Source organism: Bacillus sp. 2CMS4F (assembly GCF_023161785.1).
GTDB lineage: Bacteria > Bacillota > Bacilli > Bacillales > Bacillaceae > Bacillus > Bacillus halotolerans.
In genome coordinates this window covers 461374-515711 of sequence record NZ_JALNTO010000002.1, presented here as the reverse complement: position 1 = coordinate 515711, position 54338 = coordinate 461374, and the positions used below count along the sequence as shown (strand labels likewise).

At 36.7% G+C, this 54338-nt stretch carries 73 protein-coding genes and 11 pseudogenes (2 of these 84 only partly in view); 26 read left to right on the top strand and 58 right to left on the bottom strand.

The genetic code is table 11. From position 1 onward, the window contains the following. From MTN95_RS06150 to MTN95_RS06090, 13 genes are all read right to left on the bottom strand, one after another. Positions 1-392: the start of a phage major capsid protein gene (locus MTN95_RS06150; RefSeq protein ID WP_003229922.1), read on the bottom strand. It extends 544 nt beyond the left edge of the window; 392 of the gene's 936 nt are visible here — the first part of the coding sequence; it begins with the start codon at positions 390-392; its stop codon lies off the left edge, out of view. An 18-nt stretch (positions 393-410) separates the two neighbouring features. Further along, a complete protein-coding gene (locus MTN95_RS06145) occupies positions 411-1385 on the bottom strand; it encodes an XkdF-like putative serine protease domain-containing protein (RefSeq protein ID WP_153912326.1) in 975 nt (324 codons plus the stop codon). Between the two features lie 46 nt (positions 1386-1431). After that, positions 1432-2079, bottom strand: coding sequence for a DUF4145 domain-containing protein (locus tag MTN95_RS06140; protein WP_044455008.1), 648 nt, complete (start codon positions 2077-2079; stop codon positions 1432-1434). Positions 2080-2118: 39 nt separating this feature from the next. Beyond that, entirely contained in the window at positions 2119-3036 is a 918-nt protein-coding gene (locus tag MTN95_RS06135; RefSeq protein ID WP_153912328.1) for a phage head morphogenesis protein, read from the bottom strand. Next, complete coding sequence (locus tag MTN95_RS06130) at positions 3033-4565, bottom strand: phage portal protein (protein WP_153912330.1); 1533 nt, start codon at positions 4563-4565, stop codon at positions 3033-3035. The genes MTN95_RS06135 and MTN95_RS06130 overlap by 4 nt, the downstream gene beginning before the upstream one ends. Beyond that, entirely contained in the window at positions 4535-5863 is a 1329-nt protein-coding gene (locus tag MTN95_RS06125; RefSeq protein WP_113712833.1) for a PBSX family phage terminase large subunit, read from the bottom strand. The genes MTN95_RS06130 and MTN95_RS06125 overlap by 31 nt, the downstream gene beginning before the upstream one ends. Beyond that, positions 5856-6575, bottom strand: coding sequence for a phage terminase small subunit (gene terS / locus MTN95_RS06120; RefSeq protein WP_029727095.1), 720 nt, complete (start codon positions 6573-6575; stop codon positions 5856-5858). The genes MTN95_RS06125 and terS (MTN95_RS06120) overlap by 8 nt, the downstream gene beginning before the upstream one ends. A gap of 148 nt (positions 6576-6723) precedes the next feature. Next, the gene (locus MTN95_RS06115) at positions 6724-6918 is read right to left on the bottom strand and encodes a hypothetical protein (protein ID WP_029727096.1); all 195 of its coding nucleotides are present in this window, start codon (positions 6916-6918) and stop codon (positions 6724-6726) included. Positions 6919-7304: 386 nt separating this feature from the next. Continuing rightward, positions 7305-7871 (bottom strand): cysteine hydrolase family protein, encoded by a 567-nt coding sequence (locus MTN95_RS06110; protein ID WP_029727097.1) that lies wholly within the window; start codon positions 7869-7871, stop codon positions 7305-7307. 441 nt (positions 7872-8312) lie between these two features. Then, a complete protein-coding gene (locus MTN95_RS06105; RefSeq protein WP_153912332.1) occupies positions 8313-9233 on the bottom strand; it encodes a hypothetical protein in 921 nt (306 codons plus the stop codon). Positions 9234-9264: 31 nt separating this feature from the next. Further along, positions 9265-9621: a hypothetical protein gene (locus tag MTN95_RS06100; protein ID WP_019712240.1), complete on the bottom strand. Its 357-nt coding sequence runs from the start codon at positions 9619-9621 to the stop codon at positions 9265-9267. 33 nt (positions 9622-9654) lie between these two features. Beyond that, complete coding sequence (locus tag MTN95_RS06095; RefSeq protein ID WP_019712241.1) at positions 9655-9984, bottom strand: hypothetical protein; 330 nt, start codon at positions 9982-9984, stop codon at positions 9655-9657. Between the two features lie 470 nt (positions 9985-10454). Continuing rightward, on the bottom strand, positions 10455-10910 hold the full coding sequence (locus MTN95_RS06090; RefSeq protein ID WP_153912333.1) for an ArpU family phage packaging/lysis transcriptional regulator: 456 nt from the start codon (positions 10908-10910) through the stop codon (positions 10455-10457). A gap of 259 nt (positions 10911-11169) precedes the next feature. Between MTN95_RS06090 and MTN95_RS06085 the strand changes: the two genes are divergently transcribed. Continuing rightward, a complete protein-coding gene (locus tag MTN95_RS06085; RefSeq protein WP_029727251.1) occupies positions 11170-11436 on the top strand; it encodes a hypothetical protein in 267 nt (88 codons plus the stop codon). 138 nt (positions 11437-11574) lie between these two features. Here the strand turns inward: MTN95_RS06085 and MTN95_RS06080 are convergent, their stop codons facing one another. The 13 genes from MTN95_RS06080 to MTN95_RS06020 all read right to left on the bottom strand — a co-directional run bounded on the left by MTN95_RS06080 (position 11575) and on the right by MTN95_RS06020 (position 17629). Then, a complete protein-coding gene (locus MTN95_RS06080) occupies positions 11575-11781 on the bottom strand; it encodes an XtrA/YqaO family protein (RefSeq protein ID WP_029727252.1) in 207 nt (68 codons plus the stop codon). 81 nt (positions 11782-11862) lie between these two features. Continuing rightward, on the bottom strand, positions 11863-12291 hold the full coding sequence (locus MTN95_RS06075) for a RusA family crossover junction endodeoxyribonuclease (RefSeq protein ID WP_153912335.1): 429 nt from the start codon (positions 12289-12291) through the stop codon (positions 11863-11865). A 95-nt stretch (positions 12292-12386) separates the two neighbouring features. Next, positions 12387-12536, bottom strand: a complete 150-nt coding sequence (locus MTN95_RS06070; protein ID WP_080334920.1) for a hypothetical protein — start codon at positions 12534-12536, stop codon at positions 12387-12389. Next, the gene (locus MTN95_RS06065; protein WP_113712831.1) at positions 12527-13468 is read right to left on the bottom strand and encodes an ATP-binding protein; all 942 of its coding nucleotides are present in this window, start codon (positions 13466-13468) and stop codon (positions 12527-12529) included. Before MTN95_RS06065 ends, MTN95_RS06070 begins: the two co-directional genes overlap by 10 nt. After that, the gene (locus tag MTN95_RS06060) at positions 13350-14027 is read right to left on the bottom strand and encodes a DnaD domain protein (protein WP_142671577.1); all 678 of its coding nucleotides are present in this window, start codon (positions 14025-14027) and stop codon (positions 13350-13352) included. The genes MTN95_RS06065 and MTN95_RS06060 overlap by 119 nt, the downstream gene beginning before the upstream one ends. Positions 14028-14103: 76 nt before the next feature. After that, positions 14104-14958 (bottom strand): recombinase RecT, encoded by an 855-nt coding sequence (locus MTN95_RS06055; protein WP_029727256.1) that lies wholly within the window; start codon positions 14956-14958, stop codon positions 14104-14106. Positions 14959-14960: 2 nt separating this feature from the next. Beyond that, positions 14961-15920, bottom strand: coding sequence for a YqaJ viral recombinase family nuclease (locus MTN95_RS06050; protein WP_029727257.1), 960 nt, complete (start codon positions 15918-15920; stop codon positions 14961-14963). Between the two features lie 105 nt (positions 15921-16025). After that, on the bottom strand, positions 16026-16220 hold the full coding sequence (locus MTN95_RS06045) for a YqaI family protein (RefSeq protein WP_153912337.1): 195 nt from the start codon (positions 16218-16220) through the stop codon (positions 16026-16028). Beyond that, on the bottom strand, positions 16180-16353 hold the full coding sequence (locus MTN95_RS06040) for a hypothetical protein (RefSeq protein WP_142671574.1): 174 nt from the start codon (positions 16351-16353) through the stop codon (positions 16180-16182). Before MTN95_RS06040 ends, MTN95_RS06045 begins: the two co-directional genes overlap by 41 nt. Continuing rightward, complete coding sequence (locus tag MTN95_RS06035; RefSeq protein WP_029727259.1) at positions 16350-16607, bottom strand: YqaH family protein; 258 nt, start codon at positions 16605-16607, stop codon at positions 16350-16352. The genes MTN95_RS06040 and MTN95_RS06035 overlap by 4 nt, the downstream gene beginning before the upstream one ends. After that, entirely contained in the window at positions 16604-17173 is a 570-nt protein-coding gene (locus tag MTN95_RS06030) for a helix-turn-helix domain-containing protein (RefSeq protein WP_029727260.1), read from the bottom strand. Before MTN95_RS06030 ends, MTN95_RS06035 begins: the two co-directional genes overlap by 4 nt. 73 nt (positions 17174-17246) lie before the next feature. Continuing rightward, complete coding sequence (locus tag MTN95_RS06025; protein WP_032679254.1) at positions 17247-17387, bottom strand: hypothetical protein; 141 nt, start codon at positions 17385-17387, stop codon at positions 17247-17249. A gap of 2 nt (positions 17388-17389) precedes the next feature. Beyond that, positions 17390-17629, bottom strand: a complete 240-nt coding sequence (locus tag MTN95_RS06020) for a helix-turn-helix transcriptional regulator (RefSeq protein WP_029727261.1) — start codon at positions 17627-17629, stop codon at positions 17390-17392. Between the two features lie 155 nt (positions 17630-17784). Between MTN95_RS06020 and MTN95_RS06015 the strand changes: the two genes are divergently transcribed. Beyond that, positions 17785-18138 carry a helix-turn-helix domain-containing protein gene (locus tag MTN95_RS06015; protein ID WP_021480133.1) on the top strand — a complete coding sequence of 118 codons (354 nt, stop codon included), beginning with the start codon at positions 17785-17787 and terminating at the stop codon, positions 18136-18138. Positions 18139-18406: 268 nt separating this feature from the next. Here the strand turns inward: MTN95_RS06015 and MTN95_RS06010 are convergent, their stop codons facing one another. Continuing rightward, positions 18407-18574 (bottom strand): hypothetical protein, encoded by a 168-nt coding sequence (locus tag MTN95_RS06010; RefSeq protein WP_032679256.1) that lies wholly within the window; start codon positions 18572-18574, stop codon positions 18407-18409. Between the two features lie 343 nt (positions 18575-18917). Next, the gene (locus tag MTN95_RS06005; RefSeq protein WP_029727262.1) at positions 18918-19454 is read right to left on the bottom strand and encodes an ATP-binding protein; all 537 of its coding nucleotides are present in this window, start codon (positions 19452-19454) and stop codon (positions 18918-18920) included. Positions 19455-19722: 268 nt separating this feature from the next. On the opposite strand from MTN95_RS06005, the gene MTN95_RS06000 reads away from it, so the two are divergent. Together MTN95_RS06000 and MTN95_RS05995 are read left to right on the top strand one after the other, a co-directional pair. Next, a complete protein-coding gene (locus MTN95_RS06000; RefSeq protein WP_248337343.1) occupies positions 19723-20241 on the top strand; it encodes an ImmA/IrrE family metallo-endopeptidase in 519 nt (172 codons plus the stop codon). Then, positions 20241-20639, top strand: a pseudogene (locus MTN95_RS05995) (sigma-70 family RNA polymerase sigma factor); the annotation flags it as partial. The gene MTN95_RS06000 and the pseudogene MTN95_RS05995, both read left to right, overlap by 1 nt. Before the next feature lie 136 nt (positions 20640-20775). Here the strand turns inward: MTN95_RS05995 and MTN95_RS05990 are convergent. Both MTN95_RS05990 and MTN95_RS21585 read right to left on the bottom strand, forming a co-directional pair. After that, positions 20776-21007 (bottom strand): annotated as a pseudogene (locus tag MTN95_RS05990) (recombinase family protein); the annotation flags it as partial. Beyond that, positions 20965-21143, bottom strand: a pseudogene (locus tag MTN95_RS21585) (hypothetical protein). The pseudogenes MTN95_RS05990 and MTN95_RS21585, both read right to left, overlap by 43 nt. Before the next feature lie 184 nt (positions 21144-21327). Here MTN95_RS21585 and MTN95_RS05980 point away from each other — a divergent pair. The 4 genes from MTN95_RS05980 to MTN95_RS05965 are packed head-to-tail and all read left to right on the top strand — an operon-like array spanning position 21328 to position 23524. Beyond that, complete coding sequence (locus MTN95_RS05980; protein ID WP_248337341.1) at positions 21328-22374, top strand: hypothetical protein; 1047 nt, start codon at positions 21328-21330, stop codon at positions 22372-22374. Next, positions 22352-22738, top strand: coding sequence for an ASCH domain-containing protein (locus MTN95_RS05975; protein ID WP_129508140.1), 387 nt, complete (start codon positions 22352-22354; stop codon positions 22736-22738). The genes MTN95_RS05980 and MTN95_RS05975 overlap by 23 nt, the downstream gene beginning before the upstream one ends. Further along, a complete protein-coding gene (locus tag MTN95_RS05970; protein ID WP_248337339.1) occupies positions 22738-23256 on the top strand; it encodes an ATP-binding protein in 519 nt (172 codons plus the stop codon). The genes MTN95_RS05975 and MTN95_RS05970 overlap by 1 nt, the downstream gene beginning before the upstream one ends. A 31-nt stretch (positions 23257-23287) precedes the next feature. Beyond that, a complete protein-coding gene (locus MTN95_RS05965) occupies positions 23288-23524 on the top strand; it encodes a DUF3850 domain-containing protein (protein WP_103804248.1) in 237 nt (78 codons plus the stop codon). Between the two features lie 130 nt (positions 23525-23654). Here the strand turns inward: MTN95_RS05965 and MTN95_RS05960 are convergent, their stop codons facing one another. Both MTN95_RS05960 and MTN95_RS05955 read right to left on the bottom strand, forming a co-directional pair. Continuing rightward, on the bottom strand, positions 23655-23813 hold the full coding sequence (locus tag MTN95_RS05960) for a hypothetical protein (protein WP_248337337.1): 159 nt from the start codon (positions 23811-23813) through the stop codon (positions 23655-23657). Further along, a complete protein-coding gene (locus MTN95_RS05955; RefSeq protein WP_282459439.1) occupies positions 23803-24978 on the bottom strand; it encodes a response regulator aspartate phosphatase in 1176 nt (391 codons plus the stop codon). The genes MTN95_RS05960 and MTN95_RS05955 overlap by 11 nt, the downstream gene beginning before the upstream one ends. A gap of 144 nt (positions 24979-25122) precedes the next feature. Between MTN95_RS05955 and MTN95_RS05950 the strand changes: the two genes are divergently transcribed. From MTN95_RS05950 to MTN95_RS05940, 3 genes and pseudogenes are all read left to right on the top strand, one after another. Beyond that, positions 25123-27015 (top strand): T7SS effector LXG polymorphic toxin, encoded by a 1893-nt coding sequence (locus tag MTN95_RS05950; protein ID WP_248337333.1) that lies wholly within the window; start codon positions 25123-25125, stop codon positions 27013-27015. A gap of 21 nt (positions 27016-27036) precedes the next feature. Next, entirely contained in the window at positions 27037-27396 is a 360-nt protein-coding gene (gene cdiI, locus MTN95_RS05945; RefSeq protein WP_248337330.1) for a ribonuclease toxin immunity protein CdiI, read from the top strand. Positions 27397-27746: 350 nt separating this feature from the next. After that, positions 27747-28087 (top strand): annotated as a pseudogene (locus tag MTN95_RS05940) (suppressor of fused domain protein); the annotation flags it as partial. Positions 28088-28188: 101 nt separating this feature from the next. On the opposite strand, the gene MTN95_RS05935 reads toward MTN95_RS05940, so the two are convergent. The 4 genes from MTN95_RS05935 to MTN95_RS05920 all read right to left on the bottom strand — a co-directional run bounded on the left by MTN95_RS05935 (position 28189) and on the right by MTN95_RS05920 (position 31549). Next, the gene (locus MTN95_RS05935; protein WP_105953560.1) at positions 28189-29148 is read right to left on the bottom strand and encodes an NAD(P)H-dependent flavin oxidoreductase; all 960 of its coding nucleotides are present in this window, start codon (positions 29146-29148) and stop codon (positions 28189-28191) included. Between the two features lie 171 nt (positions 29149-29319). Next, positions 29320-29745, bottom strand: coding sequence for a MarR family winged helix-turn-helix transcriptional regulator (locus MTN95_RS05930; protein ID WP_032732229.1), 426 nt, complete (start codon positions 29743-29745; stop codon positions 29320-29322). Positions 29746-30348: 603 nt separating this feature from the next. Beyond that, positions 30349-31083 (bottom strand): NADPH-dependent F420 reductase, encoded by a 735-nt coding sequence (locus MTN95_RS05925; protein ID WP_105990338.1) that lies wholly within the window; start codon positions 31081-31083, stop codon positions 30349-30351. A 109-nt stretch (positions 31084-31192) separates the two neighbouring features. Beyond that, positions 31193-31549: a winged helix-turn-helix transcriptional regulator gene (locus MTN95_RS05920; protein WP_282459427.1), complete on the bottom strand. Its 357-nt coding sequence runs from the start codon at positions 31547-31549 to the stop codon at positions 31193-31195. Between the two features lie 617 nt (positions 31550-32166). Between MTN95_RS05920 and MTN95_RS05915 the strand changes: the two are divergent. From MTN95_RS05915 to nfsA, 4 genes and pseudogenes are all read left to right on the top strand, one after another. Then, positions 32167-32562, top strand: a pseudogene (locus tag MTN95_RS05915) (LLM class flavin-dependent oxidoreductase); the annotation flags it as partial. After that, a pseudogene (locus MTN95_RS05910) lies at positions 32552-33693 on the top strand (NtaA/DmoA family FMN-dependent monooxygenase). The pseudogenes MTN95_RS05915 and MTN95_RS05910, both read left to right, overlap by 11 nt. 113 nt (positions 33694-33806) lie before the next feature. Beyond that, entirely contained in the window at positions 33807-34775 is a 969-nt protein-coding gene (locus MTN95_RS05905; protein WP_105953557.1) for an NAD(P)H-dependent flavin oxidoreductase, read from the top strand. A gap of 383 nt (positions 34776-35158) precedes the next feature. After that, entirely contained in the window at positions 35159-35899 is a 741-nt protein-coding gene (nfsA, locus tag MTN95_RS05900; protein WP_105953556.1) for an oxygen-insensitive NADPH nitroreductase, read from the top strand. Positions 35900-36292: 393 nt separating this feature from the next. Here nfsA and MTN95_RS21520 read toward each other — a convergent pair whose 3' ends face one another. The 8 genes from MTN95_RS21520 to MTN95_RS05865 all read right to left on the bottom strand — a co-directional run bounded on the left by MTN95_RS21520 (position 36293) and on the right by MTN95_RS05865 (position 41694). Beyond that, the gene (locus tag MTN95_RS21520; RefSeq protein WP_282459426.1) at positions 36293-36424 is read right to left on the bottom strand and encodes a hypothetical protein; all 132 of its coding nucleotides are present in this window, start codon (positions 36422-36424) and stop codon (positions 36293-36295) included. Next, entirely contained in the window at positions 36414-37544 is a 1131-nt protein-coding gene (locus MTN95_RS05895) for a response regulator aspartate phosphatase (protein ID WP_105953555.1), read from the bottom strand. The genes MTN95_RS21520 and MTN95_RS05895 overlap by 11 nt, the downstream gene beginning before the upstream one ends. A 550-nt stretch (positions 37545-38094) precedes the next feature. Continuing rightward, positions 38095-38697 (bottom strand): BA5345 family protein, encoded by a 603-nt coding sequence (locus tag MTN95_RS05890; protein WP_248337328.1) that lies wholly within the window; start codon positions 38695-38697, stop codon positions 38095-38097. A gap of 262 nt (positions 38698-38959) precedes the next feature. Beyond that, entirely contained in the window at positions 38960-39529 is a 570-nt protein-coding gene (locus MTN95_RS05885; RefSeq protein WP_024122221.1) for a cysteine hydrolase family protein, read from the bottom strand. A 173-nt stretch (positions 39530-39702) separates the two neighbouring features. After that, positions 39703-40080, bottom strand: coding sequence for a YrdB family protein (locus MTN95_RS05880; protein WP_105953554.1), 378 nt, complete (start codon positions 40078-40080; stop codon positions 39703-39705). Between the two features lie 29 nt (positions 40081-40109). Next, entirely contained in the window at positions 40110-40589 is a 480-nt protein-coding gene (locus MTN95_RS05875) for a hypothetical protein (RefSeq protein ID WP_024122223.1), read from the bottom strand. 113 nt (positions 40590-40702) lie between these two features. Further along, a complete protein-coding gene (locus MTN95_RS05870; protein WP_105953552.1) occupies positions 40703-41095 on the bottom strand; it encodes a hypothetical protein in 393 nt (130 codons plus the stop codon). A gap of 143 nt (positions 41096-41238) precedes the next feature. Continuing rightward, on the bottom strand, positions 41239-41694 hold the full coding sequence (locus tag MTN95_RS05865) for a sigma factor-like helix-turn-helix DNA-binding protein (protein WP_105953551.1): 456 nt from the start codon (positions 41692-41694) through the stop codon (positions 41239-41241). 262 nt (positions 41695-41956) lie between these two features. On the opposite strand from MTN95_RS05865, the gene MTN95_RS05860 reads away from it, so the two are divergent. Beyond that, entirely contained in the window at positions 41957-42223 is a 267-nt protein-coding gene (locus MTN95_RS05860) for a transcriptional regulator (protein WP_105953550.1), read from the top strand. Between the two features lie 124 nt (positions 42224-42347). Here MTN95_RS05860 and MTN95_RS05855 read toward each other — a convergent pair whose 3' ends face one another. Further along, positions 42348-42566, bottom strand: coding sequence for an XtrA/YqaO family protein (locus MTN95_RS05855; RefSeq protein ID WP_248337326.1), 219 nt, complete (start codon positions 42564-42566; stop codon positions 42348-42350). Beyond that, a pseudogene (gene terS, locus MTN95_RS05850) lies at positions 42520-42861 on the bottom strand (phage terminase small subunit); the annotation flags it as partial. The gene MTN95_RS05855 and the pseudogene terS (MTN95_RS05850), both read right to left, overlap by 47 nt. A 182-nt stretch (positions 42862-43043) precedes the next feature. On the opposite strand from terS (MTN95_RS05850), the gene MTN95_RS05845 reads away from it, so the two are divergent. Together MTN95_RS05845 and MTN95_RS05840 are read left to right on the top strand one after the other, a co-directional pair. Continuing rightward, positions 43044-43169, top strand: a complete 126-nt coding sequence (locus MTN95_RS05845; RefSeq protein ID WP_105953548.1) for a YjcZ family sporulation protein — start codon at positions 43044-43046, stop codon at positions 43167-43169. 38 nt (positions 43170-43207) lie between these two features. Beyond that, the gene (locus tag MTN95_RS05840; RefSeq protein WP_021480116.1) at positions 43208-43300 is read left to right on the top strand and encodes a YjcZ family sporulation protein; all 93 of its coding nucleotides are present in this window, start codon (positions 43208-43210) and stop codon (positions 43298-43300) included. 178 nt (positions 43301-43478) lie between these two features. Here the strand turns inward: MTN95_RS05840 and MTN95_RS05835 are convergent. Further along, positions 43479-43643: pseudogene (locus MTN95_RS05835) on the bottom strand (sigma-70 family RNA polymerase sigma factor); the annotation flags it as partial. A gap of 202 nt (positions 43644-43845) precedes the next feature. Between MTN95_RS05835 and MTN95_RS05830 the strand changes: the two are divergent. Continuing rightward, on the top strand, positions 43846-43962 hold the full coding sequence (locus MTN95_RS05830) for a YjcZ family sporulation protein (protein WP_082687868.1): 117 nt from the start codon (positions 43846-43848) through the stop codon (positions 43960-43962). Positions 43963-44132: 170 nt separating this feature from the next. Beyond that, positions 44133-44222, top strand: coding sequence for a YjcZ family sporulation protein (locus MTN95_RS05825; protein ID WP_105953546.1), 90 nt, complete (start codon positions 44133-44135; stop codon positions 44220-44222). A gap of 203 nt (positions 44223-44425) precedes the next feature. On the opposite strand, the gene MTN95_RS05820 is transcribed toward MTN95_RS05825, so the two are convergent. Then, the gene (locus MTN95_RS05820; RefSeq protein WP_227598116.1) at positions 44426-44797 is read right to left on the bottom strand and encodes a YrdB family protein; all 372 of its coding nucleotides are present in this window, start codon (positions 44795-44797) and stop codon (positions 44426-44428) included. 46 nt (positions 44798-44843) lie between these two features. Then, a complete protein-coding gene (locus tag MTN95_RS05815; RefSeq protein ID WP_180950485.1) occupies positions 44844-44999 on the bottom strand; it encodes a hypothetical protein in 156 nt (51 codons plus the stop codon). 201 nt (positions 45000-45200) lie between these two features. Here MTN95_RS05815 and MTN95_RS05810 point away from each other — a divergent pair. Both MTN95_RS05810 and MTN95_RS05805 read left to right on the top strand, forming a co-directional pair. After that, a pseudogene (locus tag MTN95_RS05810) lies at positions 45201-45354 on the top strand (transcriptional regulator); the annotation flags it as partial. A 206-nt stretch (positions 45355-45560) separates the two neighbouring features. Beyond that, a complete protein-coding gene (locus MTN95_RS05805; RefSeq protein WP_227597844.1) occupies positions 45561-45920 on the top strand; it encodes a hypothetical protein in 360 nt (119 codons plus the stop codon). A gap of 77 nt (positions 45921-45997) precedes the next feature. Here the strand turns inward: MTN95_RS05805 and MTN95_RS05800 are convergent, their stop codons facing one another. From MTN95_RS05800 to MTN95_RS05780, 5 genes are all read right to left on the bottom strand, one after another. Further along, on the bottom strand, positions 45998-46408 hold the full coding sequence (locus MTN95_RS05800) for a hypothetical protein (RefSeq protein ID WP_248337323.1): 411 nt from the start codon (positions 46406-46408) through the stop codon (positions 45998-46000). 248 nt (positions 46409-46656) lie between these two features. Beyond that, on the bottom strand, positions 46657-47412 hold the full coding sequence (locus MTN95_RS05795; protein WP_248337321.1) for a ZinT family metal-binding protein: 756 nt from the start codon (positions 47410-47412) through the stop codon (positions 46657-46659). Positions 47413-47715: 303 nt separating this feature from the next. Next, positions 47716-48072 carry an SH3 domain-containing protein gene (locus MTN95_RS05790; RefSeq protein ID WP_105953543.1) on the bottom strand — a complete coding sequence of 119 codons (357 nt, stop codon included), beginning with the start codon at positions 48070-48072 and terminating at the stop codon, positions 47716-47718. A 57-nt stretch (positions 48073-48129) separates the two neighbouring features. Continuing rightward, entirely contained in the window at positions 48130-48489 is a 360-nt protein-coding gene (locus MTN95_RS05785; protein ID WP_248337319.1) for an SH3 domain-containing protein, read from the bottom strand. Between the two features lie 254 nt (positions 48490-48743). Then, a complete protein-coding gene (locus MTN95_RS05780; protein WP_248337317.1) occupies positions 48744-49394 on the bottom strand; it encodes a VOC family protein in 651 nt (216 codons plus the stop codon). A gap of 430 nt (positions 49395-49824) precedes the next feature. On the opposite strand from MTN95_RS05780, the gene MTN95_RS05775 reads away from it, so the two are divergent. After that, the gene (locus tag MTN95_RS05775; RefSeq protein ID WP_248337315.1) at positions 49825-50175 is read left to right on the top strand and encodes a CotD family spore coat protein; all 351 of its coding nucleotides are present in this window, start codon (positions 49825-49827) and stop codon (positions 50173-50175) included. 195 nt (positions 50176-50370) lie between these two features. Here the strand turns inward: MTN95_RS05775 and MTN95_RS05770 are convergent, their stop codons facing one another. From MTN95_RS05770 to adhR, 3 genes and pseudogenes are all read right to left on the bottom strand, one after another. After that, the gene (locus MTN95_RS05770; RefSeq protein ID WP_105953541.1) at positions 50371-50649 is read right to left on the bottom strand and encodes an HPr family phosphocarrier protein; all 279 of its coding nucleotides are present in this window, start codon (positions 50647-50649) and stop codon (positions 50371-50373) included. A gap of 134 nt (positions 50650-50783) precedes the next feature. Next, positions 50784-51005: pseudogene (locus MTN95_RS05765) on the bottom strand (aldo/keto reductase); the annotation flags it as partial. A gap of 45 nt (positions 51006-51050) precedes the next feature. Beyond that, on the bottom strand, positions 51051-51467 hold the full coding sequence (adhR, locus tag MTN95_RS05760; protein WP_105990325.1) for an aldehyde stress transcriptional regulator AdhR: 417 nt from the start codon (positions 51465-51467) through the stop codon (positions 51051-51053). Between the two features lie 103 nt (positions 51468-51570). Between adhR and MTN95_RS05755 the strand changes: the two are divergent. From MTN95_RS05755 to yraA, 3 genes and pseudogenes are all read left to right on the top strand, one after another. Beyond that, positions 51571-51717: pseudogene (locus tag MTN95_RS05755) on the top strand (gamma-carboxymuconolactone decarboxylase); the annotation flags it as partial. A gap of 251 nt (positions 51718-51968) precedes the next feature. Continuing rightward, positions 51969-53018, top strand: a complete 1050-nt coding sequence (locus tag MTN95_RS05750; protein ID WP_248337313.1) for an NAD(P)-dependent alcohol dehydrogenase — start codon at positions 51969-51971, stop codon at positions 53016-53018. Between the two features lie 305 nt (positions 53019-53323). After that, on the top strand, positions 53324-53833 hold the full coding sequence (yraA, locus tag MTN95_RS05745) for a cysteine protease YraA (protein WP_069487145.1): 510 nt from the start codon (positions 53324-53326) through the stop codon (positions 53831-53833). A gap of 97 nt (positions 53834-53930) precedes the next feature. On the opposite strand, the gene MTN95_RS05740 is transcribed toward yraA, so the two are convergent. Beyond that, positions 53931-54338 carry the end of a glycoside hydrolase family 32 protein gene (locus MTN95_RS05740; protein ID WP_248337311.1) on the bottom strand. 1629 nt of this gene lie beyond the right edge of the window, so 408 of the gene's 2037 nt are visible here — the last part of the coding sequence; the start codon falls outside the window, past its right edge; the stop codon is at positions 53931-53933.

Here is a 54338-nt window from a genome sequence, read left to right as displayed (position 1 = left end):
TCAACCGCAGCACGCTCAGCTATCATTTGCATAATTGTATTTTGAAGACCATCTTTTTCGATGTTGTTTTCAAGTGTGTCATAGGTAATGTTAACTTCAGCAATTACTTCTTTTGTGCTTAAGTTAACTGTGCTAGTTGATGGAACTGACTTTTGATCTTTAGTTAGCGCAACTCCCTCTTGGGCTGCCCTTAAAATTCGCTGACCAAAACCGATCTTCTCGATTTTCTGTGTGTCATGATCCATTTGAATAACTCGCGCATCTCTTAAAATAGTTGGCGTATCTTGTACCATTCGAATAAAAGTTGAAGCTTGAGTAGGATTCATAATCCCACCGCTCTCTAAAGTAGAAAGCGTCATTTCTGCTTTATTAATAACCTCTTGATTTCTCATTCATATCCTCCTTATATATTAAAACAACCCTGACCAGATTGATTTTTGAACTTGTTCAGAACCCGATTCTTCAGTTTGCTTAGATGTTCCCCGGCTTTTTTCGATTGCTTCAATGCGATCAGCGAGCGGTTGAACAGCTTCTGCAATTGCCTTTTTCAACTTCTCGCCTTCTTTTTCAACCTCTTCCTCTGTTTTTTCTTTATCTTTCTTTTTAAGCTCTTCCTCTTTTTCTAATGTCTCGATCCGCTTCTTAATTGGCTGTAATGCTTCTTGAATGGATTTCGTTACTTCCTCCGAAGTCATTTCTTCTTCCTCCTCTTTTATTTCTACCTGACTCAGTAAATTACCAAGGGCTGCATGGGCATTCTTAATTTCTTGCAGGTTTGAAGCGGAAAACTTTCTCCCCGCCTTTTCAACTGGCTCTTCATATGATTGCTGTTGTTTACCCATAAAAAAGTTTTTGAGCAAATTAAAAAGCCCTTTCTCATCTGTTTTCTCTTGAGAAACGGGCTTTTTTTCTTGTTTTTTTATTGTCTCGGCGGTACCAGCCATTGAATAACCGGTAATTTCACCTTTTTTGATTTGCTCCCAAACTTCATCAGAAGCCTTGGTAACGAGGACCCATGAGCCTTTTTTGATGGTTTCCCCATTCATTACAAAGTCATCAGGTGCAACATAGGATTCAACCACCTCACCAACACCGCCTTGAAAATCGTGCTGTTTATCAATTTCTCGGGCATCTTTTAGGAATCCATGTGCGGCCTTTTCGATTTCTGCAGATGTCATGAAATCTCCGTGGGCATCCACTGTATCAGGTTCGTAGACAATACCATACACAAGCTTTTGCTCGTCCGCTTCTTTCGCAAAGACCTCGACTTCCTTTTGAAAGTCTGGCTGTTTTTCTGATTTCATAAAAAAGAACTGCTTTTGATTAGCAGCCTTGTCGACGTAAGAAACATGTGTGATTTTTGCGTTTACCAATTCCCTTGGCACGTTGCTCACCTCCTTTCAAAATAAAAAACCTCAATTTGCTTGAGGTTTAAATATCTTCTAGATCCTTGATTACTTTATTGCATAACGCTTCATAACTATAGGCGTCTTCTTTTTTTACAGAATTAGGATGGGCCTCCGCTACATTTCTAATATTGAACAAGGATGTAATAGTTTTAAATGTATTCTCACTAATTACTCCAACATGTTTTAACATTTTGACTCGTTTATAAAGCGTGCTAAGTTTAATATCGTAGTTTCTACAAATTTCTATAATCCTACTCTCTACCATTGACCATGAAAGTATTACCTTATATGGTGCAGCGTAATCCTCAAGGTACTTATTGTCCTTGAAATCAGCGGGTTCATAAACTCCCTCAGCATTTTTAGAATCAGAAGGCTCCTCATCAGGCTCGCTCGTATCATTCAGTTTTTTAGGCACCTCAACCTCCACATTCAACGCTTTTGCTTTATCAATCTCTTCTTTAATAAAAGTTGCTGTCCCATCCTTATAATTAAAACTATCTAACTGGCGGAGTTTATCCAATATTCCCTTGCGAAGAAGCAGAACAATGATGACAACTGCTAAAGGCCAGGATGTAAATATGGTGATTATAAACTTTGAATTCAATAAAGAAGATATAAAATGTGATATCTCTTGCCAATTAATTTGCCAATTAATATTAGCTACAAACATAAAGTACCCCCATTACAATGATGAGGTAATTATACAATTTTATTCCATATTTGATAAGACTTCTCTTCGAATCTCTTCTTTTTCTTCAGCTGACAACCCTAAAATCCTGTTATCTACTACAGGCGATAGAACACAATGACAATGAACCCGTTCGCCTGCTGAGAGTTTAGGATCCCTCGGAAACATGCAGGTCTCACCGCTACCTGGTATCTGAAATTCTTCGTCAATTCCAATAATCGTTCCGTCAAGATCGATATGATTCTCACGCGGGTTATTTTTCTTTCCTCCGCTGTGCCGCCATTTCTTTTTCTTTACTGCCGGCGACTGTGAATATGATTCATGCTGCGCGGCAGAGGAAGCGGCAAGCACTTCTGTGATGGCCGTTGTGCGAGCTCGCTCCCTATCAAATTGCGGCATTTCTTTGAGGGTCAACTCAATGTCCTCAATCGATGAACCGTTCTCAATGGCATCTGAAAGAGTGTTCTCCACAGCTTCATGAGTGTTTAACTTCATGATCTGAGCCAGTTTTTCAGACCAATCCTTAATCCAATTAATCGTACGATTGGATAAGACTTTAAAAGGAGCTTCTGGATCTATAGAGTCCATGATCACTTCGGCCAATTCTTCAATGGTCTGCTGCAAGAATCCCTCAGTCAGTTCCTGAAATTCTTCTGCGAAATCATCCTCCGCGAATAGGTTCTGAGTAAAAAACACTAGAAGGGCTTTTAACGTCTCTTCTGAGTCTTTGCTTACAAAACCTTTGAGACCATCTAAAAACTTCTTACGCTGGCGTCTGAGCAATTTGGCGATTCCTTTTTCATATTCTTCAACAAAGTTGGGTATCTTAGAAAGGCCGGGGAAGTCTGGTACACTCTCCATTAAATTCTTCCTCTCATCTTCCTCGGCTTTTTGAATAAATACGTTTAAATTTTCCAACAGCTTATCCGTTTTGTTCATCTCTTCAGATCCTCCAGAACATCCCGCATATCTTTTAATAACCCAATCATATCAGGTGTACCGGTCTTAGATTTAAACAGCGTCGCCAAAGGATCGGAAGCGGACTCAGTGCTATTCTTACCAAGCGGTCTGTTGTATTCTTCTTCGGGCCATTCTTCAAGCGTCTTACCGAGTACCCGTCCTGCCAAATCACGTAGATCATTCGGAGAAACTGCACCAGCTGTTATAAATGGTGTTAGAACCTTAGCAATTTCTAAAGGATCTCTAAAGTCAGGTCCCTTTAGCTGAAGACGAACCATATGAATCTCAAGATCATTTAGAAATAAAGCGTTCAGTTTACCTGTGATTAACTTTCGTTCAGGCTGAAACACTTGTTCCTCAGTAATCTTTCTTGCTGTATCTGCAGTCGCTCTGTTGTAATCTTGAGCTTCACCAGTATAAAGTGGAGGCAAACGAAAAGCCGATCTAATTTTATCTCGGCTCTTTTGGTCATATTCTAGAAACAAGGCATCCTCTTGAAGGATTTCAGCAAGTGATTTAATATCGACTTTCACGGGAGCAATCTCTTCATCGCCATGAATGTTTTTCCCCTTCGCTATGCCTTCCGCTTCAAGTAATAGAAACTTATGTGCGTTCTCCACCCCTTCAAGCCCACTCATGTAATCCTGCAATTGTGTATATGAGTCCTCTGACAACATTCCGTTTTCAATTGTAATGGCAGCGGGAATATGTCTACCTTGCTTGAAGTACATAAAGTTCAGCTCTTCAGCTTTACGAGCACCATACAAATTAACAATATGGCCAATCCATCTGGGCTTACCATAAGTACCGCTTCCTATTTTGAAATGAACCACTTCATTTGCTCGTTTCTCGAATGGAGTCTGCTCATCATATTGACCTGTCTCCAGATTTAAAGTGCGAGGGTCACCATACTCCTTAAAGTAAACCATACGGCCGTCAATCATCTGAACATACTTACGAAATCGTTTTTCTCTTTTGATTGATTTAATTTGTCCTTGTTCGAAGTATGTAAAATCAACTTCAATTGGTTCAGACAGTTTGCAAACCCGAACATTTTGAACGTCCATATATTCAATACCAGCTGGCTTATTTTCACCGTTTCGAATGACCTCGATAAATCCATTCCCTGTCTTTTCTCGATCTTCAATAACAAAGCCGAGTAAAGTCTCAGCTGACTCATCAAAGTGAAGATATTTAACGAACTCTTCAAGCTTTGTCCATTCACTTTCAGCTTCTGTTTTTTCATTGTTTTTCACATCTGGCGAATTCACATCAAACGAGTACTCAAAATCAAACCCAAAGCCTACAATATTTGTCCTGTAGGCATCAACACATTGCTGTAAGATCGTTGAATACTCAGCAATCATCTTTAATTCTTTGAGATTATACGGAGGCGGTAAAATATTGCTGTCATAACTGTCCGCAAATTCATCCTCATAAATTTGTTTAGTTGATTCAGTAGGTGGAGAAGCTTTGATCACTCGTGCTTTAACAGATTGTTTTGACATGCTTTACTCCTTCCTGGTCTTGATCTTTGCGGTCTTCCTTTAGATTCTTCTTTCAAATCAGTTACCTCGTAATCATCAAGCGCGTACCAGATAGCTGACAGTGTATGCGGATCTATGGTGAATTCGTCTTCTATGATGTTCCCCAGCTTATCGGTAGCATAAGTGAGCGGTTTAAGTTCATAAATCGTGTTCTCGCAACTGTCAGAGCAAATGATCTTCTTGAACCGTTTGATCTTCTTTGTGTATTGGAGGCGTGAACCCTGATACTTACGGGCACCCACCATATTAAAACCATGCTGTTGAAAATATCGGATTGTCTTAGGCTCTGCAGAATCTGCTTTGATTAATTCTTTAGTCTCTGCAAATTCCTTGAGTTCTTCGGCTGTTTTATCATCCGTCAGCCCATTTTTGTAATACTCCCAGTAGATATAGAGATATTTCTTTTCATGATCCACAGCAACCCTAACAACGGCGTTATACGACTCAACAAAACCAAAGTCCATGCCAACTCTTTTAAGTGGACGGTTAATATTAGAGATTGCAGTCATAACCTCTTCATGCGGTCGCTCTTCGAATTGTGGCAGTACCCGAATTCCATTCACGCCAAAATGACCTTTCCGCGCAATCCGGTAAAGGTCTGGGTCATATTCCTTCAATTCTTCAAGTTGCTGGACATAGCTTTCTGGCAGGAAAAGATTATCATCTGCCGTTGAGTGATGATAATAGGTGTCGTTAATTACGACAGTCCGCTTTTCATAAAGCTCCTTATCATCGAGTACAAACCGCTTCACTCGATCATCTTTAAAGAAATGTTTAAAAGTCCAATTGTCCTCTCCAACTGGATTTGTTGATAGTATCATGTGAAGCGGCAAAGTCGGGTGACGAAGACGTCCTAACAGCTCCTTGAATCCCTCATACTTCACTTCAGAACATTCCTCAATCCAAATGAGAGAAATATTATTAATAGATTTCAGTTTGGCTGGCTTATCCATCCCTTTAAAGATAATACGGCTGCCATTTGAAAACCGAATCTGCATCGGAGAAGATACACACCTAACAATATGATCTAATTTCAGATCACTTACAAGTTCATCAAAAAGAGAAAATGTGGAATCCCTATGTGTGTCGTACACTTCTCTGATTACAAGTGCAGTCCGTTTTTCTTTAAGCAATTTCAGAATAATCTTCAAAGCAACATGATAACTTTTGGATGACCCATAACCACCAACAAGAAACTGAAACTTTTGATTCCAGTCAAAGAGAAATTCTTTAAAATGTGGATTTACTTGTTTAATCACTGTCATCACCTTTGTTCACAATGGTGATTTCAAAAGGTTTATCTTCTTCGGTAAGTTCTTCAATCTCTAATTTTTTCTTGTTGATATTTAAACGCATATGCTCCAATTTAAGGCGTCGTTCGTCTTCTGCATGAGCTAATTCATCAAACTGTTTAATTAGGTTCCTGAGCTCCGCCATTGCCCGAGATTGAGCGTTCAAGAACGTAGCATGACGATCCCAAGAAAATTGAAATTCGTATTCTTCCTCTTGAATTTCGTTTGTCTCAGATAGGACAGCCTTTTTCTTTTTCAGTTCCTTAATCATTTCCTGCTTATCAGAAACGAACATGATTTTTTGTGCCCTTATAATCGCAGCATATTGAATTTGTATTTGGTCCCATATCATATCGACAGGTGAACGCTCTTGAATCCCTTCTATGATTGATAGCGTTTCTTCTGGCAGAAACTTTGAGAAGAATCCATGAGTCACAGCGTTTTGATTTCTCTGCGGTGCTCCCCCGGTATTACCTAATGCATTTTTGTTGCCAAATGGTGCACCAACTTTTTTTGTGTGCACACTTTTCTTAGAAGGCGCACCTTTTTTTCTCTGCCAACCATGCCGCTGTTTCCATGATTTGATTGTGTTTACAGACACCTCATATTTCTCGGCAAGGTCCTTGTATTTCATACCTTTGATATAATCTTTATATGCGCGAATGTACTTTTCAGCCATCTACATCCACCACCGCCTCCTTTTGAATTGAGTTGTTTTGGAAATAATATTCTCTCTAAACCACCACCGCGCTCAAGCCGTTAACCGCCAATTGTCTATCCTGAGACTTACCGGAAGCAGTTTACAGAGAATATAAAAAAGCACCTGATTATTCAGATGCTTTAACGATTGCTCCTACACTTCCTAATTCCTCAATTGAGAAAGCTTTCGGGTTAAAATCCATAGGTCTATCATAAAATTCTGTTTCATTAATATGATTTATCCAAGTACTAACCGCTTCTAACGCACTCTTAGCCTCCACTATATTCGAATAAGAATGATGCTTAATCTGATATAACTTCACGATATCACCTCCCACCTAATTATCGGATAAGGAGTGTGACAAAGGAACAATTTGCAGAATTTGTCGAACGAAAGCTCCCTTCATAAATAGGTGGCAGTTGTAAGACAAAAAGCCACCGCAGAACGCTGTTTTTTTAAAATACATAAAACCACATTTTGTAGGGTATACTTTATTGTGTAGGCGAATATAATGCTGTTTACCGCCCTAATTCACTGAGAAAGCCTCCCACTCTGTTGATCCTCTCTTAACATTGGGAGGCTTAACTCACTAAAGCGCCCTCCCGGTGGGGAAAGCGCCTGTCGATTTATTACCTATTACCATAATACCTTATTTAAAACAAAAAGGTGTGCCGTTAAAGTGCCAAATTTATGCCAAATTTATTTTAATCAGAGAATTTTTATAAAATCGTTTATTAATTGTTCTGTTGTTAATATTGTGGCAAACTCATCGTGCAATGTGGCTATAGATACATTATGAATAGTATTTGCATCATAATATGTATCATTCTGATCCTTCATACCAAAGGCTGCTGTTGCATCAGAAATCAGGTATGTATCAAATCCTAAATTGCCACTCATTCTTGTAGTTGTAGATACACAATGAGGCGTAGTTAGACCAGTTATTACTACAGTTGATAATTCATTTGATTTTAAGAACTCTTCTAAATTGGTGCCAATAAAGCTACTATTTACTTTCTTGGTTATAATCACCTCTTCACCAATAGGTTTTACTATTTCTTTTATAGCAAAACCCTCATTCTTTGGATAAAATACAGAACTAGGATTATCAGAAGTGTGTTGTATGTATATTACCGTCCATCCTTTTTCTCTCCATAATTGTAGTATCTTTCTAATGTTTTCTTCCGCCTCTAGGTTATTTCGCTCTCCCCATTTTTTGTCATCAAAGGCTTTTTGCACATCTACAATTATTAAAGCATTTTTCTTTTCGTCCACAAGACAAACCACCTATTTGCTATTCTTATTATTACATTTTAAATATAGATATCACTTTTGTACATTTACTTATACAAAAAAGCTCATCCATTTTGATAAACAGATGAGCTTATAACTTGTTTTTTTCCATTACTACCTTCCGCAAAGCCTCCCTTATCCCATCTAGTTGCGTCCTACTTTAATACATGTCTTTTTGATCCAAGCGCAAATATGTTGCACCTCTTCTCATAATGTCATCAACTAATATAAGATTTTAAAGCCGCCATTTCCCTGCCAATTTCCCCGTGTCTCTCCGTTCAAATAAAAAATGGACACCAACCAAAGCACAAATTTCACTATAGCAGGTGTCTCCATCTTTGATTAAAATCATCTAAATATAATATATTATATTTAATAACTTTACTTAGTCGGCCATTCCCATTCTTAGTTCAAATTCAAATTTTACTTACGATCTTTTTTGTCTTTTTTTCCTTTATTAAATACGTCAACGTCCACATTAATGTCAAGATTGGTTAGAAGATTTAGTAGTAACTTCCTTTTAAAATCCTTATCAGATTTTTTGTCTTTGTCACAGTCATCATGATGTTTCCAGTCACAATCATCATGATATTTCCAGTTACAATCATCATGGCGCTTATGATCATTACGATCTTTTTTGTCTTTTTTTCCTTTATTAAACACGTCAACGTCCACATTAATGTCAAGATTGGTTAGAAGATTTAGTAGTAATTTCCTTTTAAAATCCTTATCAGATTTTTTGTCTTTGTCACAGTCATCATGATGTTTCCAGTCACAATCATCATGGTGCTTGTGTTTATCATCGTGTTTCCAGTCACAATCATCATGGTGCTTGTGTTTGTCATGGTGTTTCCAGTCACAATCATCATGGTGTTTGTGTTTGTCATGGTGTTTCCAGTCACAATCATCATGGTGTTTGTGTTTGTCATGGTGTTTCCAGTCACAATCATCATGGTGTTTGTGTTTGTCACAAGGTTTATCATCACACTTAAAGTGGAATAGCTTTACAACAGAACCGCTTCCATAACAGAATCCACTGTAATTCCCTTCACATTTAATTGAAACCTTTTTGACTTCCTTAGCCACAAGAGTAAAACTACCGCTCGTTTGATTAATAGGTCTTTCAATTACTTTCCCATTTTTAAACTCAACTATAACAAACATTACGCAAGGTGGAGAAGTATAACTTTCAATTTGAATCTGGTATTCTCCAACAGGACAAGAAAATTCTTCGAAATAGACACGTTTAACTCCATTGCATGGTTGATAAATATTAAAACTGACTCCTTGCTCAGAAGGATAAACGTTGTTACAGTTCACATTAATATCTGTTTTCCCCATCATTATCACCCTTCCTCTTCACCAGAGTAATAGATTAGTTCACACAAAAGATCTCCTCTAATATCAATAATCCAGAACACCTACCGGTATAACTTCCATCACATCTTATTGAGATTCTTTTTAAGTCTTCTGAAAAAAAACTAAACGTAGTGCTTCCTGGAATAACGCGTTCAACTACTTTACCGTCGTGAAATTCAATAATAGCTGTCATTACACACGGTGGGTAACTAAAGCTCGAAATTTGCACTGAGTATTCCGCTTCTTTACAAGTTAAATCTTCAAAGTAGATACTTTCTGTACCATTACAAGGCTGGTAAATATATTCATAGAAATCACGAGTAGAAGGGACAAGAGTATTATCACAATTTACCTCTATATCTTTTAAACCCATATTTTTGTCACTCCTTTTTTATTAAATTTTTTCTTAGTTACAACCACAGTCTTTTACATTTTCGGCTACATTCAAATTCTTCAATAATAATTTGAAAGCGGTGCCGTACTTCGAATTAGTTAAAGCGCTTGTAGTGATTTGTTTTATGGCTGTGTAATAATTTCCCCCTAAATTTTCTTTATTTTTATAAAGCAACATCATACTTTGAAATTTACTTCTAAAGTTTACGTCTTCTTCAATGGCCTTATCTAGAAACGCTTCAAGTACAGTTTCTTTGTCTGCCCCATCATTAATCAGGTCCACTACATTTTGCATATTTAATGTTTTTAAATTTTCCATCAGTTTCGCCTGAGCTAAGTTCATCTTTCTCCCTCCTTTCATTAATACACATCTTATTAATAAAACACTTTATGTGTTTGTGTACCTTAACTATTCGATAAAGAAAATGAGAAAAATCACCTATACTTTTTCGCTAATAAATCACTAAATACATTTTTCCTATCTCCTAAACCAGTGGGCTTTCCTTGATATCATCCTTTTCAATATCCGCTACATCATAAAGGCAATAGATAATATGTACACTAGCAGTTGATCAACACAAGGAATTTTCGTCCCAAGTTCTCAAAAATATTAATTAACCATCACTTATTTACATATCCACGCAATTCAAAAATTACCCATATATTTTATGTGCAACTCGGCGAACTCTGCCAACCCCTTGTCCTCTCTATTTTTAAGCCATACCCCTAAAATGAATTACACACCTGTTTATTTTGAGGAGCTCAAGAGATAATTCAAAGAAAAAGACTTATCCATATAGATAAGTCTTGAATTCATTCTTTAACTGGCAACACTCTTTTATAAACCTCTTCCCTTAGAGCAAATGCCAGCCGATAGAGAGCTTTTGCTTTTGCACGATAATAGCTACGCGCGCTCAGGTCCATTTCTCCATATACTTCATAGTCATACATTTCTTCTGGCTGCATATAAAGCATGACAATGATCTGCCGTTCTCTTTGAGTAAGCCTGTTAACAGCCCTTTGAATCCTTTTTAGGAATTTATCACGCTGAATCTCCCAATCAAGACGCTTTAACGCTGCATCTTCTGTCGAAGAATGAAATTCATTCGTAATACTCGGCGGAACAATGCTATAAGTGGGTGTAACCTTTGGTAAAAAATCATCTGGCACCTGTAAGAGATATAACCGGTATTGATCTAGCAACTTCTCTGCTTTTGCTTTAGTGGCTTCTTCGTCAATCTGAGGCAGGTTTAATGTCGTTTGATTCATATTTACCTCCTGATTATTCAAAATAAAAAAGACACCAAACAAACAGCGTAAATGCTTTAGTTCAGTGTCCGCAGGCTTTCCTTCTTAGACAATATTACCTCCTCATCGCCCATGCTGTGCCCTCATTTCGGGGTGCAGGTATTCGGGAGGATTCTATATTTTAATCTAAGTTCACAAAATATTAACAAAAAATACCTTGGATATTTTTGTATCTCATGTAATAATACACTTGTATTAAAAAACAAAGGGAGTGTTTAAAATGAAATTGAAAAAAGTTTTAACTGGTACTGCATTGTCACTTGCTTTGCTTGTTTCTGCCGCTCCTGCCTTTGCCGCAAGTCCTACTGATACTCATTCTGAAGAAAGTCAAACAAAGGAAGTATCTGTATTAGGTACCCTAGTTGTTCGTGGACTTCCTTCTGATCCAGACCCTGGACAAACAATCACTATAAACGGAACAACATATTATTTAGACAGTGTTACTTTTTATCCTGATGGATCTTATATCGCCTACTATTCAAGTTAACTATGAGGAGGTTTATAGCCTCCTCTTTCTTATAGTTCTACTACCTGATTGACAGTCATTGCTTCAACTGTCATTGAATTGACGACACATTTGAAGTTCAACTTGTAATGGCACCACCATAAAACTCCCTTTCATTGCTTACCTGACTTTGTAACCTATCTCATGATCAACCCGCGCAAAGCTCCCCTTTACAGTTTGAATAACAGTTTTGCCATGCTCCGGAGCTTCTAAGACATGTGCAGTACCTTGATTCCCATCTAAAACAATGATCTTAACCTTCCCTGGATCAATCTTCTGCTGAATAGTGAAGTCTTTTTTGATGTTTATTTCTCTTGGATTGTACACTCAAAGCGCCCCCTGTGTTATGATAGAAGTACCAGTTCATATCAAGAACACTGAGGCTAAGCGCTTCGGTGTTTTTTATTTTTAGGCAGAAACCTCTCTTATCATGACTTCCCCCCTCGGCTCTTCGCTATAAAACTTACTGACTTTCAAATCCACCACCTGACTATCATCTTTATAAATAAGATGGTCCAGAGCATCTTTTACACCCTTTACATAGTTATCAACATCAGGCTTTGTAGTAGGCCGCAGAAGACCATTTTCAGCTTTCTCTTTCTTCTTTAATGAGTTTGAAACTGATTTTGGCATTGGTCTGTACACTTTGACATCCATTGCAACAGGACCAGTAATAACTGTTTTTGGCCGATGCTGAGACGCTACCAATGCCACATACTGTTTAAAATACTTTGATTTCGCTCGATCACGCATATGCACCTTACCATTTCGTATTGATCCATGCGGCCGTCCTTGTACGACTGGCTCACCATAAACAGTGAACTTAATGCAATCCAACTGTTCTTTACCTCCCGTCAAGCTGTTCCCATAGCTGAATTTCTTTTTCTATTCTCGGTGCGGAGAGTAAAATTGCCAGCAGAGACACGACTGCTTTAAGCACTCAGCATCCGCTCCATTTGCTTTATTTTTTCCTCAAGTAAACGGATAGTTGGCGTAAGATCTTTACCTTCTGTAGGACTTAAAGGTCCGAATATATAAAGTCCATCAGCTGCTTTTACATTCATTTTCTCCTTCATTCCCAATCACCTAACCTATGATTTAATTGCATTCGATCGCCTTTAATAATCACTATGTAATCACGGCACATCTGGTGAATTCGTGAACCAAGAGCCTCGTCTATATCTAAAATCTCATCGACTGTTAACTCCGAAGAAATCAGCAAAGGCTTGTGATTTAAATATCGGTAGTTTAAGACTGACTGGATTTGTTCAACCTGCCAGTCTGTTGCCCTTGGTTGACCGTTTATTGGTTTAAATAAATCATCAATGAATAGAACTTCGACCTTTCTCAGGGCATCGAGTTTCGCTTCTAAGTTATCAAAGTTAGCTTTCAAATCCCCCATGCCCTCTACGTAAGGGAAATACATGCAATAAATTGATTTTTTCTTGATCAGATTATTCATAATCGCCGTGAGCAAATGAGTTTTACCGCTGCCCGGCTGTCCAAGTAATGCAATACTATTTTGCCGTTCTCCTTTGATTTTTTGAAAATCTTTATAGTATTCCACTGCACATTCATAAGCATCTTTGATCATGTCTGGCTTACCGTCCGTGATGAAGTTACCAAAGAGAAGCTTTTCAAACTCTTCTGTAATGCCGCTAGCTGCCATGAGTCTGGCAATTTTCTTTCGTCTCACACATTCGCACTGTTTTGAATAAGTATCTTTCCATTCACTAGCTTTGTCCGGCGTGCAAACCTTACCAAACAGAAAATCATCTTCAGGTACCATTTCGTTAGGAACCATAAGATCTAACTGATCATCCAAATGCCAAGGAGTGTCCTTATGTACCCGATAAACGACAATTCCACGATCCTTACAATAAGGACAATCAAATTCAGCCTTTTCTTCGGATGCGGCCTGTTTTGTTCCCAAAAAGCGGGCTGACTTTTCCCGAAGTTCCTGCATGATCGTTTGAAATGCGGTGTCTATACTGACTGCTTTGTTTATAGCCATATTGTTTCTCCTTTCTCTTTTGAGTGAATGGATTTGATAAAATGGCTTGAACGTATGACAAACTAGCTGCTTTCCCCTTTAATTGAAACGCTGTCTTGATAGCCTCCATCACTTTTTCTTCACCATAATCGTCGACCATGTATCCAATTCGCTGTGCCTCTATAGGACCGACTGACCGAGCAACTTTGTTTTCATATAGCTCAAAGGCATTTTTCATTTTGTCATCGACCTCCTGATGTTCAATCTCAGCTGGTTCCAAAGCTTTTTTCTTCATGTAATTTCCTAGCTGTATGTAGTCTGCATAATGAAGTATGGTGACGATGAACCCTCTTTTTTGTGGAAGACGGTGCAATTTGATATATCCCTGTTTCTCCATTCGGTCTAGTGAGTATTTGATCTGTGCAGCTGACCAGTTAAAATCTTTTGCAAGTTCCACAATTTTGATAATGGTCTGCCCAAGCTCTAGCTCTTGATTTGGCCTGTATTCAGCTCTTTTGAACAAGTGATCATAAATTTTTTCATCCCTAAACTCTTTGAATGGTAGTCGGGGTATGACCACATACCCCATTGCTTTTATGTCCAAGTCACTCACCTACTTCCTTTCACAGAGTGCAGTTATGTCACGGATGCCGACCTCAATCGAACGGAAGTTCATCTTCTTTTATATCTACAGGCTTGCCGTCAAAAGGATCAGCTTCCTGCGAGGTTGTTTTTTCTGTTTCTTCTTTATCTGAAGGCTCGGAATCGATAATTTCCGAACTGTCTGCTTCATTGGTAATGTCAATCCGTTCCCTGATTTCATCTTCCTCAATAACTGCTTTTTGCATTTCCACAGAGAGAATCCCCCACTTACTCAAAACTGCTTTTAATACAGTCTTAAGAGCCATCGCATCCCAGTCATTTTTCCATCCAAAATCAGACTTACTGAATTTCTTTTTGTGCTTTTCTACTTGTGCCTTTGTCCAGTACACTGTTTTTCGAAAGCCATTTATCAACTCAAAATAAGCTGCATAACCAATTACCGCATCTGATTCTCGTTTTTCAAAATCAATCTCGATCTCCTCAGTCAGCGGATTCCACTTCTGCAATTCGCCTTCATGAATCGGTATGCAATTGATGGACTTATATTGGCCTGTTCGCAAGGCTAGCTGTATATATCCTTTGTATCCTAGCTGGAATTGAGCCTTTCCTCCATAAGGAACAATCCAGGCATACCCTAAGTTTTTATCTATAGGCAGATCGAGTGTAGCTGCCACCATTGCAGATGAAATAACGCTCATAGGATCTGTTTTCTGCAGCATCTGCTCGCTGTTATATAGGCTTAAGATAGAGGCCGTAAACTGTGTAGCCCTTTTCCCTAACACTTCCTCAAATCGTTTAATAACAGATGGTGAGGAAAGTAAACCCTTCATGGTTGCTCCTTGCTGTTGCACAGGTGCGCTTTTTTGTTTCTTTTGGATGTTGTTTTTAATTGATTGATTAGTAGCCATAATCAACTAACCTCCTTGATTCCAAAACGTCTGAAATGAGTTTCCTTTTTGACCTTCTCGTAAATATCCGGAAACTGCTCTTTCAGCTTTTTCGTGTCAACTCGATTTGAGATAACAGGCTTCCAGCAAGCTTGGTAGTTTCCGATAAACCCATACTCTGCATCCTTCATTTCGTGTTTGATCTGGTTTTCTAATTCTTTTGCTTGGCTTTGAAGCTCTGAGATCTGTTCTTTAAGAAGCAAGTATTGTTGGATACGTTCTCGATTAGCCGCAGTTAAATCAATAGCCTTGTTTTTTTCGGTTTCGCCATATCGTTTTTTGAGATAGTCTTCCGCCGCACTCGAACCATCTAAAGCAGGTGCTTGTCCACCTAAGACCTTGTCATTCCAGAACTCAATCTCTGCTTCAAAGATCATGTCAATTAACTCGTCGTCTCTCTCAATCTCTTTCCAGACAAATTTGTTCCCGCCGATCAGCACAGCAAAGTAGGCTTTCTGATATTCGGGTCCAAGCACACCCAAATAATGCTGGACCTGAACGATATAGCTTTCGGGGATTTCTTCGTCTTCCCATTCTTTTAAGTTGTAGGCTGATGTTGTTTTACATTCAAGGATCGCTTTTTCACCAACGATCATTCGGTCAACATTGGCCAAAATGAAATCATGTTCTGGATGTCTGAGTATTGCTTTTTTACGTCTAACCTTCTTGCCACTACGTATCTCAAATTCTTTTGCAACAATGTCTTCAAGCAATGATCCAAAGTAAGCAGCTTCACTTTGCGATTCACTTACAGGGACCTGTCCTGTTTTGTCTAACCATAATTCAAAAGGTGTCTTCCACTTGTTCAGCCCCAAGATAATAGATGCATCTGAGCCGCCAATTCCTTTTCTTCTTTCAATAAGCCATTCATCGCGGCTCATTTCAGAAGTCTTAGCAAGAACCTCAGCCCTTTTGGTTGTCATACCCTAACCCCCATTGTTTTTATTAAGGCTATCTGATAAAATATTAAGCACATGAGTTTTTATAGATAGCCTTTAAAGAAGTCCACTTTGTCCGAGTGGGCTTTTTTATTGCGCATTTTTAAATTCAAATCCAAGTTGCTCCTTTAGATATCTTTCCAAGTTCTCTCTTAGAATGATTTCGCCGCCATCAATTACATAATCATCAACTGGTGTTACTTCATCACCGTAAAAATCTATTTGTACACCCGTTTCAGTCAGCTTATCGTGCCAGTTGTTTATGACCATTGGATTTTCGACCATTCGTACTCCCCTCTCTGAATTTGTCTGCACGTCTATCCCACAACAGATGGAATTCACTATTGTTACGAATCATCGCACACCATTTACGAACTTCCAGAGCAGTTGCCGGCTTATGAACAAAATGAACCATCATCCTATACACCTGCTCACTACTGTTAAGTTGATGCCTCTCTGTTGCATTTTCAATGCTGTTTCATAAAGCTGTCCTTTGTTTGCCAGCCGGCTAATATCCTCAGTAAGAACCTTGATGCTTCCAGCGAGACTAATCGCTTCTTCATAATCACCATCACGTAATGCCTCTGACAGCATGATTGATAGCTCTTCTGCTGATTCAATTTTTCTTTTTGCGATAGGAACATCTGACTTCAAGAAATGATTAGTATTCATATTGAAACCGCCTGCCTTCCTTCTTGTTTTGCCATAGCAACTTGATCAACTAAAGCTTTCCGTGTCCACCTATCTGCAAGCTCCTGCATTTTCAACCCATGAGTACGAACAAGTGAATAAATCAATGTTTTATTAGCCGCAATCAAATCAAAAATCTGTTTAATATCACCCATAGGCAGCTCCTCTGTTTTACCTGGTCGATTATCCGTAAGCCAACGGGCTAAATGTTTAGTTGCTTGTAATGCTTCCTCCAATTGGTGAACCATATTAATCACCGCATTACTTGCACATTCATTAAGTGCCGGATCAATAGGAGCAGCCGCAGTTGGATGAAGTTTAAATAAGTAATGTACTAGATCAATATGTTCATAGGCATCGCACTTCTCAAACCACTTGATACATAACTCTGGAGTGAGCTTGGCAAATCCATTTTCAACATCTGAAACATACCTTTGATCCTTACCTCCGATTAACTTGCCGATTTGATATTGGGAAAGACCTGCAGCCTTTCGGGCACTACGCATAATCTGCGGTAAATTTCGCACGTTGTATGGGTTGTTCTCCATATGTTTGCCTCCTGATATATTGGTTTTTCGGTTTTAAAATTAAAGTTAATAGACCATGCTGTTTATAAATGACTTAGGCTGATTCCTTTTTCTTTTGTTGTGCTAACTTTTCTTGATGTTCATTCATTCGCTGAACAAGTATGCCACTGAGGTATTTGTAAGCTTTGGCCTCTGCCTGTTCAAACAGCGGTCCTTTTTTCAAGATGACTTTCATAATTAAGCCCCCTTATCTGTCCTTGTCTTATATTCAGGACACATTTTGTGTCTACCTTGAGTAAAAAAAATTTCATCTACAGTTGTTCCATAATAGTCTGCAATCTTTTTGGCCAGATTTAAGGAGGGAGTTCTATCCCCTCTTTCAATAGCCCCTAGCATCTGTGGAGTTATGTTTAAGTCATTAGCAACAACTGTTCTTGACGTGTTTCCACGTAAGGAAAACAAAACTTCCCTTTCCACTCATAACACCCCCTTAGAAACGTTTTGTTTCCTTTTACGATTTATAATATACAGGACACAAAACGTGTCCGTCAAGTGTTTTTAGAAACTTTTTGTTTCTAAATGTAGAAACGCTTAGTTTCCAAGTTATAATTAATAACAAGGAGTGAGTGTATATGTTAGGTAAAAGGATAGCAGCTTTAAGAAAAGAAAAAGGTCTAAGCCAATATGAACTCGCAGATAGATTAGGCTTTTCAAGAGGAAAACTTGCTAATTATGAACAAGGCACTCGCGAACCTGATTACGAAACATTAATCAAAATAGCCGACTTTTTTGATGTATCTACAGACTACCTTTTAAGAGGAAAAGATAAATCATCCAATATAATCACTGACGATGCAAAAAAAGTGTTAAACGATCCTGAAACATTCCTTGCAGCTAAAGACGGTGAAGTAACTGATGAAATTTTACAGGCTGCTTTGGAGATTATAACGGAGCAATTAAAGGAAAGACGGAAATCAGATAAATAAACGCCGTTAGTTTATTATTATTTATTTCTGTTTATTATGTTTAATTCTGTTTACTAATAAGATTTAGATTCTCATCTATATCTCAATCAAATCCTCATTTATAAAGTGATTTTTGAACCCTTTAGAAACCCTTACATGACAAGGGTTTTTGTTGTTTTTCTCATTTATATTTTCATTTATGTTTCTTTTATATTCTCATTTAAAAAAATTGAGCGTTTATTGTGAGGAAAATTGCAGAGTATCGAAAAGGGAAAAAAGGATCTTTTTGTTAAAAGCCTTGCAAGGTGTAAGTGAAAAAAATAAACAATACAATTATGGTTACGACAATAATTGTTTCTTTAATATCACGTTTATCATCTTCATGATCTTGTTTCTTTTTTTTAAGCTCTTCTCTGTATTTTCTTTGAACCTCTTTCATCTTATCATTCATTTTCATGATTAAACTCCTTTGAAGTCCATTTTAATTTCTTTGCCTCTTTCACTTGCATTTTAATAATAAAAAAGGATTGGCAATGGCTTTTCATTCAATGGTAACCAGCATAAGCATTAGCTGGACAGTTTCAGGGTGTATCTAATCATTGAATTCCCAATTCCTGCAACTGAACCAAAAACTTCCTTATGAAGAACAATCTCTTCTCTGTTGTGGGGATGCTACCAAAAATAAATCACTGCGTAGGCAAACTGATAGCGGTATAAAAAAACAGCTCATTAAATGTCATACTGGAACTGTCTTTGATTTTTGGGTTTATTTTCTGATGCAGCTATCGCTATCCGTTAGTTTAATTAGAATTCAGATAACCCAAGACACGGTCAACTCTTTCATTGACTGAGTAATCGTCTTCAATTTTTAACACTGGACAAGATAAATCTGCCATCCAATGTTCGTGTAATGCTTTACTTCTAACTTCCATTCCACCAGTATCATATAAAGAAGCCCACTCTAAAAATGCTTTTGATTGTTCATATTTACTGCCACCGGCTAACACTTCATTTCCATAACGCTGAAATTCCCTATGCCTTAATCTCTCAAGCCGTATATCTTGTGGAATCCATAAGAAGACGACAAGGTCAAAGTAACTTTTTAGATTATCGCCCCAGCCACACACTGCACCAGAAAGAATCCATTTCTCATTTATTGTTAAGTCTTTTTCAAGCAACTTTCTTCTTTCAGGAATTTCTCTTTTTTTAGTGAATTTATCTAACCAATAGTAATTATCAGTATCAAGATGCGTATGAGGCAAACGCTTTGATAATGCAACACCCAATGTTGAAGTTCCGACACCAGAGGCTCCCAATATGTGAATATTTTTTTTCATACTTTCCCCTCCTTATTAATCAACCAAACTCCCTGTTTGTTGCATAAGGTACTTACTATTATTTTGACATAATTCCCTAAAGACCTTTACTTTTCGAGGGAAATCCAGATGCGTGTTAAAATCATCATACTTACGAAAACAGCCATTATTAAACGGATTCATATTCCATCTCCTTAGACGCATTTTCCTATGAAAAAAGTCTTGATTTTCCTATAATATTTAAACGAATCCAATTTTTAGATTGTCGTCTTTAAGGAGGTTTTTTATCTTGAGGTATACAAACAGTCATTTAGAGGATTGGATTGAAAACTTATACAGAAAGATTGATATTACAGAACCTGAACAAATTAATTTTGAACGGATTGCTGAGTCATTAGATATCAGGCTTTCGTTTAAACCTGTTACAAGCTTCGCACTTAAACACAGTGGGATTTATAATATATGCTTGGACAGCCGAAAAAGCCGAACTGAACAATGGTATGATTTCGCTCATGAATTTTGCCATATATATAGACATGAAGGCGATAAAAAAACAATGCCAGCAACCTGGACTGATTATTTGGAATGGCAGTCGAATTATTTTACATATCACTTTTGCATTCCAACTTTCATGTTGCGTAATATCAACCTTCCGTACATACAATCACATGCAATTGAAAATGTGGCTTGGCTATTTAAAGTATCCCCTTCGTTTGCGAAGAAACGTTTGAACATATATTACAGGAAGCTGTCTCAACATTTATTTAATCAATCAGTGACGGGAAATCTATGCACCCCCCTTTTGTAATTAATAATGAAATCCTCATGCATTTGCGCGCACTGAAAAAGACAAAAAAAGACGTCTCCCTTCACGATCCGATCGGGCAGGATAAGGAAGGGAATGAAATAAGCCTGATTGATGTACTAAAATCAGAAAATGAAGATGTGATTGATACAATCCAGCTCAATATGGAGCTTGAAAAAGTGAAGCAATACATTGACATTTTAGATGACCGTGAGAAGGAAGTGATTGTCGGGCGTTTTGGGTTAGATTTGAAGAAGGAAAAAACACAGCGTGAGATTGCCAAAGAACTCGGTATCTCGCGCAGCTATGTATCGCGGATTGAAAAGCGGGCGCTGATGAAGATGTTTCATGAGTTTTATCGGGCGGAGAAGGAAAAGCGGAAGAAAGCGAAGGGGAAATAATGCAGAAGAAGCCGGATCTAATATTCCGGCTTTCTCTCATTCATTTACATGCTTCTTTTAAAACTTTCGAAACTAACGGAGACAGAATATACAATAGAGACATGAAAATATTTCCAGTCAATCGCTTGTCTCACTATCTTAACTCGTCAGCACTGATAAGCTCAATTATCATTTCCGTAAAGACGATCAGGATCGTAGCAGATGACTTGACTTATAAGTCCTTTGCTTGCGTCCTCCCTCAAGCGATTCAAAGCCGGACGTTCTAAAAGCTCTCCAGAAAATCCTTCATCGGCATACTTCAGCACATCCTTAGTCCCTGCTTTCTTTATACAGGCCTCGATCTGGCTGTCGATGCTCGATCCCTTGATCGCTTGTTCCTCGGTTGACACCCTTACATATATTGCTATCACCCTGGATCTCCTTCCTATAAAGTTTTATTAAATAATGATAGCAATCGTTAATGCATTTGTCAGCTTGCGGTCCCTCGATGATTATTACCTTCATAAAATGCATCACCCCTTGGGTAATGCTATGTAGGAGCTGTTTGTCCAAATGATGACCTTTTATAATTAAAATTGGGTTAATCTTAGTCGTCAAATAATGATATAATTTAACATAATTAACCACCCGAATGAGAACGTTTGTTTGAATACGGGATTGTCTTGATTTATTATAGGAGGTAGGATTTATGTTTAACGATATTATTCAATATGTTCAATTTTCAGAGTTGGATGTTTATGATCCCTTTTTCTCCAGCCTTATCGAAGATTACGTTGGCTTTGAAAAGTGGTTTCAAAAAAAAGCAATGCAAGGGGAAAAAGCTTATATACTTAAAGAAGATAGGTTGTTAGGTTTTCTATACTTGAAAGAAGAGTTTGAATCTGATGAAACAATCAATCCTATTTTTGAAAAAAAAAGACGTCTCAAAATTGGTACTTTTAAAATAGAAGCTCATGGCACTGTTCTTGGACACCGTTTTATTGGAATAATACTTAAAAAAATGATAGATGAGCACTACTCAGAATGTTATGTTACAGTTTTTGAGAAACAAAAACCACTAATAAAGTTATTTGAAAAATTCGGGTTTACTTTATGGGGTAGGAAAAATAATGGTGAATTGATATACATAAAAACATTAGAAAAAACGAATGATATATTTATGGATTTTCCACGTATCGATACACAAAATAAAAATAAATATATATTATCTATATATCCGATATGGCATACGAAGTTATTCCCAGATTCCAAGTTAAATACAGAACGGAATCATAAAATTGAAGATCTTTCTTTTACTAATACAATCGAAAAAGTTTACTTATCTGGCATGAAGGGACTGGATGAGCTTACCCGCGGTGATCTAATCGTTATATATAGAACTGCAGAAAGTGGAAAGAGAGCAGAGTTTTCTGCTGTGGCTACTTCAATCTGTACAGTTATTGAGAATAGAAATATCCATGAGTTTAATACCATGGAAGAGTTCATTAGTTATTGTGGGAAAGGAACCATATTTAGTAAAGAAGATTTAGAAAAATTTTGGTATACAAAAAAGTATCCATATATAATTAAAATGCTTTATAATATTTCACTACCCAAACGTATTATTAGACATCATTTAATTACTAACGGCATAATTGAGAGAAACGCTTATGCTGGCTTTATTAAACTTACTGATCAAGCCTTTGAAAAGATTCTAAAGTTAGGTGAAATTAATGAAAGTTTTATTATCAATTAAACCAGAATTTGTTGATGAAATTGTTTCTGGTAAAAAAAAATTCGAATATAGAAAGCAAATTTTTAAAAGAGATGATATCTCTTCGGTAGTAGTCTATGCTACTAAACCATTTGGAAAAGTCGTAGGTGAATTTGATATTGAGACTATTTTAATTGACAACCCAGATATTATATGGACAAAAACAAAGGACTATTCAGGAATAACATATAAATATTTCAAAAATTATTTCAAGGGAAAACGAACTGGTTTCGCAATTCAAATTAAAAATTTTAAACAGTATGACATGCCTTTGGATTTAAATGAATTCGATAATAAAATAAAAGTAGCTCCACAATCCTTTTGTTACACAGAAGGAGGACTTTGATGGATTATATTTTCTTAGCAGGAGTACACGGTGTTGGAAAATCAACCCTAGCTTCAAAACTAGAAAGTTTAATTGACATTGAATGTATTTCAATTAGTGATCTAATTAGAAGAGCCGGAAAAAAAATACCGATATCTGAAAAAAACACAGCTGGTATTTCTGGTAACCAGGAGTTATGGAAAAATGAATTGTATAAGCTAAATCTAAAAAAAACATTTATGTTGTTGGATGGACACTTTTGCTTATTAAATAAAAACAAAGTTATATTCCCTTTACCTCTTAGTACTTTCGAAAATACTAATATGACAAAAATTATCCTTGTACAACACCGTCCTTCAATTATTCGAGAGCGCCTTCTATCTAGGGATAATATAAGTTATTCACTTGAATTGATCGAGGAACTTCAAAAATGTGAGATAAAACGAGCAAAAGAATATTCACGTAATAAAAAAATAAAACTATTTATATATAATGAAGATAAACCTTTAATTGATTTAATTAATTTTATAACTGATTAAAATGTTTTTCTTCAAAGGGTGAGGTAAGAGAATGCATCATAATCTTAAAATTAATAAAGAGTACTTTAATCCAGTAATTAAAGAAATTAAAACATTTGAAATTAGAAAAAATGATAGGAATTTTCAGTTAGGCGATAAGATCACTTTAAAAGAATGGGATGCGAAAACAAAACAATATACAGGGCGTAAAGTTAATATTGTAATTACCTACCTTACAGACTTTGAACAAAAAGATAATTATGTTGTTTTTAGTTTCAAAATATTATAAAGTTATTTTATTTTTAATATAACTTCACCCTCCTAAATTTGAAGAATATAAAAAAGTATGGGTAACAACAAAGTATTGTAACTTGCATTTTTCCAAAAAACCCTCTCAAGTATGAGAGGGTTTTTATAGATTAAGTCTGTAATCTGATACCTGCCATTTGCATTTCAGCATTAGTCTTATGGGCCTCAATATGCTGGTTAGATTGTTCCGAAGCCGCAGTAAACGCAAATAAACCAGTAGTTACAATAACAGCAGAGAGAAATACGCAAACACCTTTTTTAATATTCATATAAACAGTCACCTCGCTGAATTTGAAGCTGCGCTTCAACCATTTTATCATAGAAAAAACTGGATTCTTCGAATTCTCCGCCTTCTCTATAATATTCTGCAGTAAGCAACGTTATGTGTTCCGTAAAAGAGAACATGTGACTTTCATTAAGATCATTCAATATATTAAGGATACCCTGTTTATCAACTGACTCAATATATAAAGCATTCAGAAACTTATTCATCGATAAGAAAAGTTCGTCATTAAATTTTTGTGCTGTTTCGATCCCTTGCTGCAAAACCTTCTGTCCTTCATTAAACTTTTCTTGCTTGAATAAAACTGTGGCCAACGAATGAAGCGTATGAGGAAGTGTCCTTAAATTTGTTTTTTCTGCAACTTCAGCTGCTTCTTTCAAATATCCCTCAGCTTTACCTGGTTGTCCCATGTAATGATAACATTCGCCTAAATTATAAAGAGCAGAACTTATTAGTCTGTCGTGCCCCAATTCTTTAGAAAGTTTCAGAGCTTCTTCAAGATGTTTCAACCCCTTTTCATAATGTTTAAAATCAAGATAGTTACCAACGATTACAAACAAGCTTTGAATTTTCCTTACAGTATACAGCGGATTCTGATCATAAATCTCCAATGCCTTTAAAATGTGGTGCATGGAAACGTGAGTTTGTTTCATGTTGTAATAAGCTTCTGCTACTTTAAAATGAAATTCAGCTTGTTCGATTTCATCAGTAACAGCATAAAGTTCTTTTTCAGCTTTACGGTAATAATTAATAGCTTCAACGAATTCTTGCTGATCGAATTCATACATACCACGGAAAAATAATGAGTAATATTTCAGGAGACCGGTTAATTTCTTTTGGGGAGCTTCAATTTTTTCAAGTAATTCTGAGATGGTTGGACGAGCTGTTCTATACTTTTTTTCCGGCTCTAAGTAGTCAAGCATTAGTTGATGTCGAAAGCTCATGAGTGAGTAATAAATCAGTAAATACTCATCCTCTTCCATCTGTTTAATTTCTCTTTCAACTTCTGCTTTTAAAATTTCGGCATCCGGAACACTAAACTGACGTATCATCTTGTACCATTCGTTAATCTTAACCCCTACATGCGAGGAAGGTAAAACCGGATTCACAGGATCCCTCCTTTTATGTCTTTTTATGTAATATTCTAACATTTCCAAAAAGTGTTTGAACCGCAAAAAAACCGCAAACTTTTTCGTCTGTACCTTGGATATGATTAATCAAGATAATTTTAAGTTCGTTTCTTCTTTCTTCCATGGTAATATTTTGTTATATGATTAAATTGAAAGGATATGATCATGAAAGTATTTGAAGCCAAAACACTTATGTCTGACGCTACAGACCGCGCCAAGGAATATAAAGAGCTAAGGACGCAAATGGTCAACTTGAGAAAAGCTTTACAAAGCGTTGCTGAACTGGACGACAGCGAATTCTCAGGTAAAGGTGCTAATAACATTAAAGCATTCTATCACGATTATGTTGGTGTCACTGATCAATGGATCGACTACATTGATATGAAAATCGCATTTTTTAATAGCATTGCCGGAGCGGTAGAGGACAAAGGTCTCTCTGATGCTTATATTGAAGAGTCTTTTTTAGAACATGAACTGGCTAACGCCCATAAAAAATCAAAGTCCATCATGTCTGAACAGAAAAAGGCCATGAAAGATATCCTAAACGATATTGACGACATCCTCCCGCTCGACTTGTTTTCAACAGAGACCTTCAAGGATGAGCTTGCAGATGCCAATGACAAACGAAAAAAAACAATTGAAAAACTAGGTGACCTTGACGAAGATTTACTGACAGAATATGCCCTGTCAGAACCAAATGAACAATTCATCAAGTCAGATTTCCAAAAGCTCCAAGAAGCAACGGGCAAAGGGAAAAACGCTACGCCCATTCACTACAACGCCAAGGCGTACCGTGAGAGTGATATACATAAGAAAAAAGGTGATATTGAGAAGCGTACAGATGCTTATTTGAAGATCAAGAAAGAAGAGGCGAAGGAACGCGAGATAAAAGACTTAAAGAAAAAGCTGGCGAATGGTGTCTCAGATCCGGATGAGTATTTAGAAATTGCGAAGAAGATCGGGTATGAGAACCTTGAACCTGCACAGTTACAGTATGTGGTGCAGCTAGAACAAGCAAAACAGCTGAAGTCCGTCGGTGAAAGTGTAATCAATGCAGGTAAAACGGCATTGGATATCATCGATGGGGTTAATGATGGGCTTAACGATGCGATTGATGATACGATATATGGCATCAAAGACTTGGTAGTAGGAGCCTGGGAATATTCACAGCTTCCTATGGAACTAAAACTTGCAAAAACAATTACAACAGTCTTAAGTGTCCCCTCCTACCCTAAAATAATTTGGACAAACATCGTCGATTCATGGAATGATAAAATGATAAATGGCGATGCATACACAAGAGCACATTATATCAGTTATGCAGTCGGTAATATCGTTGGTCCAAAAGGTGCGGGTGCCGCAGTGCAAACCACTACTAAGCTGTCAAAAGTAGGTAAAGTGGTGGAAGGTGGAACAGCCGCTGCTCATGTGAATAAAGGAATTACAAAAGGAAACAACCTTATTAATCCCTTTTTTAAAAACAGATATGAACCTGCACTTGTAGGAATTGCACAAGATATTGAGAATACTCATAACGTTAAAAACACACCACTGTTAAAAAGTATAATTGAAGAAGAAAAAAATAATGCTTTTCACAAAATAAATGTTACTTTTAGGCAAGGTTATGATACCCATTTAGTTAAGGTAGAAGATATAGTTAGAAAGAAAAATAAAGGAATTGTCGGCGGTCACAACCTACATAATTTTGAAAAGGCATTTATTGATAAAGGTTGGGATTTAGAGAGTTGTATAATTTCAAAAAGAGAACACCCCACAATTGATGGTATCTATGAAATTGAATATGGTTTACCTGCATTAGATAGAGAAGGAAATATCAAACCTGGAGAACTGAAAAAAGTCCGTACTCCAAAGACAGTTTATGATCCCGAGAAGATCTCAAACGAACAAATGTTGCAGTGGGGAGAAGAAGCAATGAAAAATGGAGAAGTAGTCGGGAGAAAAGTAACTGGATACGCTAAAAATGGTCTCAAGTTTGAAGGTTATATTGATGAAGCTACTGGAGAAATAACAAACTTTTTCCCTACCTTAAATGATTAAATAATTCGGAGTGAAAGTGAAATGGATAATAAAAACAAAGACTTAATTAACTATTTTTTTCAAGTTATGGGTGATGAACGTTTTTTACGCATTTTAGAGAAATTCTCCAACGGAGAGGGTTATGGTATAGAGAATGTCTGGTGTGTATTTGCTGATGACTACGAAGAGTGGGAAGAAGATTATTTTGGAGATGAGGGTATAGCTTTTTATTTCGATTACCCAGCAGTCGAGGAAGATGAAGAAGTCATATTAGATTACGAAAATTTCTATAAATATTTAAATGAAATTGTTGGTCAATATATAAAACGACACCCAGACAATAAATTAGAAGTAGAAAAATACATGGGAACCATTAAAGAGAAATATAATATTAAGCTATAAGGAAAAGCTGAATATTTCTATGTTGTACATTGTTATGTTATTTTGAAGCCCCAATGAAATTTCTAAGGGGCTTTGTTCTATTTCAAGAAGGTTCTGCTTCAACAAATGGTAAGGTTATAACTGGACATAATTTATTCCGGAATAAAGTCTTCAAAGAAAGGCAAGAACAGAGCCTCAGTAGCGAAAAATGTTGGTTCCTTTTGGTGTTAGCACAATCAACAAAAGCTTAACTCCGGGTCAGGTTTTCAAGTTAACGAATCCTAAACCAACAGCAAAAATCCAGAGCTTTATCAACCTGAACTACCTTTGTCCTAAAGGAGTATACTTTGGTGATTAGGAGAGATTGTCTAATGGGCGTTACACAAGAAAATAAAGTAATTGCTAGAACAGTTTTAGGAGCTTTTGGAGGTAAACCAAAAGTGACGAAATATTGGGATGATAACGAGAATTGCAGCATTGATATTTTATCAGTTAGTGACCAGCCTCAAGAAGGTATCACGTCATATTCAACTCTAGGCTTGTCGGACCATTCTATTAATTATGAGGTGAATGGCACTCCGTTACGAATAGAATCGTAGCTGCAATGGAGTCAGCTTCAGACATATATGCTAATGTTTTATCAACTTGTGCCTTTAATATAATCAACTCAAATTTCTCTTGTGCACCAGGTGTTATTTTTAAAAACACCCTCTAGTGTTTGAACTAACATACCGCCAAATAGTCCGAGTTATAAGTAAATGTTTTCAACTATTGAAAAGGGAATTCCACTAAATATTCCGAAGACCCTAATATTTAATTAAAGCCTTGCATTAAAGTATCAACCACTTCTTTTACAGTTCTGATTTCTTTAATTGGCGTAATTCCAGTACCTATAGAAATATAGCCATCGTCTGTATTGCCTTCTAGCATGCCGATACGCATTCCAATTGATCCACGCATCATTTTTGCTATTTCTTCACGACTTACACCTTGTTTATCCATTTCTACTAGTTTATTCGCAAATTTAGTAGGTAAAGAACGATAGTATGCTGGTAAAGTACGGAACATTAGTAAATCTTCTGCTGTAGCATCTACAATCATTTGTTTCACGTTTTCTGCTGCTGGATTTTCTTTTGTTGGAATAAAGACACTACCAGCAAACACACCTTCAGCGCCTAAAGCAAATGCGGCACGCACTCCTCTAACATCTCCAATACCACCAGCTGCCATTACAGGGGTATTTATAGCATCTACAATCATTGGAACAATCGAAAATGTTCCAATAACTCGTTCTGGAACCGTACCACCTTCATCAAATCCAGTCGCTACATAAACATCTATTCCAAATTCTTCTGCAGCTTTTGCATTTTCAATAGTAGGAGTAAGTGGTCTATAAACAATTTTAATATCGTTTTCTTTTAATGGTTTAAAGATTCTTTCATCCAGTATATCGTTTACAATAACAACAGGAACTTTCTCGTCAATAACTGTTTCTAAAATTGGCCATGTGTAAGCTAAATCACGATTTACGATTACAGGTACTCCAAATGGCTTATTAGTTAATGATTTTGTTTTTTGTATTTCAGTTCTCATTCTTTCCGCATTTATTTCGGGTGAACGAGTTATATCAACCTGACCGGCATTTGGACCTAGAAATCCTAATCCACCAGCATTGCTTACCGCCGCAACAAATTCGGCATTAGTAACCCAAGACATCGGGCCCTGTATAATTGGCTTTTCTACATTTAATATTTTGCATATTCTATTATTCATTATTGAATCCTCCTGTTTAGTTTATTTTCAATCTTCAGTTGGTTTAAAGAAATAATTAGTTTGCTAAATATTTTTCAGTTTGGCTTACTTATTAGTACAATATTTTGGACAGAGTATCTTCCAGGTTACTAATATATATTTAGGGTGCTAAATATATGTTTGAGAGAAAACTTAAGATAAGTTTTTCTCCATACGCTTTATTAAATCCCTTAATATTAAGCGTTCTTCGGCTGAAATTGACTGTAGTAATTTTTCTTGGTGTTCATTCCATTTAATTCTAACGGGTTCTTCTAATTCTTTGCCTTTGTCCGTTAGATAAATTCGCATAACCCTTGCATCTTCTTCATCACGTTTACGGTATATAAAACCATTCTGCTCTAGCGATTTAACCATATTTGTTACCGTAGGCGGTTCGCATTTTAAATGTTCACATAGCTGCATTTGTGTTATTCCATCACCCAACCACAAACGTGAGAGTAAATTATCTTGGCCGACATAAAGATTGAGTTCTCTAAGGCTCTCACTATAATTCCGACGCATTTGGGAAGAAACTTTATCTAAGGACATACGAATATCACAGTCCACACTAATCTTCAAAGATGAACCTCCCTCCTCTAGCCAAAAAATATTTAGCGGGCTAAATATATCATGGTTGTGTTTTAGTTGTCAACGTTTCTACATTGATTGCTCTTCTTCAGCTAACCTGCTCCGTTTGTGACATAAGAATGGTATATCTTTCTTTTAGAACTAAACAATGCATTTGTTGAACAAAAATATAAGGAGTGCATGTTTCACTCCTTATTTTATATGACTTTTTACAATTTAGGTCTTGATAAACAACAAGACGAATAACGATAAGGCAAAAATTAAAAGATACCAATATGGTTTTGTACCTTCTTTAAATCGAGTCCCTCAACGTAGTAAATCCATATCATTGGTTATGAAAGCTTATTTTCATTACACTCCTTATATTCACTTGCTATTAATTCTATACGTTTATATCAATTATGGTTAAAAAATGGTGAGCCAAATCAATAAACATTTGTCAGAGAAGAATTTAATTTAAAAGCGAAATAAAAAGCTCCATACTCAGGAAAAAGAACCTTTGGCGAAAAAAGAAAGAAGCAAACATATTTATGTGAATTTGTGGCATACATGATATACAAAAAGGTGCGCTCTAACTGAGTGCACCTTTTGTTTTTATGAATTGTATATTTCTCTGTTTAGATTCACAACATCCTTGTGTGAAAATTCAACATCCTTTTTCTCTGCAAATATTTCCATCACTTTGTCGCGTAGTAATGGTGCTTTTTCTTTATTCGCCTTTTTCAACGCTTTCGTGAGTTCATCTTTTGTTAGCTCTGTGCAGTAAGCAGGAGTTCCTGGCTGCTGTCTCCAAGAGTCACTTAAAGAACCACTGACTACTGCATCGAAGCCTAACTCGGACACTACGTCCATGACTGCTTGTTTTTGTGATGCGTCATCACCAGCAACTGCCATCGCGATTCGTTCACTAGAATCTGCGGATGTTCCTTCATTTTCTAAAGTATAGGCTAATAAGTTGTTGAACGCTTTAATGACAGGTCTGCCTAATTGATTTGAAACCCAAACACTTTCAACCATCCCGTTCTCGATTTCTTCAATTTTGTCGTCTCTAAAAGGATAATAATTTGAAGTATCTACAATGATTACTTTCTCTCCGACTTGATCGATCATGTTCCGAATGCTTGACATTGCTTTTGTAGGAAGAGATATTATAAGAACATCAATATTTTTAATTGCATCCTCTACGCGCACTGGTGTTCCAGCAAGCTCTTTTCCTTCTAAATATTCAATTCCCCTTGCATCTGCAATTTTGACATCATGCCCATTCTTAACTAATTTTTTAGAAATAATTGAGCCAATTGATCCTGCACCTATAATTCCGAATTTCACTATTTTCCCCTCCTAAAGGATTTGTACTGGACACATTCAGAAAGGAACCGATTACTTTAGTGTTTACTTAACGAATAATGTACTATAGCAGCAAAGGTATTTTAGACTTTTATTCTTTTTCTCCAAACTTTTTCCCGAACTCCTCCATTAAATCAATAATAGGAATCAACGCCTCCCCTTTTGATGTTAATGAATATTCAACTCGTGGAGGAACCTCAGGAAAAACCTCTCGCTTAATTAACCCATCTGTTTCTAGTTCTCTCAACTGTTTTGTTAGAGAACCTTGTGAAATGTCCCATAAAAAAGCTTTAATTTCGCTATAACGACGTTCTTTTGTTTTTAAAAACCAAAGGATTAAGTACTTCCAACGCCCAGAAAGTACGTTTTGCGTATAAGCAATACCATACATTTCTTTTTTTTCTGCTATGAATTCTCTTTCGAAACCATCTTTACAAATTCTTGACATCCTAACACCTCACTTATCTACCTATAAGTTCAAAAAAATGTACTACAGCAATTTAAATTGCCCTCTTCCAAAAGATAATTAATGATTTTATTCTAGTGGATGTAACAAAAATACTCAATACGACTTTATCATATCCAAATGAGTATTTATCAATCAATATTGGAGTAATACAAGAGTTGGGCATTTACTAATGCCTACAAAATCTTTTCATGAAGTTGTATGCTCTCGACAATCTGTGCGCCAAGGCTACTGTTAATAGTTTTGGGATGGGAGCGATTCAATTGAAAGGAGTGTAACAATATTTATTGATTTGATATAGATTGAGTAGGCTTCTTCTTCAATGTATAGTATTGAAACTCTAATGATGAAAATGGGATATGAAAAAGCCATAGTATTCTTTATATATTTCGGTAATATATTTAGCCTACTAAATAAAAAAAAGAAATTGAAAGGAGTTTTAAATAATGGCAAATAATCATCAGATAAAGTTATCCATCTTAGATTTCGTCCATATTTTTAAGGACAGTAAGCCTACTGAAAGTTTAATGAATTCAACAGAGATGATGCAGCTAGCCGATAAGTTAGGGTATACCCGATACTAGTTTACTGAGCACCACAACACCACTAGCCAAATCAGCACATCTCCTGATTTGTTAAGTATGCATGCAGCAGCACATACGAAAAATATCCGTGTAGGTTCTGGGGGAATAATGCTACCTAATCATAGTCCCTTTAAAGTCGTAGAAAACTTTACCCTACTTGAAGCTCTACATCCTGGACGGATAGATCTTGGATTAGGACGAGCGTCAGGAACCGACGGATGGACAGCATGGGCCTTACAACGTTCACGGGAAGCCCTTGCTGCCAATGATTTTCCAGAACAGTTAGATCACTTACTTTCATTTTTTTCGCGAAGCTTTCCAACGACTCATCCTTTTAGCAATATTAGACCTCCGGGTGATCCATCATTAGTACCGGTATATAGAAAGGAGAGGGAGATAAATGACAAATAAAAAACAGCTCAAAATTGGCGCTATTATTGATGGTGTTGGATGGAATTATATGGGCTGGCGCCATCCGGATATGCCTGCCAAGCTAGTGAAAATGTAGACTATTATGTACAAAAGGCCCAAAAAGCTGAAGAAGGTAAGTTTGATATGGTCTTTTTAGCAGATGTCAGCCATATTGGGCCTGGTATGATTCCACATTATTTGAGTATGTTTGAAGGAATAAGTATTTTGTCTGCGCTTAGCATGGCTACCAGTTATATTGGCCTTACCGCAACCATTGCGACCTCATATGCAGATCCATTTACTGTGGCTCGACAGATGGCTTCTCTTGATAAGATTAGTAACGGTCGGGCAGGCTTGAATGCCATTACTTCTAATCCAGGAGGGTTAGCGAATTATAGCCGAACACATCTTTCTAAATCAGACTTATATCCAATGCAAAAGGAATTTTTAGAGATTGTGGAAGGTCTTTGGGACTCATATGAGGATGACGCTTTTATTCGTGATAAAGAAAGTGGTATATTCTATGATCCTAAAAAAATGCACGCTATAAACTATAGAGGAAACTATTTTTCTGTGGATGGTCCATTAAATATTAGCCGTTCTAAACAAGGAAGACCTGTCATTTTTCAAGCTGGTACTTCATCAGAATTTATGAACATTGCATCGAAACATGCTGAAGGCGTATTGGTGAATGGCGACAATTTTGAATACGCTAAGAGCTTTAGCATGGAGCTCAAAAGAAGGGTAGCCCTAGAAGGTCGTTCACCAGATGATTTTTTAATTATGCCGATACAGCATCCTATTGTCGGCAGTACAGAAAGAGAAGCTGAAGAAAAATTTCAGGAGCTAGAAAGCTTAATGCCATATGGATACAAAATACCAAAACCGAAGTTTTTTGGTTCGGCCGAGAAGGTAGCTAATCAAATTCAACTTTGGTATGAGGAAGGTGCTATGGACTTGCTCCTACTAAGACAGGAGCATCCTTCTGGATTTGATAACTTTGTTGATTTAGTCGTCCCCATCTTACAAGAAAAGGGAATTTTTCGTAAGGAATATGAATCACACACTTTACGTGGTAATTTGGGTTTACCCTATCCAGAAAACAGTTATGAAAAATCAACCAAGAAATAATTAGAAATTTAGTATATACACGTTTGATTTGTTACTAAATACGAGAGACACATAAATCATCATAAGATATAAATGAAGAAAAATTATCGTTAATTAAAAGGAGATTATTTAATATGAAAAATCGCATTACAGAATTACTTGATATAGAGTATCCAATTATTTCAGCAGCAATGACATGGGTTACTTCTGCAGAATTTGTAGCTGCAGTTTCTAACGCAGGAGGAATGGGAGTATTGGGACCGAATGCTGGACAAACAGAAAAATCTTCAAGTCCAGAAGATACTGCTGAAAGACTTAGAAAAGAAATACAAAAAGTTAAACAACTGACTGATAAACCTTTTGCAGTTAATTATATATTTCCCATGGATGAAATCAAGGAAGATCCCTTTACTAATGCTATTTTTGACATCTTGGTAGAAGAAAAAGTGAGAAATGTGATTGCTATTGGTCAAAAGGTAATTCAAAAGGAAGTAAATAGACTAAAGGCACATAATATTAATATTATTTATAGAGATCTCAGCCCTACTGCACAAAAATTAGCAGAAGCTGAAAAATCAGGAGTGGATGCTCTTATTGCAACAGGTTATGAAGCTGGTGGCCATATGAGTGACTACAAAATTAGTACACTTTCAATCGTACCTCAAGTAACTTCTTTGGTAAAAATCCCTGTCATTGCAGCAGGTGGTATCATTGATGGAAAAGGAGCTCAGGCAGCTTTTGCGATGGGTGCAGAAGGTGTATATATGGGGACACGCTTTATAGCCACAAAAGAGAATCCAGCAAGTGAGGCTACAAAACAAGCAATACTAAAAGTGAAAAGTGAGCAATTTATTGAATTCAAATCCGGTGTCGGACATTTAAGAACAATTCCGACAGAAGCTGGAAAAAAAGCGTTCGAACTTATCAATCAAGGGAAACCAGAAGAAGCCTATAAATATTATGGAAATGGTTTCAAAATTGGTATGTTAGATGGGGACTTAGTTAACGGCACTATAAGCTTATCCGAAGCTGCAGGTGGAATAAAAGAAATTAAAACTTGCGCCGAAGTTATTAATGAAATAATGAGTACCCTTGAAAAATAATAGTTTAAGTCTCTTTTTTCTAAAAAGAACTTTAGTGGTGTAACGAAAAAAGCCCGATTTCTTTATTTTAATACAGAGGAATCGGGCTTTTTTTATTGGAGATTTCTCAATGTTATAAATCTGCATTTTTCTGACGCTCCCCCACATACTTCGTGTTTTTCGTTTATGTTATTTTCTTTTAAAATACCTTTACATAATTGATTTAGACCTTTTTCTTACTGTTAAGTACAAAAAAATGTACTACGGCAATTTCAATTGCCCTCTTCATAAATTAGAGTGATGATTTTATCATATTGAATACCAGTTACATTATTTTTTTACAAATAACTCTAATCCAACTTAATCAGTTTGAATCTAATATGTAAGAAAGGAAGAATGTCAATATGAATAATACAATTGAATTACTTTGTAATCATACTTCCATTCGGTCTTTTACAGATCAACCTCTCACAAAGGAGCAACGAGAAGCAATCTTTAAGGCAGCTAATCAAACTTCCTCTTTCAGTCTTCTCCAGGCTGTTTCTATCATTAGAATTACAGATCCAGATCTTCGAAAAAAGGTGATGGAGCTTTCTGCGAATCAGCCTTATATTGAAGAGGCAGCTGAGTTTTGGATTTTTTGTGCCGACTTTAACCGAAATCATCAAATTGCTCCCGATGTAGACCTTGAGTATATTGAATACCTTTTAATAGGTACATTTGATGCTGGGCTAATGGCTCAAAACGCTTTGACTGCAGCCGAATCAATGGGACTCGGTGGTGTATATATCGGTGGAATAAGACTTAATATTACAGAATTAACTGAGGTATTACATTTACCAAAGCATGTGATTCCTTTAGTTGGGTTATGCATAGGCCATCCTGCTGGAGAGAAACCCGGACTAAAACCTCGTTTGCCTCAATCAATGGTCATATTTGATAATCAGTACAAGCCACTAGACGAAGAAACTTTAGCAACCTATGATCAACAGATGCGTGAGTATTACCAGAATCGTCCTGTTAAAGCGCCTTTCACAGTGAAAAAAGTAAAGGGATGGAAAGATCATATTGAGGATCATCTTGAAAGAAGCAAACTCCCCTTCATGCTTGAGTATTTAAATAAACAGGGATTTGCTAAAAAATAAATTTTTCCCAAAAGGAAATTTCGGTATTCCATCCAAATAAAAGAGGAAGAGGTTTGACACTCTTCCTCTTTATGCACCAACTCGATCTGCGGCAATTTTGAAACCACCATTTGAAGTGCTGTCTTCATCTACGAAGTGAGTTTTTTAATGAGCTATCCCCAAAACCTTAATTCCCTCTTGAGAGATTTTCCATGAGAACTAAAAAGTTATTGCAGTCTCACCGAAAATTTAAATTGCGGTGCCCTATTGCCTTTTTCTCTCCCCAAAAATAAGGTTATTTCTCAAGGATTTAAAAGTGGTACAACCTTTATTCTTTTGACTCATTTGCTGTCAAAGTTGAAGCAATCCAAAACATAAATAAAAAACCCTCAATTAAGAGGGTTTAATCAGTTTTCATGTTTGATTGCGGTCAGAAAGTTGGTGATATGCTTCACTTTTCTCTACAGTAAAAGTAGTAACTAAACCTAAACCTAAACCTAAAGTAACTGCACTAAGCATAATGATTACGCCTTTTTTAAAATTCATACAGGCATTCTCCCCTCTGAATTTGTTTTTGCGTTTCAAGCATTTTTTGATGATAAACATATGATGTTTCAAATTCCTTTGATTTTGCAAAAACTTCAGCCGTATCAATTGCGATATCTTCCACATACGCATAATTCTTATTTCTTTCTAAGTAATCAATCGTTTTTTTGATTCCCGCTTGATCTACTGCATTAATATAAAGTGCTTCCAAGTACTTTTGCAGGGACACAAAAAGTTTATCACCTTGGGATATCGCAGCGGATAAACCCTTTTTACTCATTTTTATTGCTTCACTTGTTTTCCCCTGCTTAAAAAGAAATTTAGCGTATGTAAACAGGGAATGTGGTAAATTGCTCAACTTAGCACTTTCTGATACCTTAGCAGCCTCATTTAAGAAATGATCTGCTTTATCATTTATTCCTAAATCTGCGTAATTCTTTCCGAGATTGTAGTAAGCCGAGCTAAGTAGCCTTTCATTGCGATCTAATTGTTTGGACAACTCTAAGGCTTTTTCAAGGTGCGGCAAGCTTTTCTCGAAATGTTTAAAATCAACGTAATTTCCAGATATCACGAAATGACATTGTATTTTTCGTACTTTATAAAGTTCATATTGATTATAAATGTCCATCGCCTGTTTAACATGGTGCATCGAGATATGATTTTGCTTCATAATATAGTAAGCTTCAGCCAACTTAAAATGAAATTCCGCCTTCTCAATATCATCATTAACATGAGTAAGGTGTTTTTCTGCTTCTCGATAAAAACCAATTGCTTTGACATATTCCCTCTTATCAAACTCATACATTCCACGAAAAAACAGAGAATAGTAAGACAACAGACCAGTTATCCCCTTATTGGATGCTTCTATTTTTTCAAGTAACTCATCAATCGTTGGTCTTATGCGTGTGGTTACGGGTTCCAAATAATCTAACATAAGCTGATGACGGAATTTCATTAAAGAGAAGTAAATGAGTAAATACTCATCTTCCTCCATCTGATTGATCTCTTGTTCCACCTCTGCTTTTAAAATCTCTGCATCCGGGACACTAAATTGACGTATCATTTTATACCATTCATTGATCTTTACGCCAACTTCTGACGATGATAAGACCGGATTCACAGGACCCCTCCTTTATATGTGTTTTTATGTAATATTCTAACATTTCCAAAAAGTGTTTGGACCGCAAAAAAACCGCAAACTTTTTATTCGGTTCGTTCATAATAAAAAAGCAGGCATTATGCCTACTTTTTTGAAAGGACTCTATCAATTAAAAACATAAATAAACTGAATAACAAGGACATAACTAACATGTCGAGTATAGTAATCCCCGAATCTCTTTTTATTCCAAAAAACAAAATAGCTTGTAAAATTAAAGAGACCAGGAAAAACAATATGTACTTCATACTATTCATGTTAGAACATCTCCTTTACCTTTTTAATCACGATATAATGAATTCTACTTCTAAGATAAATCAAAGGCCAAAAAATTATCACTTATATCTTGTTCAGCTTGTTCCTCTAACCAATTTAGGTGCACCGGACTTGTTTTACCAGGTTGTTTCTATATGACTATCAATTTTTCGCTTTTCCGTTCTTTATAACGGTAAAGAAGGTTATTCAAGTACTTTTATAAAATTGGCTATTCACGCATTTTATCTGTTGCACCTTACTATTCACAAACATTTGCAGAGTAGTATCTGAAACTTGATACCGCAATAAACAATATTACAAGTTGTATAATTAACATAGCAATTACCATCGGCGGGTAAGAAAAACAGCCATACTTATACAGTGTTGCTATCACTGTAAACAAAACGGCTAAAAAATGACTTACGAAAACAGTACCCAAGGCATGAATTGTTGATAGCAGGTACCTATACCTTTCAACGATATAGTTTCTTTTATCTTCTACTTTAATCTTTAATAAATTTTCATGCCATAAAACCTCAAAATAAAAATAATCGTTCTTATTGTTATCTCTCCAATTGTCAGGTTTGGGAAAATTCTCAACCTGCTTAATTGCATTATCAAAAATCTGATTTTTATTAAATATCCAATTCGCTACAAAGTATAAATGATGAATTATATAACCCACTACCACGCCAAATATACTCAGAGAAATGAAAACCCCTATTAATTTTCCAAGCTCAGAAAACTTTAAATGAGCTGATATATAGTCAGCTTCAGTAAGTACAAAATAGGCTCCTATCCAGAAAATTAACATCCATCCTGGTATGCCCCACCTTATTAAATACTTTGTTTCAAAACTCATATAATCTCCTCCCACCTTATTATCGGTGAAAGAAAAGGACAAAGGAATAATTTGCAGAATTTGTCGAAATTTTTGCTACGAATCTTAATTTACGTGATCACAGAACTGCTTTCTCTTTTGAACATTTTGTTCATAGTTTTATTAGTGATAAAAAGCGACCCCTACATTTGGGTCGCTCTTCTCGTTTTATTACCTATTACCATAAGACATACGGAATACAAAATGGCGTGCCATTATCATGCCATAATTGCGCATAATTATTTTAATTAGAGAGTTTTATAAAATCGTTTATTAATTGATCAGTTGTTAATATTGTGGCAAACTCATCGTGCAATGTAGCTATAGATACATTATGAATAGTATTCGCATCATAATATGTACCATTTTGGTCTTTAATACCGAAGGCTGCTGTTGCATCTGAAATTAGGTATGTATCAAATCCTAAATTGCCACTCATCCTTGTGGTTGTTGATACACAATGAGGCGTAGTTAAACCAGTTATTACTACAGTTGTTATTTCATTTAATTTTAAGAACTCTTCTAAATTAGTACCAATAAAGCTACTATTTACTTTCTTGGTTATTATTACTTCTTCATCCATAGGTTTAACTATTTCCTTTATAGCAAACCCTTCATTCTTTGGATGAAATAAAGAATGAGGTTTATCAGAAGTGTGTTGTATGTATATTACTGTCCATCCTTTTTCTCTCCACAATTTTAGTATTTCACTAATGTTTTCTTCCGCCTTTAAGTTATTTCGTTCACCCCATTTTTTATCATCGAAGGCTTTTTGTACATCCACAATTATTAAAGCTTTTTTCTTTTCTTCCATAAGTTAACCTCCTAAGGAATCACTTATTTTTATTACTACATTTTAAATACAAATTTTACTTTTGTACAATGGCTTAACGATGAATTCCAAATAAGCGCCTCCCTAAAACATTTGAATATATTTTCTACAGCGAATAATAAAAGCACTCTAATAAGGAGTGCTGAAATTAAAGACTATTGATTTAGAAGCCATTTGATACGCTCAACTGAAAATATATAGTGGAGTATTATAAGACATAAAAAGATGATACTAACAGTTTTTAAATTACTAAAATAAAGCGCTGCAACAGCCATTATAAAGATCATAAATTCAATAACTAATCTTGTTACCCCGTTTACAGCAATTACAGTTTGTCCATTTCGACTAGGATCATTAGACACTGCAAACACTGACCAGATAATCATAACTACAATCAGTAAAACCAAAGTTACAACATACTTAAGATAACCATTAAAGTTAAAATGGGTCCATGCAAACACACCTATGGAGATTAGTGCAACGATTTCAAGAGCGAATCTTAAAAGTAAGTTAGTTTGATTCAAATTATACAGCTCCTACTCCTTTACAACGCTAAACCGGCTCAAGAATTAAGAGTATTAATCATAGTCAAAATAGCAGAACCAACACTATAAAGTGATTTAATAGTATCAGTATCTCCTTTGAATTTACTTATCTTATCCATGATCTTTCTATATTTGCTTACAGCTTCTTCCTGATTGGCACTTTTCAATACCTCTAACATTTCTACAATTAGAGTGAAAATTTCATCTTGTTTCTCATTGCTAGTTCTCATAAGCAACGATATTTCATGCAGTATAGCTGTATTCCTTTCGATACCAGATAGTAGTTGAAGAGTTTGTTCACGGTACTCTTTCTCATCTTTCTCTCTTTGTTTAATGGCTTGCTCTTTTTGTTGCCGCTCTGAAGCTATCTGCTCATTAATTTTCTTAATATGACTCAAGTCAGGTGGAGGATAATTCAATTTAGGTAATTCTAAATTGATCTTAGGTATCTTTAAGTCTCCTACCAAGTTTTTGCTCCATCCATTTTCATTTCCCATTTAATCACCTCTTTTTAATTATCGGTTAAAGCAAGTAACTAAGGAACTATTTGCAAAATTTGTCGAACGATTAAACATAAAAAAGACACCTAATAAGGTGCCCCATGAAAAAATTATTGATTTATACTATCTCCAATCATACTTTCCAATTCTTTTTCAATCTCTTCTTGAGTCATGTCTTCAACTGGTTTATATTCTCCGTTGGCATTATAATCAGCTGGGTTATCAGAAACCCCATTCTCTGGTACATACTCTCCATCATCATTGTAATCATTTGGATTTGAAGAAGGTGTTTTTGGATCACTCTCTAATTCTTCTTCAGTATAAATTGAGCTATCAGATTCACCACTATCTGTATCTAATTCATCAGATGTATCGTCCGTTAAATCATCTGTTGATGAATCGACAGAGTTTACCGATGTATCGTCAGTCGGATCTTCTGAAGAACATGCACCAATTACCGCCACAATGCCAACTAATATAAATAACAAACAAATCTTTTTCATTTGTCTCCTCCCCCACCTTTATTATCGGTGAACAAAGAGAACAAAGGGACACTTTGCAGAATTTGTCGAATGATTTATTATCCTTTTACTATATGGTTTAGGTGGCACAATAATAATTCAGCCGCGCCGACCTGCCTCCAATTTTAAACCACAGATTTTTTCAGATTCAACAAACGCTCAAAGTGGCAATCTTGGTATAATTGGCTGATCAATTCGTCTTTCATTTTGCGTACAGTTTCCCTTGAAATGCCAAGGTGAAGACCTATTGCGCGGTAGCTCATACCCTCCATCATGCAATCATAAATGACTTTATGTTGCTCTCCTTTGATCTTTTCTGCCCCCAACTCAACTGCATATACTCGTTTCTTATAGTACTTAAGACGTTTGAAAAGACATTCCTCTCGCATATCCATTTGCCTCAATTCAGCCTGACTCTTCCCAGGACTCCCTTTTGGCATAGCAGCTTCTAATCCATATTGAGCAACACCCCAATTTTTCATTGGAATTACCGAACCATAGAGTACCTTCTGCAAACGATGAACCTCTTTCACCATCCAGTGATAGCTATTGATTAGATTTTCAATTTCTTTTCGATTGATGAAACGTCCTCCTTTTTAAACAAATAAAACGGACACCAAACCAACAGCGTAAATAATACTGTAAGTTCAGTGTCCGCAGGCTTTCCTTCTTGGACAATATTACCTCTCAGCGCTCATGCTGTGCCCTCATTTCGCGGTGCAGGCATTCGGGTGGATTCTATATTTAAACTAAGTTCACAAAATATTAACAAAAAATACCTTGGCTATTTTTGTATCTTGTGTAATAATACACTTGTATTAAAAAACAAAGGGAGTGTTTAAAATGAAATTGAAAAAAGTTTTAACTGGTACTGCTTTGTCACTTGCTTTGCTTGTTTCTGCTGCTCCTGCCTTTGCCGCAAGCCCTACCGATACTCATTCTGAAGAAAGTCAAACAAAGGAAGTATCTGCATTAGGTACCCTAGTTGTTCGTGGACTTCCTTCTGATCCAGACCCAGGACAAACAATCACTATCAACGGAACAACATATTATTTAGACAGTGTTACTTTTTATCCTGATGGATCTTATATCGCCTACTATTCAAGTTAACTATGAGGAGGTTTATAGCCTCCTTTTTCTTATAGTTCAACTACCTGTTTGATAGTCATTAACTTGACGACCATTTGAAGTTTAACTTGTAATGGCATCCACCATAAAACTTCTTTTCAAGTGCTTACCTGACTTTGTAACCTATCTCATGATCAACCCGCGCAAAGCTCCCCTTTACAGTTTGAATAACAGTCTTGCCGTGCTCCGGAGCATCTAAGACATGTGCAGTTCCCTGATTCCCATCTAAAACAATGATCTGAACTTTTCCTGGGTCAATTTTCTGCTGAATAGTGACCCATGATCGATATCGTTTCTTCTGGCAGGAACTTAGAAAAGAATCCATGCGTCACAGCGTTTTGATTTCTAAGTGGAGCGGCACCACCTTTATTTCCTAGCGCATTTTTATGTGCACTTCCTCCCTTGTTTCCTTTTGCATTTTTGTTCCCTTTAGGTGCGCCTCAGCGCAAAAGAGCGCTCCCTTTCATTTTTTGTTCCCCTTTATCGTTTGCTTTCCATTTACGGATAGTGCTGCTTGTTACGTTTAATGCCTCGGCAATGTCTTTTAACTTCTTGCTCCCACCGCTCTCTTCCCACAAACGAAAAGTCTTGTCTCTGCGTGGATCTCGTGGTCTTGACATTACATCTCACCCACCTCCGGACCTCATGTTTGAGTTTGTGTTTGTTTTAATAACTTTTGCTGATGTGTCCGCTATTGCACCTTTAGACCAAAATATTCATTTCTTCTTTTTTAGACTTAAATCTATGTCGAAAATTATTGTTTGTCATACCTTATACTATCTCCCCTAAAGGAGGTGGACATATGGGATTCTTCGGTGGATACTCTAACGAAAATACTGGGTACTCAAATGGATATGGTAGCTCCTTCACTTTGATCGTGGTGCTATTCATTTTGTTAATCATTGTTGGTGCTGCATTCCTTTTTTAGTCTTGAGATATTTCTAATCTACTAAAGGAGGTAACTATATGGGAAACTCAAATGGTTATGGTAGCACCTTCGCATTAATCGTAGTGCTATTCATTCTATTAATCATTGTTGGTGCTGCATTCCTTTATTAGTCTTGAGCCACTTCAATCCAAAGCGGCCTTTTTGAATTCACCTCCCTGTACGAAGACGCCATAAGAAGTTTTTATGGCGTTTTGCTATGTTATTAACTTTATCAACGCTGACAAAGTTAATAAATCAGCGTTAAAAATAAAAAGAGAGGACCATTCTAAATCCTCTCTTTCTCTTTCTCTTCCCAGGACTTCCTTTTGGCATAGCTGCTTCTAATCCATATTGTGCAACACCCCAATTTTTCATTGAAATAGTTGAACCATAAAGCACTTTTTGCAACCGATAAACCTCTTTCACCATCCAGTGATAGTTATTGACTAGATTTTCAATGTCTTTTCGATTCATGAGTAGTCCTCCTTTTATAAACAATTAAAAAACGGACACCAAACAAACAGCGTAAATGCTGTAAGTTCAGTATCCGCAGGTTTTCTGTCTTGCGACTTAATTAGACTAAAAAATTATTTTAAAATTCATTTCAACTAGCATCCCTATCGAAGTAATTCGACCCGCATATCATGTACTATCTCTTTTTAAGGGAGGTGGACATATGGGATACTCATATGGTTATGGTAACTCCTTTGCATTAATCGTGGTGCTATTCATCTTATTAATCATTGTGGGAGCAGCTTTCTTCGGAGGCTATCCAGAAGGCGTTCCTATTTAATTGATATGTAGGAGTACCTCCATGTTCTGTTTGACGCCATAAGAAACCTTTATGGCGTTTCCGTTTATTTTTTAGACAAAAAATTCATTTTTTCTTATTTAGACGTAAATCTATGTCGAAAACTATCGTTTAGCATATCTTATACTATCCTCACTAAAGGAGGTGGCCATATGTCTAATGGTTACGGTAGTTCCTTCGCGTTAATTGTGGTGCTATTCATCTTGTTAATCATTGTCGGAGCAGCTTTCTTTAGATTTTAAGTTAACTCTAGACTAGCTCCTCCGAAGCAGCACCTCCCTGTTCGGCTAACGCCATAAGAAATCTTTATGGCGTTTTGTTATGTGATTAACTCACCATATGCTGACAAAGTTTCTGAACCAAGGAAATATAAAATACCAATCTTCATCTTTCTGAAGCTCTATGAGTTTTTTTAAAATAGTCAACAGTTTTAGCTTAATATAATTTATTGATTTAGAAGCCATTTTATACGCCCAGCTGAAGTTATATAGTGTAGCAATATAAGACAAAAAAAGATGATACAAACTGTTTTTAAATTACTAAAATAAAGCGCTGCAACAGCCATTGCAAAGATCAATAATTCAATAAATAATCTTATAACCCCGTTCACGGCTACTACAGTTTGACCGCTTCGGCTAGGATCATTGGGCACTGCAAACACGGACCAGATAATCATAACTGCAATTGGTAAAACTAAAGTTAAAACATATTTTAAAAAACCATTAAAGTGAGTCCAAGCAAACACACCTATGAAAATCAATGCCGCAACTTCAAGTGAAAATCTTAGAAGTAAATTCATTTGACTCAGTTTTTTCAACTCCTCTTTATTAAAAAGCCCCCGCAGGAGATGCTCTTTCTCCACTTTATTTCAGCATATAAAAACTTTTCTGTTCTTCTCCTTTTGATTCTCTTTGAGTTTTTGGAGAGATCATCTCCACTTTTGAAGATATGATACCGACTACTGCTGTTACTAATGCTCCGATTAATGCAACAATTATAAGTATAGTGACATATGACAACTTATCTCCTCCTATCCAGATAATTATCCAAATAATCAGGAAGTTGTCTACAATTCGCAAAATTTGTCGAACGAAATTGTTGAACAATACCATATTTTGTTATGAAAATGAATTCAGCATATTCCGTTTACATCACCGAATTTCTAATAATGCCTCCCAGCTGAGTTGGAGTCAGATGATTAAAATGTGCTCCGAAAACTTGAAAAAGTGTTCAAGTATGAAGCAAAAAAAGGACTGAACGATCCTGAAACGTTCCTTGCAGCAATAGACGGAGAAATTACTGATGAGATCTTACAGGCTGGCTTTGGAAATTATAACGGAGCAATTAAAAGAAAGACGGAAATCAGATAAATAAACGCAGTCTAGTTTATTATTATTTATTTCTGTTTATTTAATTCTGTTTACTAATAAGATTTAGATTCTCATTTATAAAGTGATTTTAGAACCACTTAGAAACCCTTACAGGACATAGGTTTTTGTTGTTTTTCTCATTTTATTTTCATGTAGGTCTCTTTTACATTATCATATATAAAAATGAAGATTACATAAGGAGCGTTTATTGTGAAGAGAACCATTGAGTTTGTTTTAAGTTTAATAGGGAGCATATTGGGCGTTGTAGCATCTATTCTAGCTTTAGGTATCGCCTACTTAGATTTATTTTTTCATTTGATCAGATATTTTGATATGACAAGTGACCTCCTTGTTGGGGCATGGATATCTTTGGTCTTTTCATGCATTGGGTTTACCGCTTCAATTGTTATCTTATTCAAACCAAAGTTGAGCAGTGTTTTACTTTTTATTTCAGGGATTGGAGGACTTATATGTATTGATTGGTTTTACTTAATACCAGCTATACTTATGATCATCCCTGGAATCATGGTATTTGTAAGGAAAGAAAAAACTGCTCCTAAAGCAATTTAGAGCAGAGTATAATTCAACTGAACCGCAACTGGCGGTTCTTTTAGTGTAAAGTCATATTTTAGATAAACTAATTGTTATTATTGGACAGTACCATAATCAAAATCAATATCTATCTTGTCTAAATCCCCCTTAAAATTTTTAGCATAAGTCATTGTTAAATGTACGCTTTTATCTATCCACCAAGTTCCATCATCAGTATTCGTATCCCAAGTAACATCTATATCTCTGCTCAAATTCTCAAAAAACACCAAATTCCCAATAGCTACTGTTTTCCCGTTAATCTTGTAATATATTAAAACAATTTTCTTATCGAATATACCTGTCCCGTGCTTTACGATTGTTAAACTATAAGGCTTATTAGGACATTGCTCTTCAAGTATAATTTCAGGATTTAAAAATAAAACATAACAGATGAAGAAAATTGGAACAATCATTAACCTTTTTAATAATTTTTTATTGATATTAAACCGTTTAACAACCCATTTCATTTGGGATACACCCCCATCTTTGAACGTACAGCTCAGGCATAGGCTTAAAAAAATAAAGCGTTTCATTCGTATTATAAGGCAGGGAGATGGTAAAACGGAAGAAATGTAAAGAGGGAAAAAAACTGCTGACGAGGAGTCAGCAGCTACACATGCATCTATCTGTATAAGTCCTTATCAATAATAATGTATTCAATATCAAGTTCGTTATTTCCAATTGATGAGGAAACGATCAAGGCCAAGGGCCGTTTTTAATGCGCCATCATCTCATGGGCAATATCATGTCCGTCCATTTCTGACGGGTAATAGGTAGGCCAGTTTTTGACTTCATCAAGTAAAGCTTCACGGTCGTCACCCCAATACAGATGGTAATGATTGGATTTAGTCGGATAGATACTATGATCACTAAACTGAATATACTGAGGAAGTCCTTCAGCTTCTTTAGCAAGTTTGAATATGTATCTTACCCCTCTATTGCCCGCATCATATGTCAGAATTTCGTACCCGTCATAAATATACTGACCAGAATATTCTTTTCCATTTTTGAAGAACGTTACAGTATCTGGTTGAATTAAGATACGTTCAACATCTGTTTGATACCCTTTTTTATAATATTCTTTATATTCTTCAGCTGTCATGTCACCTTCATGTTCTGCTTTATAAGAAAATACTTCGTCAAGAGTACCATCTTGCAGGTATGAATATACAGATTGCCAGTCTCCTTCCCAATCAGAAAGTGACCGATCCTTAACTTGACTGTCTTTAAAATACCCTTCATAAATTTTTTCTGTTTCTTCATCATGTGCATGACTATGATCGTGAACATGTCCGTGTGTGTGACTTTCGGATGTTTGCTCTTGCGTTTTAGAAGAGTCTTCTTCAACTGCTGAGGATGATGCTGTTTTATTAGACTCACCTTTAGGTGAACCTGAAGTCTGACATCCTGCCAATACTAGTAATGAACCAATCGCTAATATCCCTAACCTCTTTGCAAATAAAATTCCCATTACGACACCCCTTCTCCTCAAATCGAAATTATTACGATTTGTATTATACATTTATCTTATGCAAAGATCAAAGGGAAAATGAGATGTTTTCATGATTTTATCATCTTACTTTCTGCCCTCTTGACTGTTCATACAAAATACAAATACAATTTCCTCGGTCTTTCATTTATGTACTTAAAGTTATCATTAATAAGTGGGCTATCCTAGCGATTGAGTTATTTATAAACAGGAAAAACCACACCAGTTGGTATGGTTCATTCAGATGGGCCCTAAAGAAGAGACTCTATTGTACGGAGTATACAGCTAGTTGCAACGGTAACCTACAGGGCCGTCTGAGCCTGTGTAAACATAAGTGTCAGACACATATCCAATATTCACAATACCCCGGGAATCTTTCCACTGGATTTGGTCCCAAATATTACTCGTTCCATACTTTCCGGTTACAGTTGTTCCATAAGCATAGCAATAGTAAGGAACACGCGAGCCGCTAGGAATGGAAAGCATAATAGGATAATTTGTACCTGGACCGCTGCGCATATTTACAGGCGCACCGCTGCTTGTTGAGACAGTAAAGTACTGAACTGCAAGTGCCTGACTGGAAAAGATGAACAATGATGCAATCATAACGGTTAACATACTCAACGTTTTCAATTTAGTCAATTGAATCCCTCTTTCTATGAAAATATCACTGTATTAGTTTTTTGATTGCAGCTAAGACTACCAGCTGCATTTAGGAACTACCGGGCCGTCTGAGCCTGTATACATATATGTATCAGAAACAAACCCAGGAACGATCTCCCCGCTTGCAAGCGTCCGCTCTGTGTAATTCCAAATATTACTTGTTCCATACTTTCCAGTTACAGTTGTACCGGTTTTGTAGCAATAGATCGGGATACGGGTGCCGCTCTGGATGGTTGTTACAATCCCCCAACTTGTACCTGGGCCGCTGCGCATATTTACCGGAGCACCGCTGCTTGTTGAGACAGTGTAATACTGAACTGCTTGTGCATGACTAGAAAAAATGAAGAATGACGCCATCATAACGGTTAACAAATTTGCCATTTTTAGCTTTCTCAACTTATACTCCTCCTCATCATAAATGTCCTGCGTCTGGCTTTCTTACATTCAGTTCAGGAATGATTCGGCAGACCATCTTCGCCCCTTTCGTTTACATATATTGATATCATATTACCATCAAACAGGTATATGAGAAGTGCCATTATTACTGAATTTTCCGACAGAAGAGAGGATAAAATTTGGAAATATAGGGATTGCAATGCAATTCGAAATAATGCATGAAAGATATGTCACACACCAATTAAAAGCGATTTCTAATCAAAATTTTTAATTATCCCTCGGTCAGTTTCCATCATGAGTGGTGCATCTATACTGTATTTATCCGAGAATATCCATCTTCTCCCGACAGGACCTAATAAAATATAGACTCCTTCTTTATACTCTCCCATGAAAAGTAAATGATTTTTTGAGAAAGGTTCATCATTTCTTTGCCGAATTCCCAACTTTAAAAGGTAATCAAAACATTCTTTAACATGATTTGTAGATAAACCAATCTCGCTTATCCCTATTACATTGTCGGGCGTGAATTCTTTTGACTTCGTTTCCGGAGAGGTTTCTAATTGAGAAATAAACTCAACAATATTACCTGCAGGATCTTCAAAATATATAGATCTTGCTTTTGCATTTGCAAAATACGCTTCATCGCCACCATCTTCTTCAAGTAAATCAACCTTCTTTTTCAGCCATTCTTTAGCTTGTGCAAAAATATTCGAATGGATATTAAACGCAAAATGATAGTAATAGCGATTCACTTCGTCTTGATGCAAGGTTAAGATGCTTTCTCCCACTTGAAATATGGCTAATGTATCAGTTAACGCCAGATTTTTAAATTGAAGGATATCTTTATAAAAGCTTACAGTTTGATTAAAATGAGAAACAAATATTTCAAGATTTTTTATTTTCACTATTTTCACCCCCTCTCTTAATATATCTAAAATGAGAAACAAATTCTTTCTACATTTAGCTTATTTAAGCTACATCATTAGACTGAAATATAGAACCTCCTGCACTTGTTTTTCATTCACATTTCGTAACTTTAAGGATACATACTATGCCTCTTCTATCAGCCAGCAGCCGTAGGATCTCCATTTTTATAGCTTCAGTCACATTGTTATCTGAAACCACTTTCTGAACTCGTTACCAATGTCATGACTTACTCGTTCTAGTTTTCTAAATCAAAATGACAGAAAACTTTGCCCCCTTTCTTGTCATGTGTATCGAAATCCTAAAATAATAGCGGGTTTTTTATAATATGAGTTTCTTGTCTAGGACAACCTTTTTTTCTTCATCATAACTTATGTAGTAAGACAAGATTTTTTTGAGAGGGTGATTGTGATGAGCTGCAGCAACGGTGGGTTTAGAAGTGTAAACGAATTCATGTTCGGCTCTCGTCGCGGGAACAACGGTACCAATGGCTTCAATGGTTTTAATGGGGGCAATGGAGGCAACAATGTAGAAACAATTGTTTCTCCCACAAGAAATGTTGTAAATACAACAACCAATGAACGTACTGTTAGACGTGTTCAGCCGACTCACATTGTTAATGTTAATAGAAATGTTACAAGAGTAGAAAATTACTATCCAGTGACACAATCTACAGAGAATGAAAATATCGTTGAGGAATATGATTGTGCAAATGACTTAAGATATCCACGCTGTAAACCAGTAAAAAGATGGAATAGGTAATCATTCAGTAAAGATTCATTTTAGGCATCCTTATGAATGCCTTTTTTATTACCCTCCCCTTTCCAATTATAAGATTTTCGGCTTTAAAATGAGTTGGTTTCTTTTGAAGATAAGCAGTTAAACAAAACGCTCGTATAAAAAAGGGGGACTTGGAGCGAGTCCCTGAAAATGATAAAAAAAGAGAGGTTTTCTTCCTCATTTCTTTGTGAACTTGTTTTTTTGCAAATGATCTTCTAACGCTTGTAAAGCCTCATACTCGTCAACGCCATTAACTCTTATCTTAATGTGGGTATTAGGTTTAATTCCTAGTGACATCACATCAATGAGGGACTTGGGTGTATTTTTCAGATCGACAGATTCCCCTTGATATTCAAGATATATACTGGAGCTGAATTGACAAGCCGCACGCACTAACAAGGCCGCTGCACGGGCGAAGCCTGTACTCGCGATAATTGTATACTGTTTTTCTATCATTCTCCCTGCTCCTTAGGCCTGAAATTCCCTTAAGGAATTGGAATAGGCCAGTTTTTATTCTTAAGCCCTCTATTCTTTCTCTCAATCCGAAAGCGTAGTATCTTGTTGATTAGCAATATCGTTTTCGACCATAATTAATGATGACCAACTATTCGGTGAGGTACATATGGTTCTTCTAGAAACCTAACTTCTTCAGGCGTCAATTTAACTGCAAGAGCACCTACGGCATCTTCAAGGTGTGACATTTTTGTAGCACCAATAATAGGAGCTGTTACAGGCTCTTTCTGCAGCAGCCAGGCAAGCGCGATATGAATACGGGGAACACCGCGTTTTTCTGCGATTTCCCCTGCTCTTTTATGATAAATGTTAACAAAGAAGGAATTGTTTAATTCATTCTAGCCTTACTGGTACTTATCCATGAAAACACTTTCCGTTTTAGGTCTGCTTTTGAGTTTGTCCTCATTTTCGCGCAATTTCCCATCATAATCCTCGATTTTTTTATTTAATCTTTTTATTGTTTCATCAATTTCTTTCCGCTTTTCTATCAATCGCTGTCTTTCGTCAGCCAGGATATTTTTGCGGGCTTCTACTGTTCGGTCTCCTTCAGTAAATAAGGTTGTATATTCAATTAACGCTTCTATCGTTAGTCCAGCATTTCGCATGCATTTGATGAATTCAACCCATTTGATATCTTCTTCATCATAATCGCGGATTCCGCTTTCTTTTCGTTTTACCGGCGGGATCAATCCAACACGTTCATAATATCTGAGCGTTGCGGCTGTTAGGCCAAACTGCTTTGCCACTTGCGTAATATTCATATTTTTCACCTCTTTATCCTGCTGTTTTTGAAGATAACACTTAAAGTTCACTTTAAGTCAAGAAGAAACCAAGTTTAAACTCTGACGTATTTCTCAATCTCATTCTTCAGGAGATGTCATGAATATTCCGCCGCACGTAAAACATTGGCATGGCGCAACAAAAGACAGTTGATTTGTGCATTTAGCCATTACTCCTGGAGAGACGGACTGGTTAGAGCCTGCTCATGATGAATGGTATGATGCATTATAAAATGAACGCATCGAGTCAATTGATTCGATGCGTTTTTTTATATGAGCGGCCGTACAGAATTTGCTTAAGTGTTAAAAAAGCATTATTTCTTCAATCATTGTGTTTACTCTTAATCTTTTATAAAAATATGTTTCTAAAAAAACTCTTGCCTTAAAGTGGACTTTAAGGTTTAAAGTGATGTTGAACACACATGACAAACACCAAGTGACATGTTCTTATCTGGAAACTGACTATATGAAAGGAAGGTCTGTATGTGTAATCATTATAAAACTCGTGTATTAAGTGTACCAAATGCTAAAGCGAAATTTGAACAGACTACAATTGAAAGAAGAGAATTACGGCCGCACGACGTCTTAATCGACATTAAGTTCAGCGGTATTTGCCATTCCGATATCCACAGTGCGTTCGATGAATGGGGCGGAGGAATTTTTCCGATGGTTCCCGGTCACGAAATCTCCGGAGTTGTGGAGGCTGTGGGAGCAGAAGTCACAAAATTTGCTGTCGGAGATCGCGTTGGCGTCGGCTGTTTTGTTGACTCCTGCGGAGAATGCGAATACTGCCTCAGCGGTGAGGAACAGTTCTGCACTAAAGGTGTTGTCCAAACTTATAATTCACTGGACTATGATGGAAATCCGACGTATGGCGGATACAGCCAAAAAATCGTTGTCACTGACAGGTTCGTTGTTCGGATACCGGACAGTTTGGAGATGGATGTTGCCAGCCCTCTACTGTGTGCAGGGATTACAACATATTCCCCTCTAAAACACTGGAACGTCGGCCCAGGCAAAAAGGTTGCGATTGTAGGGGTCGGCGGGCTTGGTCATTTGGCGATTCAATTTGCGCATGCTTTGGGTGCAGAGGTAACCGTCCTGAGCCGCTCTATGAATAAGAAAGAGGAAGCCCTTGAACTAGGGGCTGACCATTACTATGCAACCAGTAATCAAGCTACATTTACTGAATTGGCCGGACGTTTTGACGTAATCTTAAATACAGTATCCGCGAATCTTGATGTAGATGCCTATTTATCAATGCTTCGGATAGACGGAACACTTGTAAATGTAGGGGCACCGGCCGAGCCGGACAAATATAGTGTATTCTCCTTAATCATGGGCCGCCGCAGCCTAGCGGGTTCTCTTGTCGGCGGAATTCCAGAAACACAAGAGATGCTTGATTTCGCTGCTCAGCATGGCATTGCACCTAAAATTGAGGTGATTCGTGCCGATCAAGTGGATGAAGCATATGAGCGTGTTCTTCGCAGTGATGTACGCTATCGATTCGTTATTGATATTTCTACATTATAAGTCGGAATAGTTGTAAAAGGTGGGGTAGCCATACTATTGGCTGACCCCTCCTTTTGTTTACTGCCCCCCGCTCCACAGGACGTGAAAATCATTTAAAAAATCTATTTTTTAAAAAAGAAACTAGTTGAGAAGAGCGCTATCCTTCTGCTCCGTTTTGGCTGCGCTTTTACCCTATGAAAACCATAAAATCTATAAAACAACCCTTTCGCAGGACTCTTGCGAAAAACATCTCAAGCAAATATTTTGAAGGACGATGAACCTGCCTGTTATTCTATGGTATATAGGAATTCATAGGAGGTATAAATATGAGCAAAAAAATCGCTGTTCTTGTTACAGACCAATTCGAAGATATCGAATATACAAGTCCGGTAAAGGCATACGAAGAAGCTGGCCATAGCGTCGTTGCCATTGATTTGGAAGCAGGCAAGGAAGTTACCGGTAAACATGGCGAGAAAGTGAAGATCGACAAAGCGATCTCCGACGTAGATGCAAGTGAATTCGATGCCCTATTGATTCCTGGAGGATTTTCCCCAGATTTGCTTCGCGGAGATGACCGGCCGGGTGAATTTGCGAAAGCATTTGTAGAAAATGAGAAACCTGTTTTCGCTATTTGCCACGGCCCGCAGGTACTCATTGATACGGATCTTCTGAAAGGCAAAGACATCACTGGCTACCGCAGCATTCGAAAAGACTTGATCAACGCTGGTGCAAATTACAAAGACGAAGAAGTAGTCGTCAGCCACAACATTGTAACAAGCAGAACACCTGATGATTTGGAAGCATTTAACCGCGAATCATTGAACCTGTTGAAATAAGAAAAAGGCACAGACTGTTTGAGTCTGTGCCCTTTTTTATAGAGAAAGTGTAAGAATCTCTATTCCCCCTTCATTAAAAATGCCTCTTTTGTCTTTTCTAATCAGCCTTTGCGTTGACATTCTGAAAGGCTGCTGTTGCATCCCAAACGTTCAAGCCAAATTGACCTTCTGAGAATGCAGAATCTTCAGTATCTATGACTAGACGGTCATCCAAATATATTTTAAAGTGAGCGCCATGAGCCACAGTTTTCAAATGATATTTTTTATTTATATCTATTGATGTTTGGTGTTCGGCAATAACAGAGGCAATCCCGTCCTCAAATTTAAAAAATTTCACAAGATCATGTTTCGCATCCACATTGGCTACATAACCGTTTTGGGCGTCTTTATCAGAACGAAACACAAGAGCCCCTGCCCCTTTTCCGTTCCCATCCTTAATGATTATATCGGATTCATAAGTGAAGTCAGCTCCTGATGCTGAGGACATCATGATTGAATCGCCGTC

Coding starts and splice junctions, on each gene's coding strand:
- MTN95_RS05965 (WP_103804248.1), top strand. CDS start 23,288: ATGCATCATAATCTTAAAATTAATAAAGAGTACTTTAATCCAGTAATT.
- MTN95_RS05980 (WP_248337341.1), top strand. CDS start 21,328: ATGTTTAACGATATTATTCAATATGTTCAATTTTCAGAGTTGGATGTT.
- MTN95_RS05840 (WP_021480116.1), top strand. CDS start 43,208: ATGGGAAACTCAAATGGTTATGGTAGCACCTTCGCATTAATCGTAGTG.
- MTN95_RS06065 (WP_113712831.1), bottom strand. CDS start 13,468: ATGGCTATAAACAAAGCAGTCAGTATAGACACCGCATTTCAAACGATC.
- MTN95_RS05845 (WP_105953548.1), top strand. CDS start 43,044: ATGGGATTCTTCGGTGGATACTCTAACGAAAATACTGGGTACTCAAAT.
- terS (WP_029727095.1), bottom strand. CDS start 6,575: ATGGCTGAAAAGTACATTCGCGCATATAAAGATTATATCAAAGGTATG.
- MTN95_RS06040 (WP_142671574.1), bottom strand. CDS start 16,353: ATGATGGTTCATTTTGTTCATAAGCCGGCAACTGCTCTGGAAGTTCGT.
- MTN95_RS05830 (WP_082687868.1), top strand. CDS start 43,846: ATGGGATACTCATATGGTTATGGTAACTCCTTTGCATTAATCGTGGTG.
- MTN95_RS05970 (WP_248337339.1), top strand. CDS start 22,738: ATGGATTATATTTTCTTAGCAGGAGTACACGGTGTTGGAAAATCAACC.
- MTN95_RS06010 (WP_032679256.1), bottom strand. CDS start 18,574: ATGAAAATGAATGATAAGATGAAAGAGGTTCAAAGAAAATACAGAGAA.
- MTN95_RS06135 (WP_153912328.1), bottom strand. CDS start 3,036: ATGAACAAAACGGATAAGCTGTTGGAAAATTTAAACGTATTTATTCAA.
- MTN95_RS06045 (WP_153912337.1), bottom strand. CDS start 16,220: ATGGTCGAAAATCCAATGGTCATAAACAACTGGCACGATAAGCTGACT.
- MTN95_RS05960 (WP_248337337.1), bottom strand. CDS start 23,813: ATGAATATTAAAAAAGGTGTTTGCGTATTTCTCTCTGCTGTTATTGTA.
- MTN95_RS05750 (WP_248337313.1), top strand. CDS start 51,969: ATGTGTAATCATTATAAAACTCGTGTATTAAGTGTACCAAATGCTAAA.
- MTN95_RS06050 (WP_029727257.1), bottom strand. CDS start 15,920: ATGACAACCAAAAGGGCTGAGGTTCTTGCTAAGACTTCTGAAATGAGC.
- MTN95_RS05905 (WP_105953557.1), top strand. CDS start 33,807: ATGAAAAATCGCATTACAGAATTACTTGATATAGAGTATCCAATTATT.
- MTN95_RS06095 (WP_019712241.1), bottom strand. CDS start 9,984: ATGAACTTAGCTCAGGCGAAACTGATGGAAAATTTAAAAACATTAAAT.
- MTN95_RS06005 (WP_029727262.1), bottom strand. CDS start 19,454: ATGAAAAAAAATATTCACATATTGGGAGCCTCTGGTGTCGGAACTTCA.
- MTN95_RS06090 (WP_153912333.1), bottom strand. CDS start 10,910: ATGAATCAAACGACATTAAACCTGCCTCAGATTGACGAAGAAGCCACT.
- adhR (WP_105990325.1), bottom strand. CDS start 51,467: ATGAATATTACGCAAGTGGCAAAGCAGTTTGGCCTAACAGCCGCAACG.
- MTN95_RS06105 (WP_153912332.1), bottom strand. CDS start 9,233: ATGATGGGGAAAACAGATATTAATGTGAACTGTAACAACGTTTATCCT.
- MTN95_RS06035 (WP_029727259.1), bottom strand. CDS start 16,607: ATGAATACTAATCATTTCTTGAAGTCAGATGTTCCTATCGCAAAAAGA.
- MTN95_RS05920 (WP_282459427.1), bottom strand. CDS start 31,549: ATGTCAAGAATTTGTAAAGATGGTTTCGAAAGAGAATTCATAGCAGAA.
- MTN95_RS05870 (WP_105953552.1), bottom strand. CDS start 41,095: ATGAAAAAGATTTGTTTGTTATTTATATTAGTTGGCATTGTGGCGGTA.
- MTN95_RS05775 (WP_248337315.1), top strand. CDS start 49,825: ATGAGCTGCAGCAACGGTGGGTTTAGAAGTGTAAACGAATTCATGTTC.
- MTN95_RS05885 (WP_024122221.1), bottom strand. CDS start 39,529: ATGGAAGAAAAGAAAAAAGCTTTAATAATTGTGGATGTACAAAAAGCC.
- MTN95_RS06085 (WP_029727251.1), top strand. CDS start 11,170: ATGAAATTGAAAAAAGTTTTAACTGGTACTGCATTGTCACTTGCTTTG.
- MTN95_RS06100 (WP_019712240.1), bottom strand. CDS start 9,621: ATGGGTTTAAAAGATATAGAGGTAAATTGTGATAATACTCTTGTCCCT.
- MTN95_RS06025 (WP_032679254.1), bottom strand. CDS start 17,387: ATGAAAGTCATCTTGAAAAAAGGACCGCTGTTTGAACAGGCAGAGGCC.
- cdiI (WP_248337330.1), top strand. CDS start 27,037: ATGGATAATAAAAACAAAGACTTAATTAACTATTTTTTTCAAGTTATG.
- MTN95_RS05825 (WP_105953546.1), top strand. CDS start 44,133: ATGTCTAATGGTTACGGTAGTTCCTTCGCGTTAATTGTGGTGCTATTC.
- MTN95_RS05975 (WP_129508140.1), top strand. CDS start 22,352: ATGAAAGTTTTATTATCAATTAAACCAGAATTTGTTGATGAAATTGTT.
- nfsA (WP_105953556.1), top strand. CDS start 35,159: ATGAATAATACAATTGAATTACTTTGTAATCATACTTCCATTCGGTCT.
- MTN95_RS05875 (WP_024122223.1), bottom strand. CDS start 40,589: ATGGGAAATGAAAATGGATGGAGCAAAAACTTGGTAGGAGACTTAAAG.
- MTN95_RS05855 (WP_248337326.1), bottom strand. CDS start 42,566: ATGGATTCTTTTCTAAGTTCCTGCCAGAAGAAACGATATCGATCATGG.
- MTN95_RS05950 (WP_248337333.1), top strand. CDS start 25,123: ATGAAAGTATTTGAAGCCAAAACACTTATGTCTGACGCTACAGACCGC.
- MTN95_RS05800 (WP_248337323.1), bottom strand. CDS start 46,408: ATGAAATGGGTTGTTAAACGGTTTAATATCAATAAAAAATTATTAAAA.
- MTN95_RS05795 (WP_248337321.1), bottom strand. CDS start 47,412: ATGGGAATTTTATTTGCAAAGAGGTTAGGGATATTAGCGATTGGTTCA.
- MTN95_RS05955 (WP_282459439.1), bottom strand. CDS start 24,978: ATGTTAGAATATTACATAAAAAGACATAAAAGGAGGGATCCTGTGAAT.
- MTN95_RS21520 (WP_282459426.1), bottom strand. CDS start 36,424: ATGAATTTTAAAAAAGGCGTAATCATTATGCTTAGTGCAGTTACTTTA.
- MTN95_RS05890 (WP_248337328.1), bottom strand. CDS start 38,697: ATGAGTTTTGAAACAAAGTATTTAATAAGGTGGGGCATACCAGGATGG.
- MTN95_RS05770 (WP_105953541.1), bottom strand. CDS start 50,649: ATGATAGAAAAACAGTATACAATTATCGCGAGTACAGGCTTCGCCCGT.
- MTN95_RS06130 (WP_153912330.1), bottom strand. CDS start 4,565: ATGTCAAAACAATCTGTTAAAGCACGAGTGATCAAAGCTTCTCCACCT.
- yraA (WP_069487145.1), top strand. CDS start 53,324: ATGAGCAAAAAAATCGCTGTTCTTGTTACAGACCAATTCGAAGATATC.
- MTN95_RS06055 (WP_029727256.1), bottom strand. CDS start 14,958: ATGGCTACTAATCAATCAATTAAAAACAACATCCAAAAGAAACAAAAA.
- MTN95_RS06030 (WP_029727260.1), bottom strand. CDS start 17,173: ATGGAGAACAACCCATACAACGTGCGAAATTTACCGCAGATTATGCGT.
- MTN95_RS06140 (WP_044455008.1), bottom strand. CDS start 2,079: ATGTTTGTAGCTAATATTAATTGGCAAATTAATTGGCAAGAGATATCA.
- MTN95_RS06015 (WP_021480133.1), top strand. CDS start 17,785: ATGTTAGGTAAAAGGATAGCAGCTTTAAGAAAAGAAAAAGGTCTAAGC.
- MTN95_RS05935 (WP_105953560.1), bottom strand. CDS start 29,148: ATGAATAATAGAATATGCAAAATATTAAATGTAGAAAAGCCAATTATA.
- MTN95_RS05860 (WP_105953550.1), top strand. CDS start 41,957: ATGAAATTGAAAAAAGTTTTAACTGGTACTGCTTTGTCACTTGCTTTG.